The sequence below is a fragment of the Streptomyces sp. NPDC090088 genome, from assembly GCF_044747345.1.
Taxonomy (GTDB): Bacteria; Actinomycetota; Actinomycetes; order Streptomycetales; family Streptomycetaceae; genus Streptomyces.
The window spans coordinates 338,027-391,682 of sequence record NZ_JBIVDZ010000001.1 but is presented as its reverse complement, the minus strand read 5'-3'; the positions used below and the strand labels follow the sequence as shown (position 1 = coordinate 391,682).

65 protein-coding genes and 1 tRNA gene (2 of these 66 cut by a window edge) are annotated in these 53,656 nt (G+C 70.7%); 53 read left to right on the top strand and 13 right to left on the bottom strand.

Annotation, left to right across the window (positions count from 1 at the left end; all coding sequences use genetic code 11):
- From ACIPSJ_RS01890 to ACIPSJ_RS01875, 4 genes are all read right to left on the bottom strand, one after another.
- On the bottom strand, positions 1–390 hold the beginning of the coding sequence (locus ACIPSJ_RS01890; protein WP_393798429.1) for a cation diffusion facilitator family transporter. Its footprint begins 591 nt before the window's first position; 390 of the gene's 981 nt are visible here — the first part of the coding sequence; the start codon lies at positions 388–390; the stop codon falls past the left edge of the window.
- Between the two features lie 9 nt (positions 391–399).
- Entirely contained in the window at positions 400–1,266 is an 867-nt protein-coding gene (gene tesB / locus ACIPSJ_RS01885; protein WP_359215465.1) for an acyl-CoA thioesterase II, read from the bottom strand.
- A gap of 35 nt (positions 1,267–1,301) precedes the next feature.
- Positions 1,302–2,459 (bottom strand): acyl-CoA dehydrogenase family protein, encoded by a 1,158-nt coding sequence (locus ACIPSJ_RS01880; RefSeq protein WP_355710556.1) that lies wholly within the window; start codon positions 2,457–2,459, stop codon positions 1,302–1,304.
- A gap of 131 nt (positions 2,460–2,590) precedes the next feature.
- Entirely contained in the window at positions 2,591–3,184 is a 594-nt protein-coding gene (locus tag ACIPSJ_RS01875) for a TetR/AcrR family transcriptional regulator (protein ID WP_401342718.1), read from the bottom strand.
- Positions 3,185–3,270: 86 nt separating this feature from the next.
- Between ACIPSJ_RS01875 and ACIPSJ_RS01870 the strand changes: the two genes are divergently transcribed.
- From ACIPSJ_RS01870 to ACIPSJ_RS01855, 4 genes are read left to right on the top strand one after another with little or no spacing between them, the layout of a single operon-like run.
- Entirely contained in the window at positions 3,271–4,887 is a 1,617-nt protein-coding gene (locus ACIPSJ_RS01870; protein ID WP_401342716.1) for a carboxyl transferase domain-containing protein, read from the top strand.
- An 11-nt stretch (positions 4,888–4,898) separates the two neighbouring features.
- Positions 4,899–6,812 carry a biotin carboxylase N-terminal domain-containing protein gene (locus ACIPSJ_RS01865; RefSeq protein ID WP_401342714.1) on the top strand — a complete coding sequence of 638 codons (1,914 nt, stop codon included), beginning with the start codon at positions 4,899–4,901 and terminating at the stop codon, positions 6,810–6,812.
- Positions 6,809–7,741, top strand: coding sequence for a hydroxymethylglutaryl-CoA lyase (locus ACIPSJ_RS01860; RefSeq protein ID WP_359215476.1), 933 nt, complete (start codon positions 6,809–6,811; stop codon positions 7,739–7,741). The genes ACIPSJ_RS01865 and ACIPSJ_RS01860 overlap by 4 nt, the downstream gene beginning before the upstream one ends.
- A gap of 5 nt (positions 7,742–7,746) precedes the next feature.
- Positions 7,747–8,907, top strand: a complete 1,161-nt coding sequence (locus ACIPSJ_RS01855) for an acyl-CoA dehydrogenase family protein (protein WP_359215479.1) — start codon at positions 7,747–7,749, stop codon at positions 8,905–8,907.
- Positions 8,908–8,940: 33 nt separating this feature from the next.
- Here the strand turns inward: ACIPSJ_RS01855 and ACIPSJ_RS01850 are convergent, their stop codons facing one another.
- Complete coding sequence (locus ACIPSJ_RS01850) at positions 8,941–9,465, bottom strand: hypothetical protein (protein WP_401342712.1); 525 nt, start codon at positions 9,463–9,465, stop codon at positions 8,941–8,943.
- A 193-nt stretch (positions 9,466–9,658) separates the two neighbouring features.
- On the opposite strand from ACIPSJ_RS01850, the gene ACIPSJ_RS01845 reads away from it, so the two are divergent.
- The 6 genes from ACIPSJ_RS01845 (at position 9,659) to ACIPSJ_RS01820 (ending at position 16,750) form a co-directional block, all read left to right on the top strand.
- Complete coding sequence (locus ACIPSJ_RS01845) at positions 9,659–10,708, top strand: ABC transporter substrate-binding protein (protein ID WP_359215486.1); 1,050 nt, start codon at positions 9,659–9,661, stop codon at positions 10,706–10,708.
- Positions 10,709–10,755: 47 nt separating this feature from the next.
- Positions 10,756–11,592 (top strand): siderophore-interacting protein, encoded by an 837-nt coding sequence (locus ACIPSJ_RS01840; protein WP_401342710.1) that lies wholly within the window; start codon positions 10,756–10,758, stop codon positions 11,590–11,592.
- Between the two features lie 143 nt (positions 11,593–11,735).
- Positions 11,736–13,178, top strand: a complete 1,443-nt coding sequence (gene desA / locus ACIPSJ_RS01835) for a lysine decarboxylase DesA (protein ID WP_401342709.1) — start codon at positions 11,736–11,738, stop codon at positions 13,176–13,178.
- Entirely contained in the window at positions 13,162–14,439 is a 1,278-nt protein-coding gene (locus ACIPSJ_RS01830; RefSeq protein ID WP_359215495.1) for a lysine N(6)-hydroxylase/L-ornithine N(5)-oxygenase family protein, read from the top strand. The genes desA and ACIPSJ_RS01830 overlap by 17 nt, the downstream gene beginning before the upstream one ends.
- Positions 14,436–14,984 (top strand): GNAT family N-acetyltransferase, encoded by a 549-nt coding sequence (locus ACIPSJ_RS01825; RefSeq protein ID WP_401342707.1) that lies wholly within the window; start codon positions 14,436–14,438, stop codon positions 14,982–14,984. The genes ACIPSJ_RS01830 and ACIPSJ_RS01825 overlap by 4 nt, the downstream gene beginning before the upstream one ends.
- Complete coding sequence (locus tag ACIPSJ_RS01820; RefSeq protein ID WP_401342703.1) at positions 14,981–16,750, top strand: IucA/IucC family protein; 1,770 nt, start codon at positions 14,981–14,983, stop codon at positions 16,748–16,750. The genes ACIPSJ_RS01825 and ACIPSJ_RS01820 overlap by 4 nt, the downstream gene beginning before the upstream one ends.
- A 63-nt stretch (positions 16,751–16,813) precedes the next feature.
- Here ACIPSJ_RS01820 and ACIPSJ_RS01815 read toward each other — a convergent pair whose 3' ends face one another.
- Positions 16,814–18,451 (bottom strand): beta-N-acetylhexosaminidase, encoded by a 1,638-nt coding sequence (locus tag ACIPSJ_RS01815; RefSeq protein ID WP_401342701.1) that lies wholly within the window; start codon positions 18,449–18,451, stop codon positions 16,814–16,816.
- Positions 18,452–18,521: 70 nt separating this feature from the next.
- Here ACIPSJ_RS01815 and ACIPSJ_RS01810 point away from each other — a divergent pair, with 70 nt between their 5' ends.
- Positions 18,522–19,415, top strand: coding sequence for a DUF4429 domain-containing protein (locus ACIPSJ_RS01810; RefSeq protein ID WP_401342699.1), 894 nt, complete (start codon positions 18,522–18,524; stop codon positions 19,413–19,415).
- A gap of 24 nt (positions 19,416–19,439) precedes the next feature.
- Here the strand turns inward: ACIPSJ_RS01810 and ACIPSJ_RS01805 are convergent, their stop codons facing one another.
- Complete coding sequence (locus ACIPSJ_RS01805) at positions 19,440–21,002, bottom strand: purple acid phosphatase family protein (protein WP_401342697.1); 1,563 nt, start codon at positions 21,000–21,002, stop codon at positions 19,440–19,442.
- Between the two features lie 165 nt (positions 21,003–21,167).
- Between ACIPSJ_RS01805 and ACIPSJ_RS01800 the strand changes: the two genes are divergently transcribed.
- Both ACIPSJ_RS01800 and glmS read left to right on the top strand, forming a co-directional pair.
- Complete coding sequence (locus ACIPSJ_RS01800) at positions 21,168–21,425, top strand: hypothetical protein (protein ID WP_359215510.1); 258 nt, start codon at positions 21,168–21,170, stop codon at positions 21,423–21,425.
- 20 nt (positions 21,426–21,445) lie between these two features.
- Entirely contained in the window at positions 21,446–23,263 is a 1,818-nt protein-coding gene (gene glmS / locus ACIPSJ_RS01795) for a glutamine--fructose-6-phosphate transaminase (isomerizing) (protein ID WP_355710604.1), read from the top strand.
- 163 nt (positions 23,264–23,426) lie between these two features.
- Here glmS and ACIPSJ_RS01790 read toward each other — a convergent pair whose 3' ends face one another.
- Both ACIPSJ_RS01790 and ACIPSJ_RS01785 read right to left on the bottom strand, forming a co-directional pair.
- The gene (locus tag ACIPSJ_RS01790) at positions 23,427–23,993 is read right to left on the bottom strand and encodes a GPR1/FUN34/YaaH family transporter (protein ID WP_401342695.1); all 567 of its coding nucleotides are present in this window, start codon (positions 23,991–23,993) and stop codon (positions 23,427–23,429) included.
- Between the two features lie 154 nt (positions 23,994–24,147).
- Positions 24,148–24,675, bottom strand: a complete 528-nt coding sequence (locus tag ACIPSJ_RS01785) for a universal stress protein (RefSeq protein ID WP_355710608.1) — start codon at positions 24,673–24,675, stop codon at positions 24,148–24,150.
- 342 nt (positions 24,676–25,017) lie between these two features.
- Here ACIPSJ_RS01785 and ACIPSJ_RS01780 point away from each other — a divergent pair, with 342 nt between their 5' ends.
- From ACIPSJ_RS01780 to ACIPSJ_RS01760, 5 genes are all read left to right on the top strand, one after another.
- Complete coding sequence (locus ACIPSJ_RS01780) at positions 25,018–25,281, top strand: hypothetical protein (protein ID WP_401342693.1); 264 nt, start codon at positions 25,018–25,020, stop codon at positions 25,279–25,281.
- Between the two features lie 377 nt (positions 25,282–25,658).
- Positions 25,659–26,831: a helix-turn-helix domain-containing protein gene (locus ACIPSJ_RS01775; RefSeq protein ID WP_355710612.1), complete on the top strand. Its 1,173-nt coding sequence runs from the start codon at positions 25,659–25,661 to the stop codon at positions 26,829–26,831.
- A gap of 203 nt (positions 26,832–27,034) precedes the next feature.
- Positions 27,035–27,637 (top strand): oligoribonuclease, encoded by a 603-nt coding sequence (gene orn / locus ACIPSJ_RS01770; protein WP_351497616.1) that lies wholly within the window; start codon positions 27,035–27,037, stop codon positions 27,635–27,637.
- Between the two features lie 114 nt (positions 27,638–27,751).
- Positions 27,752–27,824 (top strand) — tRNA-His (locus ACIPSJ_RS01765).
- A gap of 120 nt (positions 27,825–27,944) precedes the next feature.
- Positions 27,945–29,198, top strand: a complete 1,254-nt coding sequence (locus tag ACIPSJ_RS01760; RefSeq protein WP_401342690.1) for a tyrosine-type recombinase/integrase — start codon at positions 27,945–27,947, stop codon at positions 29,196–29,198.
- Positions 29,199–29,997: 799 nt separating this feature from the next.
- Here ACIPSJ_RS01760 and ACIPSJ_RS01755 read toward each other — a convergent pair.
- A complete protein-coding gene (locus ACIPSJ_RS01755; RefSeq protein WP_401342688.1) occupies positions 29,998–30,411 on the bottom strand; it encodes a hypothetical protein in 414 nt (137 codons plus the stop codon).
- 258 nt (positions 30,412–30,669) lie between these two features.
- On the opposite strand from ACIPSJ_RS01755, the gene ACIPSJ_RS01750 reads away from it, so the two are divergent.
- The 24 genes from ACIPSJ_RS01750 to ACIPSJ_RS01635 all read left to right on the top strand — a co-directional run bounded on the left by ACIPSJ_RS01750 (position 30,670) and on the right by ACIPSJ_RS01635 (position 45,172).
- Positions 30,670–30,966 (top strand): helix-turn-helix domain-containing protein, encoded by a 297-nt coding sequence (locus ACIPSJ_RS01750; RefSeq protein ID WP_401342686.1) that lies wholly within the window; start codon positions 30,670–30,672, stop codon positions 30,964–30,966.
- Complete coding sequence (locus ACIPSJ_RS01745; RefSeq protein WP_401342684.1) at positions 30,963–31,253, top strand: DNA-binding protein; 291 nt, start codon at positions 30,963–30,965, stop codon at positions 31,251–31,253. Before ACIPSJ_RS01750 ends, ACIPSJ_RS01745 begins: the two co-directional genes overlap by 4 nt.
- 80 nt (positions 31,254–31,333) lie before the next feature.
- Entirely contained in the window at positions 31,334–31,975 is a 642-nt protein-coding gene (locus ACIPSJ_RS01740; protein ID WP_401342682.1) for a hypothetical protein, read from the top strand.
- Positions 31,972–32,559 carry a hypothetical protein gene (locus ACIPSJ_RS01735; protein ID WP_401342680.1) on the top strand — a complete coding sequence of 196 codons (588 nt, stop codon included), beginning with the start codon at positions 31,972–31,974 and terminating at the stop codon, positions 32,557–32,559. Before ACIPSJ_RS01740 ends, ACIPSJ_RS01735 begins: the two co-directional genes overlap by 4 nt.
- The gene (locus ACIPSJ_RS01730; RefSeq protein WP_401342678.1) at positions 32,556–32,834 is read left to right on the top strand and encodes a hypothetical protein; all 279 of its coding nucleotides are present in this window, start codon (positions 32,556–32,558) and stop codon (positions 32,832–32,834) included. The genes ACIPSJ_RS01735 and ACIPSJ_RS01730 overlap by 4 nt, the downstream gene beginning before the upstream one ends.
- A 1-nt stretch (position 32,835) precedes the next feature.
- A complete protein-coding gene (locus ACIPSJ_RS01725) occupies positions 32,836–33,444 on the top strand; it encodes a hypothetical protein (RefSeq protein WP_401342676.1) in 609 nt (202 codons plus the stop codon).
- Positions 33,444–34,265, top strand: coding sequence for a DUF6195 family protein (locus ACIPSJ_RS01720; RefSeq protein WP_401342674.1), 822 nt, complete (start codon positions 33,444–33,446; stop codon positions 34,263–34,265). The genes ACIPSJ_RS01725 and ACIPSJ_RS01720 overlap by 1 nt, the downstream gene beginning before the upstream one ends.
- Positions 34,265–34,579, top strand: coding sequence for a hypothetical protein (locus tag ACIPSJ_RS01715; protein ID WP_401342672.1), 315 nt, complete (start codon positions 34,265–34,267; stop codon positions 34,577–34,579). Before ACIPSJ_RS01720 ends, ACIPSJ_RS01715 begins: the two co-directional genes overlap by 1 nt.
- Positions 34,576–35,034, top strand: coding sequence for a hypothetical protein (locus ACIPSJ_RS01710; RefSeq protein ID WP_401342670.1), 459 nt, complete (start codon positions 34,576–34,578; stop codon positions 35,032–35,034). Before ACIPSJ_RS01715 ends, ACIPSJ_RS01710 begins: the two co-directional genes overlap by 4 nt.
- Complete coding sequence (locus ACIPSJ_RS01705; protein WP_401342668.1) at positions 35,031–36,065, top strand: hypothetical protein; 1,035 nt, start codon at positions 35,031–35,033, stop codon at positions 36,063–36,065. The genes ACIPSJ_RS01710 and ACIPSJ_RS01705 overlap by 4 nt, the downstream gene beginning before the upstream one ends.
- On the top strand, positions 36,062–36,277 hold the full coding sequence (locus tag ACIPSJ_RS01700) for a hypothetical protein (protein ID WP_401342666.1): 216 nt from the start codon (positions 36,062–36,064) through the stop codon (positions 36,275–36,277). Before ACIPSJ_RS01705 ends, ACIPSJ_RS01700 begins: the two co-directional genes overlap by 4 nt.
- Complete coding sequence (locus ACIPSJ_RS01695; RefSeq protein WP_401342664.1) at positions 36,274–36,750, top strand: hypothetical protein; 477 nt, start codon at positions 36,274–36,276, stop codon at positions 36,748–36,750. Before ACIPSJ_RS01700 ends, ACIPSJ_RS01695 begins: the two co-directional genes overlap by 4 nt.
- 122 nt (positions 36,751–36,872) lie before the next feature.
- Entirely contained in the window at positions 36,873–38,675 is a 1,803-nt protein-coding gene (locus ACIPSJ_RS01690; RefSeq protein ID WP_401342662.1) for a hypothetical protein, read from the top strand.
- The gene (locus ACIPSJ_RS01685; RefSeq protein ID WP_401342660.1) at positions 38,675–39,043 is read left to right on the top strand and encodes a hypothetical protein; all 369 of its coding nucleotides are present in this window, start codon (positions 38,675–38,677) and stop codon (positions 39,041–39,043) included. Before ACIPSJ_RS01690 ends, ACIPSJ_RS01685 begins: the two co-directional genes overlap by 1 nt.
- Positions 39,040–39,861 carry a DNA adenine methylase gene (locus ACIPSJ_RS01680; protein WP_401342658.1) on the top strand — a complete coding sequence of 274 codons (822 nt, stop codon included), beginning with the start codon at positions 39,040–39,042 and terminating at the stop codon, positions 39,859–39,861. Before ACIPSJ_RS01685 ends, ACIPSJ_RS01680 begins: the two co-directional genes overlap by 4 nt.
- Entirely contained in the window at positions 39,858–40,916 is a 1,059-nt protein-coding gene (locus ACIPSJ_RS01675) for a hypothetical protein (RefSeq protein ID WP_401342657.1), read from the top strand. The genes ACIPSJ_RS01680 and ACIPSJ_RS01675 overlap by 4 nt, the downstream gene beginning before the upstream one ends.
- The gene (locus ACIPSJ_RS01670; RefSeq protein WP_401342655.1) at positions 40,913–41,131 is read left to right on the top strand and encodes a hypothetical protein; all 219 of its coding nucleotides are present in this window, start codon (positions 40,913–40,915) and stop codon (positions 41,129–41,131) included. The genes ACIPSJ_RS01675 and ACIPSJ_RS01670 overlap by 4 nt, the downstream gene beginning before the upstream one ends.
- Positions 41,128–41,880, top strand: a complete 753-nt coding sequence (locus ACIPSJ_RS01665) for a hypothetical protein (protein ID WP_401342653.1) — start codon at positions 41,128–41,130, stop codon at positions 41,878–41,880. Before ACIPSJ_RS01670 ends, ACIPSJ_RS01665 begins: the two co-directional genes overlap by 4 nt.
- Positions 41,877–42,140: a hypothetical protein gene (locus ACIPSJ_RS01660; protein WP_401342651.1), complete on the top strand. Its 264-nt coding sequence runs from the start codon at positions 41,877–41,879 to the stop codon at positions 42,138–42,140. The genes ACIPSJ_RS01665 and ACIPSJ_RS01660 overlap by 4 nt, the downstream gene beginning before the upstream one ends.
- A gap of 98 nt (positions 42,141–42,238) precedes the next feature.
- The gene (locus ACIPSJ_RS01655; protein ID WP_401342649.1) at positions 42,239–42,496 is read left to right on the top strand and encodes a hypothetical protein; all 258 of its coding nucleotides are present in this window, start codon (positions 42,239–42,241) and stop codon (positions 42,494–42,496) included.
- Positions 42,493–43,518 (top strand): hypothetical protein, encoded by a 1,026-nt coding sequence (locus ACIPSJ_RS01650; RefSeq protein ID WP_401342647.1) that lies wholly within the window; start codon positions 42,493–42,495, stop codon positions 43,516–43,518. The genes ACIPSJ_RS01655 and ACIPSJ_RS01650 overlap by 4 nt, the downstream gene beginning before the upstream one ends.
- Positions 43,515–44,111: a hypothetical protein gene (locus ACIPSJ_RS01645; RefSeq protein ID WP_401342645.1), complete on the top strand. Its 597-nt coding sequence runs from the start codon at positions 43,515–43,517 to the stop codon at positions 44,109–44,111. Before ACIPSJ_RS01650 ends, ACIPSJ_RS01645 begins: the two co-directional genes overlap by 4 nt.
- Positions 44,108–44,389 (top strand): hypothetical protein, encoded by a 282-nt coding sequence (locus ACIPSJ_RS01640; RefSeq protein WP_401342643.1) that lies wholly within the window; start codon positions 44,108–44,110, stop codon positions 44,387–44,389. Before ACIPSJ_RS01645 ends, ACIPSJ_RS01640 begins: the two co-directional genes overlap by 4 nt.
- A gap of 69 nt (positions 44,390–44,458) precedes the next feature.
- Positions 44,459–45,172: a hypothetical protein gene (locus ACIPSJ_RS01635; protein WP_401342641.1), complete on the top strand. Its 714-nt coding sequence runs from the start codon at positions 44,459–44,461 to the stop codon at positions 45,170–45,172.
- A gap of 15 nt (positions 45,173–45,187) precedes the next feature.
- Here ACIPSJ_RS01635 and ACIPSJ_RS01630 read toward each other — a convergent pair whose 3' ends face one another.
- The 3 genes from ACIPSJ_RS01630 to ACIPSJ_RS01620 form a co-directional block, all read right to left on the bottom strand.
- Positions 45,188–45,625 (bottom strand): DUF6233 domain-containing protein, encoded by a 438-nt coding sequence (locus ACIPSJ_RS01630; RefSeq protein ID WP_401342639.1) that lies wholly within the window; start codon positions 45,623–45,625, stop codon positions 45,188–45,190.
- 137 nt (positions 45,626–45,762) lie between these two features.
- The gene (locus tag ACIPSJ_RS01625; RefSeq protein WP_401342637.1) at positions 45,763–46,332 is read right to left on the bottom strand and encodes an RICIN domain-containing protein; all 570 of its coding nucleotides are present in this window, start codon (positions 46,330–46,332) and stop codon (positions 45,763–45,765) included.
- 282 nt (positions 46,333–46,614) lie between these two features.
- A complete protein-coding gene (locus tag ACIPSJ_RS01620) occupies positions 46,615–46,887 on the bottom strand; it encodes a hypothetical protein (RefSeq protein WP_401342636.1) in 273 nt (90 codons plus the stop codon).
- A gap of 153 nt (positions 46,888–47,040) precedes the next feature.
- Between ACIPSJ_RS01620 and ACIPSJ_RS01615 the strand changes: the two genes are divergently transcribed.
- The 11 genes from ACIPSJ_RS01615 to ACIPSJ_RS01565 all read left to right on the top strand — a co-directional run.
- Positions 47,041–47,460: a hypothetical protein gene (locus ACIPSJ_RS01615; RefSeq protein WP_401342634.1), complete on the top strand. Its 420-nt coding sequence runs from the start codon at positions 47,041–47,043 to the stop codon at positions 47,458–47,460.
- On the top strand, positions 47,457–47,837 hold the full coding sequence (locus ACIPSJ_RS01610; protein ID WP_401342633.1) for a hypothetical protein: 381 nt from the start codon (positions 47,457–47,459) through the stop codon (positions 47,835–47,837). The genes ACIPSJ_RS01615 and ACIPSJ_RS01610 overlap by 4 nt, the downstream gene beginning before the upstream one ends.
- An 88-nt stretch (positions 47,838–47,925) precedes the next feature.
- Positions 47,926–48,597 (top strand): hypothetical protein, encoded by a 672-nt coding sequence (locus ACIPSJ_RS01605; RefSeq protein WP_401342631.1) that lies wholly within the window; start codon positions 47,926–47,928, stop codon positions 48,595–48,597.
- Entirely contained in the window at positions 48,594–49,103 is a 510-nt protein-coding gene (locus tag ACIPSJ_RS01600) for a hypothetical protein (protein ID WP_401342630.1), read from the top strand. Before ACIPSJ_RS01605 ends, ACIPSJ_RS01600 begins: the two co-directional genes overlap by 4 nt.
- A complete protein-coding gene (locus ACIPSJ_RS01595; protein ID WP_401342629.1) occupies positions 49,100–49,690 on the top strand; it encodes a hypothetical protein in 591 nt (196 codons plus the stop codon). Before ACIPSJ_RS01600 ends, ACIPSJ_RS01595 begins: the two co-directional genes overlap by 4 nt.
- A 143-nt stretch (positions 49,691–49,833) precedes the next feature.
- Positions 49,834–49,992: a hypothetical protein gene (locus ACIPSJ_RS01590; protein WP_401342627.1), complete on the top strand. Its 159-nt coding sequence runs from the start codon at positions 49,834–49,836 to the stop codon at positions 49,990–49,992.
- Between the two features lie 125 nt (positions 49,993–50,117).
- On the top strand, positions 50,118–50,780 hold the full coding sequence (locus ACIPSJ_RS01585; protein ID WP_401342625.1) for a hypothetical protein: 663 nt from the start codon (positions 50,118–50,120) through the stop codon (positions 50,778–50,780).
- A 238-nt stretch (positions 50,781–51,018) separates the two neighbouring features.
- Positions 51,019–51,627: a hypothetical protein gene (locus tag ACIPSJ_RS01580; RefSeq protein WP_401342624.1), complete on the top strand. Its 609-nt coding sequence runs from the start codon at positions 51,019–51,021 to the stop codon at positions 51,625–51,627.
- A gap of 6 nt (positions 51,628–51,633) precedes the next feature.
- Positions 51,634–52,665, top strand: coding sequence for an ImmA/IrrE family metallo-endopeptidase (locus ACIPSJ_RS01575; protein WP_401342622.1), 1,032 nt, complete (start codon positions 51,634–51,636; stop codon positions 52,663–52,665).
- A gap of 120 nt (positions 52,666–52,785) precedes the next feature.
- Positions 52,786–52,953: a hypothetical protein gene (locus ACIPSJ_RS01570; protein ID WP_401342621.1), complete on the top strand. Its 168-nt coding sequence runs from the start codon at positions 52,786–52,788 to the stop codon at positions 52,951–52,953.
- 319 nt (positions 52,954–53,272) lie between these two features.
- Positions 53,273–53,656: the 5' portion of a DNA-methyltransferase gene (locus ACIPSJ_RS01565; protein ID WP_401342620.1), read on the top strand. It continues 339 nt past the right edge of the window; 384 of the gene's 723 nt are visible here — the first part of the coding sequence; the start codon lies at positions 53,273–53,275; its stop codon lies beyond the right edge, outside the window.

Genomic DNA, 53,656 nt, shown 5'->3' with positions numbered 1-53,656 from the left:
GTACGAGACCAGCGGGTCGCCGAGCTTCTCCCCCTCGGCCAGGGTGTGGATGCCGTCGTAGAGGGAGAAGACGGCGCCGCCGACGAAGGTGGCGACGGCGGCGAGCATGGCCCAGATGTACCGCTCGGGGCCGTAGCCCAGCGGGTGCTCCTCGTCGGCGGGCTTCTCGCTGCGTTTGAGGGCGGTGAGCAGCAGGATCTCGGTGACGGTGTCGGCGACCGAGTGCGCCGCCTCGGAGAGCATCGCGCTGGAGCCGCTGATCACCCCGGCGACCGCCTTGGCGAGCGCGATCCCGAGGTTGGCGAGGGCGGCGACGATCACCGTGCCCGTGCTCTCGCCGCCGCTCGGCCGGGCTTGTTCCGCCTGCTGGACTTGCTGGGCTTGGGCCATGCCCCAGTCTTACCTGGGGACGCGGACCACACCCTCCTGGATCACGGAAATGGCCAGTGAACCGTCCTGGGTGTAGATGCGGGCCTGCCCGAGCCCGCGGCCGCCGTGCGCGGACGGCGACTCCTGGTCGTACAGCAGCCACTCGTCGGCGCGGAACGGCCGGTGGAACCACATGGCGTGGTCGAGCGAGGCCCCGACGACGTCGCCGACGGCCCAGCCGCCGCGGCCGTGCGCGAGCAGGATCGAGTCGAGCAGGGTCATGTCGGAGACGTAGGTGGCGAGGACGACGTGCAGCAGGGGGTCGTCGTCGAGCTTGCCGTTGGTGCGGAACCAGACCTGGCTGTGCGGCTCGCGCGGCTCGCCGAACTTCCCGTACGGCGGCTCGTCGACGTACCGCAGGTCGATCGCCTCGCGGGCCTCCAGGAACTTCTCGACCACGGCGGAGGGCAGATGGTCGTAGCCGCGCAGCCGCTCCGCCGAGGTGGGGAGGGTCTCCGGGTCGGGCGCGGGCGGCATCGGGGCCTGGTGGTCGAGGCCGTCCTCGTACAGCTGGAAGGACGCGGAGAGGGCGAAGATCGGGCGGCCGTGCTGGACGGCGACCGCGCGCCGGGTGGTGAAGGAGCGGCCGTCGCGGATGCGCTCGACGTTGTAGACGATGGGCGCGCCCGGGTCCCCGGCGCGCAGGAAGTACGCGTGCAGGGAGTGGGCGTGCCGGTCCGCCGGGACGGTACGCCCGGCGGCGACCAGCGCCTGGGCCGCGACCTGCCCGCCGAACACGCGCGGGACGACGGCGGACCGGGACTGGCCGCGGAAGATGTTCTCCTCGATCTGCTCCAGGTCGAGCAGGTCGAGGAGATCACTCAGTGCCTCGTTCATGGCACCTTTTCTACTGGCCGGGGATTGCGCGGGCCTTACAGGCCCATGTCCTTCGCGATGATCGTCTTCATGATCTCGCTGGTGCCACCGTAGATGCGGTTGACGCGGTTGTCCGCGTACAGGCGGGCGATCGGGTACTCGTTCATGAAGCCGTAGCCGCCGTGCAGCTGGAGGCAGCGGTCGATCACGCGGTGGGCCACCTCGGTGGCGAACAGCTTGGCGCTGGCGGCCTCGGCGGGGGTCAGCTCACCGGCGTCGAGGGCCTCCGTGGCGCGGTCGACGACGGCCTCGGCCGCGTCCACCTCGGCCTGGCAGGCGGCCAGCTCGAACTTGGTGTTCTGGAAGGCGGCGACGGGCTGGCCGAAGACGACCCGCTCCTGCACGTACTGCTTGGCGAACCGTATGGCGGCCTTGGCCTGCGCGTAGGCGCCGAAGGCGATGCCCCAGCGCTCGGAGGCGAGGTTGTGGCCGAGGTAGTAGAAGCCCTTGTTCTCCTCGCCGAGGAGGTCCTCGACGGGGACCTTGACGTCGACGAACGCGAGCTCGGCGGTGTCGGAGGTCTTCAGGCCCAGCTTGTCGAGCTTGCGGCCGACCGAGTAGCCCTCGGCCTTGGTGTCCACGACGAACAGGGAGATGCCGTGGCGGCGGTCCTCCTTGGTCGGCGCGGAGGTGCGGGCGCAGACGATCATGCGGTCGGCGTGCACGCCACCGGTGATGAAGGTCTTGGCGCCGTTGAGGACGTAGTGCGTGCCGTCCTCGGAGAGCTTGGCGGTGGTCTTCATGCCCGCGAGGTCGGAGCCGGTGCCCGGCTCGGTCATCGCGATGGCCCACATCTCCTCGCCGGAGACGAACTTCGGCAGGTACCGCTTCTTCTGCTCGTCCGTGGCCAGCAGCTTGAGGTACGGCAGGCCGAGCAGCACGTGCACACCGGAGCCGCCGAAGGCGACGCCCGCGCGGGCGGTCTCCTCGTACAGGACGGCCTCGAACTTGTAGGAGTCGATGCCGGCGCCGCCGTACTCCTCGTCGACGCGGATGCCGAAGACGCCGAGCTCGGCGAGCTTGTAGTAGAAGTCGCGGGGGGCCTGCCCGGCCGCGAACCACTCGTCGTACACGGGTACGACCTCGGCCTCGATGAAGGCGCGGAGGGTCTCCCGGAACGCCTCGTGATCCTCGTTGAACAACGTACGGCGCACGCCGCCACCTCCAGGCACGTCCATCTGTCTAAGCGCTTGCTCAGAGCATTACCGTACCGGCGGGTAGGCGGATGGGTCCAGGGCATGGGAGGGGGGACGGGCGTAACGCTCGTCACGCCGGGGAGGGCCGGTCACTCGGCCGCCGCCGCGAACGCCCCCCTCGCCATCCGGTGCAGCAGGACCGCCGTCACTCCCCGCCTCGGCAGGGAACCCGGTCGGCCCAGATGCGGGGTGGAGTTCAGCAGGCCGAAGACCGAGTGGACCGCCGAGCGGGCCGCGGGCTCCGCCAGGGCCGGGTAGACCTCGCGCAGGACCTCCACCCACAGCTCGACGTACTGCCGCTGCAGCTGCCGTACGAGCTTGCGGTCGCTGTCGCGCAGGCGGTCCAGCTCCCGGTCGTGCAGGGTGATCAGTGGACGGTCGTCGAGGGCGAAGTCGATGTGCCCCTCGATGAGGGAGTCGAGGACCTCCTCGGCGGGGACCCCGTCGGCCTCCGCCAGACGCCGCTTCGCCCCCGTCAGCAGCTGCCCGCTGATCCCCACCAGCAGCTCCGCGAGCATCGCGTCCTTGCCCGCGAAGTGCCGGTAGAGACCGGGCCCGCTGATGCCGACCGCCGCGCCTATCTCGTCCACGCCCACACCGTGGAAGCCGCGCTCGGCGAAGAGCCGGGCGGCCTCCTTGAGGATCTGCTCGCGACGGGTCGGGGCGTCGGTTCTCGTGACCATGAAGACAATTCTAGACAGGGAGGTTAGCGGTCGTTAACCTGAGGGAAATGCGTTAACGCTCATTAACACGATGAGGGGATCGCGGCATGGACCAGGCACCGGAGCTGACGAGCGCGGCGGACCCCGCGTCGGAGGCCTTTCGGGCCAACGAGGAGGCGCACCGCGTCCTCGTGGAGGAGCTGCGCGGCAGGCTCGCGGCGGCGGCGCTGGGCGGCGGTGAGAAGGCCCGGGCCCGGCACACCGCGCGCGGCAAGCTGCTGCCCAGGGACCGGGTGGACACCCTGCTGGACCCCGGCTCGCCCTTCCTGGAGCTGGCCCCGCTGGCCGCCGAGGGGATGTACGACGGGGCGGCCCCGGCGGCCGGCGTGATCGCCGGGATCGGGCGGGTCAGCGGGCGCGAGTGCGTGATCGTCGCCAACGACGCCACCGTCAAGGGCGGCACGTACTACCCGATGACCGTGAAGAAGCATCTGCGGGCCCAGGAGGTCGCCCTCGACAACCGGCTGCCGTGCGTCTACCTGGTGGACTCCGGCGGGGCCTTCCTGCCCATGCAGGACGAGGTCTTCCCCGACCGCGACCACTTCGGGCGGATCTTCTACAACCAGGCCCGGATGTCGGGGGCCGGGATCCCGCAGATCGCGGCCGTCCTCGGATCCTGCACGGCCGGCGGCGCCTACGTCCCGGCCATGAGCGACGAAGCGGTCATCGTCCGCAACCAGGGCACGATCTTCCTCGGCGGCCCCCCGCTGGTGAAGGCCGCCACCGGCGAGGTCGTCACGGCGGAGGAACTGGGCGGCGGCGAGGTCCACTCCCGCGTCTCCGGGGTCACCGACCACCTCGCCGAGGACGACGCGCACGCGCTCCGGATCGTCCGGAACATCGCCGCGACCCTCCCGGCCCGGCGCGCCCTCCCCTGGGAGGTCACCCCGGTCGTCGAGCCGAAGGCCGACCCCTACGGCCTCTACGGCGCCGTCCCCGTCGACTCCCGCACCCCCTACGACGTCCGCGAGATCATCGCCCGGATCGTCGACGGCTCCCGGTTCGCCGAGTTCAAGAGCGAGTTCGGGCAGACCCTGGTCACCGGCTTCGCCCGGATCCACGGCCACCCGGTCGGCATCGTCGCCAACAACGGCATCCTCTTCTCCGAGTCCGCCCAGAAGGGCGCCCACTTCATCGAGCTGTGCGACCAGCGCGGGATCCCGCTGGTGTTCCTGCAGAACATCTCCGGATTCATGGTCGGCAAGGACTACGAGGCCGGCGGCATCGCCAAGCACGGCGCCAAGATGGTCACGGCCGTGGCGTGCACGCGCGTGCCGAAGCTGACGGTGGTGGTCGGCGGCTCGTACGGCGCCGGGAACTACTCGATGTGCGGCCGGGCGTACTCCCCGCGCTTCCTGTGGATGTGGCCCAACGCCAAGATCTCCGTCATGGGCGGCGAGCAGGCCGCCAGCGTGCTGGCCACGGTCAAGCGGGACCAGCTGGAGGCACGCGGCGAGTCCTGGCCCGCCGACGAGGAAGAGGCCTTCAAGGCGCCCGTCCGCGCTCAGTACGAGCGCCAGGGCAGCGCCTACTACGCGACGGCCCGGCTCTGGGACGACGGGGTCATCGACCCCCTCGACACCCGGCAGGTGCTCGGACTCGCCCTGACGGCCTGTGGCAACGCGCCCCTGGGTGAGCCCCAGTTCGGCGTCTTCCGGATGTGAGGAGGGGACTCGTGTTCGACACCGTACTCGTGGCCAACCGGGGCGAGATCGCCGTCCGGGTCATCCGTACGCTGCGGTCGCTGGGCGTGCGCTCGGTGGCCGTGTACTCCGACGCCGACGCGGACGCCCGGCACGTCCGGGAGGCCGACACCGCCGTACGGATCGGTCCGGCGCCGGCGGGCGAGAGCTATCTGTCGGTGGAACGGCTGCTGGCGGCCGCCCGGTCGAGCGGCGCCCGGGCGGTCCACCCCGGTTACGGCTTCCTCGCCGAGAACGCCGGCTTCGCGCGGGCCTGCGAGGAGGCGGGGCTGGTGTTCATCGGCCCGTCCGCCGACGCGATCGCGCTGATGGGCGACAAGATCCGGGCCAAGGAGACGGTGGCGGCGGCCGGGGTGCCGGTGGTGCCCGGCGGCCGTGACCCCGAACTGGCCCTTGCCGCCCGCGAGTTGGGTGCGCCCGTGCTGCTCAAGCCCTCCGCCGGTGGCGGTGGCAAGGGCATGCGGCTGGTGCGTGACCTGACGCTGCTGGACGAGGAGATCGCCGCCGCCCGCCGCGAGGCCCGCGCCTCCTTCGGCGACGACACGCTCCTCGTCGAACGGTGGATCGACCGGCCCCGGCACATCGAGATCCAGGTGCTGGCCGACGGCCACGGGAACGTCGTCCATCTCGGCGAGCGCGAGTGCTCGCTCCAGCGGCGGCACCAGAAGGTGATCGAGGAGGCGCCCAGCGTGCTCCTGGACGAGGCCACGCGGGCGTCGATGGGCGAGGCGGCGGTGCAGGCGGCGCGCTCGTGCGGGTACGTCGGCGCGGGCACGGTGGAGTTCATCGTGCCGGGCGGCGACCCCTCGTCGTACTACTTCATGGAGATGAACACCCGGCTCCAGGTGGAGCACCCGGTCACCGAACTGGTCACGGGGCTCGACCTGGTGGAGTGGCAGCTGCGGGTGGCGGCCGGCGAACCGCTGCCGTTCGCCCAGGCCGACGTCACGCTCACCGGGCACGCGGTCGAGGCGCGGATCTGCGCCGAAGACCCGGCGCGGGGCTTCCTGCCCACCGGCGGCACGGTCCTCCTGCTGGACGAGCCCTCCGGGGACGGCGTCCGCACCGACTCGGGGCTCAGCGAGGGCACCGAGGTGGGCAGCCTGTACGACCCGATGCTGTCCAAGGTGATCGCGTACGGCCCGGACCGGGAGACCGCGCTCCGCAAGCTGCGCGCGGCCCTCGCGGAGACGGTCACGCTGGGCGTGCAGACCAACGCCGGGTTCCTGCGCCGGCTGCTCGCCCATCCGGCGGTGGTGGCGGGTGAGCTGGACACCGGGCTGGTCGAGCGGGTGGTGGACGACCTGGTCTCCACCGACGTACCGGACGAAGTGTACGAGGCGGCGGCGGCCGTCCGGCTGGAGGCGCTGCGGCCCGTCGGCGCGGGCTGGACGGACCCCTTCTCGGTGCCGAGCGGCTGGCGCCTCGGGGGCACCCCCAAGCCGGTCGGCTTCCCTCTCCGGGTGCAGGACCCGGTGGAGTACGTCCCGCGCGGCACGCACACCGTGAGCGGTGACCGGGTGTCGGTGACGCTGGACGGTGTCCGCCACACCTTCCGCCGGGCCGCCGACTGGATCGGCCGCGACGGCGACGCCTGGCAGGTCCGCGACCACGACCCGGTCGCCGCGTCCCTCACGGGGGTGGGACACGCGGGGGCCGACTCCCTGACCGCGCCGATGCCCGGCACGGTGACCGTGGTGAAGGTCGCCGTCGGGGACGAGGTGACCGCGGGTCAGAGCCTGCTGGTGGTGGAGGCGATGAAGATGGAGCACGTCATCGCCGCCCCGCACGCCGGCACGGTCACCGAACTCGACGTGAGACCCGGTGCCACGGTCGCCATGGACCAGGTGCTGGCCGTCATCAACCCGGTGGAGGACGCGACATGACACTCCCCATGGTCGTCCCGGCGACCGACCTTCCCGCCCGGGTCCGGATCCACGAGGTCGGCGCCCGCGACGGCCTGCAGAACGAGAAGTCGACGGTCCCCACCGACGTCAAGGCGGAGTTCGTGCACCGCCTGGCCGACGCGGGCCTGACGACGGTCGAGGCGACCAGCTTCGTGCACCCCAAGTGGGTGCCCCAACTCGCCGACGCGGAGGACCTGTTCCCGCGCGTCCGCGACCTGCCGGGCGTCGCCCTGCCCGTGCTCGTCCCCAACCAGCGCGGCCTGGACCGCGCCCTGGCTCTCGGCGCCCGCCGGATCGCGGTCTTCGCCAGCGCCACCGAGTCCTTCGCCAAGGCCAACCTCAACCGCACGGTGGACGAGTCCCTGGCCGTCTTCGACCCGGTCGTCCGGCAGGCGAAGGAGGCCGGCGCGCACGTCCGCGGCTATGTCTCGATGTGCTTCGGCGACCCCTGGGAGGGAGCCGTCCCGCTCCACCAGGTGGTCCGGGTCTGCAAGGCGCTGCGGGACATGGGCTGCGACGAGCTGAGCCTGGGCGACACGATCGGCGTCGCGACCCCCGGCCACGTCCTCGAACTCCTCTCCCTGCTCAACGAGGAAGGCGTGCCGACGAACGTCATCGGCGTGCACTTCCACGACACCTACGGCCAGGCGCTCGCCAACACCTACGCGGCCCTGGAACACGGCGTGACGACGGTCGACGCGTCCGCCGGCGGGCTCGGCGGCTGCCCGTACGCCAAGTCCGCCACCGGCAACCTCGCCACCGAGGACCTGGTCTGGATGCTCCAGGGCCTCGGCATCGAGACCGGAGTAGACCTCGGCAAGCTCACCGCCACCAGCGTGTGGATGGCCGAACAACTGGGCCGACCCAGCCCGTCCCGTACCGTCCGCGCCCTCTCCCACCAGGAGTGACGACCATGGACCACCGCCTCTCCCCCGAACTGGAAGAACTCCGCCGCACGGTGGAGGAGTTCGCGCACGACGTCGTGGCGCCGAAGATCGGCGACTTCTACGAGCGTCACGAGTTCCCCTACGAGATCGTCCGCGAGATGGGCCGCATGGGCCTGTTCGGGCTGCCGTTCCCCGAGGAGTACGGCGGGATGGGCGGCGACTACCTCGCCCTCGGCATCGCCCTGGAGGAACTGGCCCGCGTCGACTCGTCGGTGGCGATCACCCTGGAGGCCGGGGTGTCGCTGGGCGCGATGCCCCTGCACCTGTTCGGCACCCCGGAGCAGAAGCGGGAGTGGCTCCCCCGGCTCTGTTCCGGCGAGATCCTCGGCGCCTTCGGTCTCACCGAGCCGGACGGCGGCAGCGACGCCGGCGCCACCCGCACCACGGCCCGCCTGGACCCCGCCACCGACGAGTGGGTGATCAACGGCAGCAAGTGCTTCATCACCAACTCGGGGACCGACATCACCGCTCTGGTCACCGTCACCGCGGTCACCGGCCGCAAGCCCGACGGCAAGCCGCTGATCTCCTCGATCATCGTCCCCTCCGGCACCCCCGGCTTCACCGTCGCCGCCCCCTACTCCAAGGTCGGCTGGAACGCCTCCGACACCCGCGAGCTGTCCTTCGCCGACGTCCGCGTCCCCGCCGCCAACCTGCTCGGCGAGGAGGGCCGCGGCTACGCCCAGTTCCTGCGCATCCTCGACGAGGGCCGCATCGCCATCGCGGCCCTCGCCACCGGCCTCGCCCAGGGCTGCGTGGACGAGTCGGTGCGGTACGCCAAGGAACGCCACGCCTTCGGCCGCCCCATCGGCGCCAACCAGGCCATCCAGTTCAAGATCGCCGACATGGAGATGAAGGCCCACACCGCCCGCCTCGCCTGGCGCGACGCGGCCTCCCGCCTCGTCTCCGGCGAACCCTTCAAGAAGGAAGCCGCCCTCGCCAAGCTCTACTCCTCCACCATCGCCGTCGACAACGCCCGCGACGCCACCCAGATCCACGGCGGCTACGGCTTCATGAACGAGTACCCCGTCGCCCGCATGTGGCGCGACTCCAAGATCCTGGAGATCGGCGAGGGCACCAGCGAGGTCCAGCGCATGCTGATCGCACGGGAGTTGGGGCTGGTGAGCTGAGGCGGCCGGGGGCGGCGGCCCGTCAGGCGCCTCCTACTCGCCGTCCGCCTCCTCCAGCGGGTCCAGCGGGTATCCGGCCTCCACCGCGCGGCGGTACCAGTCCCGGGCCTCGGGTTCTTCGCCGTTGCGGCTCAGGACGTATGCCAGGCGCACCATGGCCGGCGGGTAGCCGTGGTGCGCCGCGCGCCGGTGGACGGCCTGGGCGCCGTCCCAGTCGCCGGCCCGTTCGAGGGCGAGGCCGAGGTTGCAGAGCTGGAGCCCGGCCCTTCGGGAGGACAGCTTGGACAGGTACTGCCGTTCGATGCTCTCCAGCCCCTCGCGGCGGTAGGCGTTGAGCAGGAGGTTCGTCGCGCCCCTGGTACCGAAGGGGGTGGCGGCCCAGGCGAACGGCAGACCGGCGCAGATCGCCAGCGCCGCGATCGTCCACGACGCCCACGCCGGCGTGCCGATCGCCGAACGGCTCCACCCCGTGGCGGCGTCGAGGACGAGCACCACCGGCACCCCCGCGGAGACCACGAAGAGGATGGCGAGCGAACGTCTGCTCCAGCCGTAGTTCACCGCACAAGGTGAGCACGCCGAGGGGCGGGCATCAAGAGGTGTCAACACAAGTTGCCGCGCGCAGAGTTGGGGCGGCGGAGCCGGTCGCGCACGGGTGACGCCAGGGGCGGGCCTGGACAAGATCTGAGGTTAGGCTAACCTAAGCAACGACTTGTCCGGCGGGGTTTCCGCACGTCCGAAAGCAGCCACAGCCATGTCCAACGTCAGAGCAGCCCACCTCACCCGCCGCGGCATCCTCGCCGCGGGCGGCGCCCTCGGTCTCGGCGCCGCGCTCGCGGCCTGTGGGGACGGCGACGCGAAAAGCGGCTCCTCGGACAAGGAGACGACGGCCGCCGCCAAGTCCGGTCCCTGGACGTTCAAGGACGACCGCGGGACCACGGTGAAGCTGGACAAGGTCCCGGCGGACATCGTCGCGTTCGTCGGGGTCGGCGCCGCGCTGTACGACTACGGCATCGAGGTCAAGGGCGTCTTCGGCCCGACGAAGACGAAGGACGGCAAGGCCGATGTCCAGGCCGGCGACATGGACGTCAGCAAGCTGACCGTCCTCGGCAACGAGTGGGGCCAGTTCAACGTCGAGAAGTACGCGGCCCTGGCCCCGGACGTCCTGATCACCACGATGTTCGACGGCGCCGGCACCCTCTGGTACGTCCCGGACGAGTCCAAGGACAAGATCGCCAAGCTCGCCCCGAGCGTCGGCATCTCGGCCTACGACCGTCAGCTGACCGTCCCGCTCCAGCGCGTCTGGGCCCTCGCCGAGTCGCTCGGCGCGGACATGACGGCGAGCAAGGTGACCGACGCGAAGAAGCGGTTCGAGGAGGCGTCCTCCCGGCTGCGCGCCGCCGCCAAGGCGCACCCCGACATCAAGGTGCTGGCCGGTTCGGCCGCCCAGGACCTGTTCTACGTCTCCGGCTCCAACCTCTCCGTGGACCTGGAGTACTTCAAGGCCCTCGGCGTGAACTTCGTGGAGCCCTCGGCGTCCGTGCTGAAGGCGAGCGGCGGCTGGTACGAGTCGCTGAGCTGGGAGAACGTCGACAAGTACCAGGCCGACATCATCATGATGGACGACCGTACGGCGACCATCCAGCCCGCCGACATCACCCAGGCCACCTGGAAGAAGCTCCCCGCGGTCAAGGCCGGCCAGGTCATCGCCCGTTCCCCCGAGCCGATCTTCTCCTACGACAAGTGCGTCGCGATGGTGGAGAACCTCGCCAAGGCGATCGAGACGGCGAAGAAGGTCAGCTGAGCCCCACGCCCGCAAGTCCGACAACTTCCTGAGTCTCAGGAGCTCATATGACGACGGCCGTAGCCGCCCCGTTCCGTTTCTTCTCCCTCCAGGTCGTACGGACGAGGCGGCTCGGTCCGTCTCTGGTCCGGGTCGCCTTCGCCGGTACCGATCTGGCGCACTTCCACTCCCACGGACGCGACCAGTCCCTCTCCCTGTTCCTCCCCGCCGAGGGGCGGACCGAGCCCGCCGTGCCGATCGAGTTGGGCGACGGCTGGTGGCAGGGGTGGCGGGAACTCCCGGACGACGTACGGGCCGTGATGCGGTCGTACACGCTCCGGGCGCTGCGCCGCGACCCCGACGAGATCGACATCGACTTCGTGCTGCACGGGGTCGAGCCGGGGGCAGCCACCCCGGCCGGACCCGCCTCCCGGTGGGCTTCGCGGGCGGGCGCCGGGGACCGGGTCGCGCTCCTCGGCCCGGCGATCGCCGACAACCGGGCGATCCGCTTCCGGCCGCCCGAGGACACCGATCTGGTGCTGGTCTGGGGCGACGAGACCGCCGTACCGGCCGCGACCGCCATCCTCGAATCCCTGCCCGCGGGCACACGCGTCCGCGCCTGGCTGGAGGTGCCGCACGCCGGGGACGTGCAGGACGTGGTCACCGAGGCGGACGCGGAGATCACCTGGCTGGTCGGCGGCCGGGATGCCGCGGGAGAGATCCGGGCCGCCCGACTCCCCTCCTGCGAGCGCCCGTACGCGTGGATCGCGGGTGAGTCGGGGCGGGTGAAGGAGCTGCGCCGGCACCTCGTCGGGGAGCGGGGGATCGACCGGCGCCGGGTCACCTTCGTCGGGTACTGGCGGCAGGGCCTGACGGAGGAACAGCTCCGGGCGGCCGGCGAGTAGTTACGCTCACCGATCCGCCGACCCGCCGACGTGACGGCTGTCACGGGAGGGGCAGCGTTTCACCCGTGTTACTTAGGTTAGGCTAACCTAAGTGGAGCCGATCGCTCCCCTCCCCCGCACGGATCGTCCCGGAGGCCCCCCTCATGCGCTCGCACCTGCTCAATGACCTGACCGCGGAGCACTACCGTCGCTCCGTGACCGAAGGAGTAGAGCGGGTGGCGGCCAAACTCGCCACCACCGACCGGCCGTTCACGGGTGTCACCGTCGACGCCCTCGCTCCCGCCATCGACGCCATCGACCTGGACCGGCCGCTGCACGACACCAGCGCGGTCCTGGACGAACTGGAGGACGTCTACCTCCGGGACGCCGTCTACTTCCACCACCCCCGCTACCTCGCCCACCTCAACTGCCCGGTGGTCATCCCGGCGGTGCTCGGCGAGGCGGTGCTCTCCGCCGTCAACTCCTCCCTGGACACCTGGGACCAGTCGGCCGGCGGCACCCTCATCGAGCGGAAACTGATCGACTGGACGACCGCCCGGATCGGCCTCGGCGAGGCCGCCGACGGGGTGTTCACCTCCGGCGGCACCCAGTCCAACCTCCAGGCGCTGCTCCTTGCACGCGAGGAGGCCAAGGCCGAATCCCTCGCCGACCTGCGGATCTTCGCCTCCGAGGTCAGCCACTTCAGCGTGAAGAAGTCGGCGAAACTGCTCGGCCTCGGCCCGGACGCGGTGGTCTCCGTGCCCGTCGGCACCGACAAGCGGATGCAGACCGTCGCCCTCGCCCGCGAACTGGAGCGCTGCGCGCAGGAGGGTCTGGTGCCCATGGCGGTGGTCGCCACCGCCGGCACCACCGACTTCGGCTCCATCGACCCGCTCCCCGAGATCGCCGAGCTGTGCGAGCAGTACGGCGTGTGGATGCACGTCGACGCGGCCTACGGCTGCGGACTGCTCGCCTCCCTCAGGCACCGGGACCGGATCGCCGGCATCGAGCGCGCCGACTCGGTCACCGTCGACTACCACAAGTCCTTCTTCCAGCCGGTGAGTTCGTCCGCCGTGCTGGTCCGGGACGCGGCCACCCTGCGGCACGCCACCTACCACGCGGAGTACCTCAACCCGCGCCGGATGGTACAGGAGCGCATCCCCAACCAGGTCGACAAGTCCCTGCAGACCACCCGCCGCTTCGACGCCCTCAAGCTCTGGATGACCCTGCGCACCATGGGCGCCGACGGCATCGGCGAGCTCTTCGACGAGGTCTGCGACCTGGCCGCCGAGGGCTGGAAGCTGCTCGCGGCCGACCCGCGCTACGACGTCGTCGTGCAGCCGTCCCTGTCCACCCTGGTCTTCCGCTACATCCCCGCCGCCGTCACCGACCCGGCCGAGATCGACCGCGCCAACCTGTACGCCCGCAAGGCCCTGTTCGCCTCCGGCGACGCCGTGGTCGCGGGCACCAAGGTCGGCGGCCGCCACTACCTGAAGTTCACCCTGCTCAACCCCGAGACCACGACGGCGGACATCGCCGCCGTCCTCGATCTGATCGCCGGCCACGCCGAGCAGTACCTGGGAGAGTCCCTTGACCGCGCGTCCTGAAACCCCGAGCAAGACCTACGACTTCGTGGGGATCGGGCTCGGCCCGTTCAACCTCGGTCTCGCCTGCCTCACCGAGCCGATCGCCGAACTGGACGGCGTCTTCCTGGACTCGAAGCCCGACTTCGAGTGGCACGCCGGCATGTTCCTGGACGGCGCCCACCTCCAGACCCCGTTCATGTCGGACCTGGTCACCCTCGCCGACCCCACCTCCCCCTACTCCTTCCTGAACTACCTGAAGGAGAAGGGCCGGCTGTACTCGTTCTACATCCGCGAGAACTTCTACCCGCTGCGGGTCGAGTACGACGACTACTGCCGCTGGGCCGCGAACCGGCTGACCAACGTCCGCTTCGGCACGACGGTGACGGAGGTCCGGTACGAGGACGGGCGGTACGTCGTCACGACGGCCGCCGGGGAGACGTACCGCGCCCGCCACCTGGTCCTCGGCACCGGCACCCCGCCGCACATCCCGGCGGCCTGCGAGGGCCTGGGCGGCGACTTCATCCACAACTCGCGCTACCTCCGGCACAAGGAGGAGTTGCAGTCGAAGGAGTCGATCACGCTGGTCGGCAGCGGCCAGTCCGCCGCCGAGATCTACTACGACCTGCTCAGCGAGATCGACGTCCACGGCTACCGGCTGAACTGGGTGACCCGCTCCCCCCGCTTCTTCCCGCTCGAATACACCAAGCTCACGCTGGAGATGACCAGCCCCGAGTACATCGACTACTACCACGCCCTCCCCGAGGACACCCGCTACCGGCTCACCGCCGAGCAGAAGGGCCTCTTCAAGGGCATCGACGGCGACCTCATCAACGAGATCTTCGACCTGCTCTACCGGAAGAACCTCGGCGGCCCGGTCCCGACCCGACTCCTCACCAACTCCTCGCTCGAAGCCGCCGGTTACGACAACGGCAGCTACACGCTCAAACTCCGCCAGGAGGAGCAGGGCAAGGAGTACGAGATCGAGACCCAGGGCCTGGTCCTGGCCACCGGCTACAAGTACGCCGAGCCGGAGTTCCTCAGGCCGGTCCGCGACCGGCTGCGCTACGACACCCACGGCAACTTCGACGTCGCCCGCAACTACGCCATCGACGTCACCGGCCGGGGCGTGTTCCTCCAGAACGCCGGCGTCCACACCCACAGCATCACCAGCCCCGACCTGGGCATGGGCCCCTACCGGAACGCGTACATCATCCGCGAGCTGCTCGGCTCGGAGTACTACCCGGTGGAGAAGACGATCGCCTTCCAGGAGTTCTCCGTATGAGCACCACCGCCACCCTGACCTTCGCCTTCCGGCCCCTCGACCCGCTCAAGGACGCCGAACTCCTGCACTCCTGGGTCACCCACCCCAAGGCGGCCTACTGGATGATGCAGGACGCGAGACTGGAGGACGTCGAGCGGGCGTACATGGAGATCGCGGCCGACGAGCATCACCACGCGCTGCTGGGGACCGGGGAGGACGGGGCGCCCGCCTTCCTGATGGAGTACTACGACCCGGCCCGGCGCGAGCTGGTGGGGCTGTACGAGCCCGAGCCGGGGGACGTCGGGATGCACTTCCTGACCCCCGCCACCGGCACGCCCGTGCACGGCTTCACCAGGGCCGTGATCACGGCCGTGGTCGCCCGTCTCTTCGAGGACCCGGCGACCCGCCGGATCGTCGTCGAGCCGGACGTGCGCAACACGGCCGTGCACGCGTTGAACGAGGCCGTCGGGTTCGTGCCCGTACGGGAGATACAGAAGCCGGAGAAAAGGGCGTTGCTGAGTTTCTGTACGCGGGAGCGGTTCGAGCAGGCGGTGGCCGCCGTATGACGCTCGCCGACGCGGTCGCCCACCTGTCCCCCGAGCGCTGGGAGCGGGCCAACCGGCTGCTCATACGCAAGGCGCTCGCCGAGTTCGCCCACGAGCGCCTGATCACCCCGGAGGCGGACGGGCCGTCGTACGTCGTCCGCAGCGACGACGGGCTGACCCGCTACCGCTTCTCCGCCGTCCGGCGCGCCCTGGACCACTGGCAGGTGGACGCCGACTCCATCAGCCGTACCCGCGACGGCGCCGAACTGCCGCTCGCCGCGCTGGACTTCTTCATCGAGCTGAGGAAGTCGCTGGGGCTGAGCGACGAGATCCTGCCGGTCTACCTGGAGGAGATCTCCTCCACCCTCTCCGGCACCTGCTACAAGCTCACCAAGCCCCAGGTCCCGGCCGCCGAGCTGGCGCGCGCCGGCTTCCAGGCGATCGAGACCGGGATGACCGAGGGCCACCCCTGCTTCGTCGCCAACAACGGCCGGCTCGGTTTCGGCGTCCACGAGTACCTGTCGTACGCCCCGGAGACCGCGAGCCCGGTCCGGCTGGTGTGGCTGGCCGCCCACCGGTCTCGGGCCGCGTTCACGGCGGGGGTGGGGATCGAGTACGAGTCGTTCGTGCGGGAGGAACTGGGCGAGGCGACCGTCGAGCGGTTCGACGGCGTCCTGCGCGACCGGGGTCTGGACCCCGCCGACTACCTGCTCATCCCGGTCCACCCCTGGCAGTGGTGGAACAAGCTCACCGTCACCTTCGCCGCCGAGGTCGCCCGCGGCCACCTCGTGTGCCTGGGCGAGGGCGACGACGAGTACCTGGCCCAGCAGTCCATCCGGACCTTCTTCAACAACTCCCACCCCGAGAAGCACTATGTGAAGACCGCCCTGTCGGTCCTCAACATGGGCTTCATGCGCGGGCTTTCGGCCGCCTACATGGAGGCCACCCCGGCGATCAACGACTGGCTGGCCCAGCTCATCGACAACGACCCGGTGCTCAGGTCCACCGGTCTGTCGATCATCCGGGAGCGGGCGGCCGTCGGCTACCGGCACCTGGAGTACGAGAAGGCGACCGACCGCTACTCGCCGTACCGGAAGATGCTGGCCGCGCTGTGGCGGGAGAGCCCGGTCGCCTCCCTGAAGGAGGGCGAGTCCCTCGCGACGATGGCCTCCCTCCTCCACGTGGACCACAAGGGCGCCTCCTTCGCCGCCGCGCTGGTCGAGCGGAGCGGACTGACGCCGACGCAGTGGCTGCGGGCCTATCTGCGGGCGTACTTCACCCCGCTGCTGCACAGCTTCTACGCCTACGACCTGGTGTTCATGCCGCACGGCGAGAACGTCATCCTGGTGCTGGAGGACGGCGTGGTCCGGCGGGCGGTCTACAAGGACATCGCCGAGGAGATCGCCGTCATGGACCCGGACGCGGTGCTGCCGCCGACGGTCGAGCGGCTGCGCGTCGAGGTCCCGGAGGACATGAAGCTGCTGTCGATCTTCACGGACGTGTTCGACTGCTTCTTCCGCTTCCTCGCCGCGAACCTGGCGGCCGACGGGGTCCTGGACGAGGACGACTTCTGGCGGACGGTCGCCGAGGTCACCCGCGAGTACCAGGAGTCGGCGCCCGAACTCGCCGAGAAGTTCGCCCGGTACGACATGTTCGCGCCCGAGTTCGCGCTGTCCTGCCTCAACCGGCTCCAGCTGCGCGACAACCGGCAGATGGTGGACCTGGCGGACCCGTCGGGCGCCCTCCAGCTGGTCGGAACCCTGAGAAATCCCGTCGCGGGGTTCTGATCCAGGCAGACGGGCTCCCCCGAGTACGGTCCTCGGGGGAGCCCGTCGTCCTGTCCGCTCAGCCTACTTCGCGGGCCAGGGCACCTGCGGGGAGCGGTAGTAGGCGATGCCGAGCGCGTCCCAGCGCGGGGCCTGGGCGGCGAGCCGCGCCTTGTAGGCGGCCCAGGAGTGGGTGGCGGCCGGCGACCAGCCGAGCTCGGCGACGCCCGGCAGCCTCGGGAACGCCATGTAGTCGATATCGGCGTCCGTCACGATGGTCTCGGTCCACAGCGGCGCCTCCACGCCCCTGACCGCCGCACCGGGCGCCCCGGCGAGATAGGTGCCCGGGTCCCAGTCGTAGGACCGCCGCACCTCCACCAGGCCCGCCCAGTCCTGGCCGAGCCTGGTGTCCTCGGTGTACTTCATGTCGAGATAGACCCGGTCGGCGGGCGAGAGGATCAGCCCGGTGCCGTGCCGGGCGGCCTCGACCACCTGGGCCTTCTCGTCGGCGGCGGTGTCGTCCAGGCCCCAGTACTGGGCGAGGGCCCCGGCGGCCGGGTGCGCGCCGGTCAGCTGGTGCCAGCCGATCACCGTCTTGCCGTACTTCGCGACGATCGGCTGCACCCGGTCCATGAAGGCCACGTAGTCCGCGTGCGGGGTGGAGTGCGCCTCGTCGCCGCCGATGTGGAGGTAGCGGCCGGGGGTGAGGGCCGCCAGTTCCCGGACGACGTCGTCGACGAAGTCGTAGGTGACCGGCTTGCCGACGCACAGCGAGCTGAAGCCGACCTCGGTGCCCGTGTAGAGCGGGGGTGCCGTGCCGTCGCAGTTGAGGCCGGCGTAGGAGGCGAGGGCCGCGTTGGTGTGGCCGGGCAGGTCGATCTCCGGGACGACCTCCAGATAGCGGGAGGCCGCGTAGCGGACGATCTCCCGGTAGTCGGCCTTGGTGTAGAAGCCGCCCGCGCCGCCGCCGACCTGGGTGGAGCCGCCGTAGGCCGCGAGCCGGGGCCAGGAGTCGATCGCGATCCGCCAGCCCTGGTCGTCGCTGAGGTGCAGATGCAGTTCGTTGATCTTGTAGAGGGCCAGCTGGTCGATGTAGCGCTTCACCTGGGCCACGGTGAAGAAGTGCCGGGAGACGTCGAGCATCGCGCCCCGGTAGGCGTAGCGCGGCCGGTCGGTGACGGTGCCGCCCGCGACCGGCCAGGGGCCGGGCTGCACGGTGTCCCTCTCGACGGCCGCCGGGAGCAGCTGGCGCAGGGTCTGCACGGCGTGGAAGAGGCCGGCGGGCTCGGCGGCGGTGAGGGTGACACCGTCACGGCCGCTGTGGAGCCGGTAGCCCTCGGCTCCGAACGGGCCCTCGGCAAGCCGGAGCCGGATGCCCTCGGGGCCGCCGTGGGTGGTGACGGGCAGCCGGTAGCCGGTCGACGGGCGGAGGATGCCCGCGAGGTAGTCGGCGACCCGGCGGGTCTCGCGCGAGCCGTCGACGCGGATGGCGGTGTCCCGGGTGACGCGGTACGGCGATCCGCCCGCCGTGACGGACGCGGGTGCCGGAATCACCTGGCCGAGCGGGGTCGGTGCGGAGTGCGGCGCGGGCTTGGAGGCCGCCGGGGTCGCCGGGGTCGCGCCGGCCGTGAAGGCGCCGGCCGCCGCGACGAGCAGCAGGGACCCGAGGATGCGGGCCGTACGGGGAGTCGTGCTGTGGTGCCGTCTCACATGCGCTCCCATCGGTGGTGGTCCTGACCGACCAGGATTGGTCGAGACCACTCTCCCGCAGATCCGGTGGAACAATCCCTCCATGGCGGAAATCATCCAGAAGGACGGCATCTGGGCCTTCGACTCGGATGCCCTGCGGCTGACTCCGGGGCGGGACAAGAGCGTGAGTGTGCTGCGCCGGACGCTGGGTGAACTGGTCGTCCCGCTGGGGGCGTTGGCGGGGATCTCGTTCGAGCAGGGGCGGAAGTCCGGGCGGCTGAGGCTGCGGCTGCGGGACGGCGCCGACCCGCTGCTGCACGCCACCGGGGGCCGCCTCGCCGAACCCCACGACCCCTACCGGCTGACGGTCGAGCCGGACCGGTACGGGGTCGCCGAGTACTTCACGGACGAGGTGCGGGACGCGCTGCTCCTGGAGCGGGTGCCGGGCACGCCCGTGAGCGGGTACCTGCTGCCGGGGCCGCAGCTGCCGCTGTCGGTCTCCGCCGGGGACGGCACGGCGTCGTTCGACGGGGAGCGGGTGCGGCTGGAGTGGAACTGGAAGACGGAGGACGCGAAGGCCGCCGCCGGTCCCCGGACGCTGGCCCTGGCGGACATCCTGGGCGTGGAGTGGCAGCCGTCGGCCGGGCTGGAGAACGGCCATCTGCGGTTCCGGGTGCGCGGCGCGCCGGCCAGGACCCGGGCCAAGTACGACCCGAACGCGGTGGAGCTGTGGGGGTTCAAGCGCGATCCGCTGATGGCGCTGGTCGCGGCGGCGGTGCAGGCGCGGCTGCCGCATCCGTCGACGGCCGCGGGCACGGACGTGACGGCGGCCGTGACGCGGAAGCCGGAGACGGCGGTGGCGGTGGCGTCCGAGGCCGAGGCCGATCACGACGCGCTGCTGCGCCGCCTGCGGGAACTCGGCGAGCTGCACCGCGAGGGCGTGCTCACGGACGAGGAGTTCACGAGAGCCAAACAGGCGGTCCTCAAACGGATGTGAGGACCGCCTGCCGTTGTTCGGCGACTACTTGGCCTTGCGGGCCACCGTGAAGTGGTCGATGCGGTCGCCGGTCTCGGCGATGCCCGACACGTTCAGCTTGGCGTAGCGGCCGCGCGAGGCGGGCTCGACGTCGACGCGCAGGAACGAGTAGTTGAGGTAACGCACCCGGGACCAGGCGACGGTCTCGTTGACCTTGCCGTCCTTGGTGTTGATGAAGGAGGCGACGGAGTCGACCTCGTTCAGGTGGCCCTCGTAGGAGTCGGGGGCGGTGAAGGCGTAGAGGCTGCGGCCGGCCGCGCCCGCGGTGACGTAGACGACGCCCTCGCTGTCCGAGTAGGCGGTCTCGCCGATCGGGAGCTTCTTGACGACCTTGTCGCCCTTGATGACGTCGGTGCGCTCGTACTGGTGGTTGTGGCCGTTGATGACCAGGTCCACCGTGTACTTCTCGAACAGCGGCACCCACTCCTGGCGCACGCCCCCCTCCGAGGCGTGCGCGGTGGAGGTGCAGTAGGCGCAGTGGTGGAAGAACACGATGATGAAGTCGATGTCCTTCGAGGCGCGGAACTTCTTCAGCTGGCCCTCGAACCACGTGGTCTGGGTGCCGCCCGAGATGCCGAGGTTGGCCGGGATCTCGAAGGAGACGTCGTTCGGGTCGAGCGAGATGACCGCGGTGTTGCCGTAGACGAAGGAGTAGACGCCGGGCAGGTTCGCCTTGTCCGGTCCGTTGTCGGGCAGGGTGAAGCGGGCCTCCTCGCCGCCGTAGCCGTTGGGCGAGTACCAGGCCTCCATGTCGTGGTTGCCGTACGACACCATCCACGGCACGGACTTGGCGACGGACTCGGTCTGGGCGAGGAACTGGTCCCAGGTGCGCGAGTCGAAGCCGGTGTCGGCGGACTTGCCCTGGCCGGCCGGGTCGGCGTAGGCGATGTCGCCGGCGTGCAGGTGGAAGCTGGGGTTCTGGCCGAGGATCAGCGCGTCGTTGGCCAGGCCGTGGTAGCTGACGCCCTGGTCGCCGAAGGCCGTGAAGGTGAACGGCGTCTTGCAGTCGGGCGCGGTGGTGAAGGTGCCCAGGGTGCCGAGGAGGTGGGCCTCGGCCGGGTCGAAGCCCTGGTGGCCGACGCCGTAGTAGTAGGTCTTGCCGGGACGGAGGTGGCTCAGCTTGGCGTGCACGTAGTACTGCGTGTGGTCGGCGCTGGCGCCGACGCCGGCCGGGGTGTACAGGGTGCGGATCTCGGCGTCGATCTTGCGCGAGAGGTCCCAGGGGTGGGCGCCGATGCGCACGAAGGGCTTCTTCACGGAGACCGGCACCTGCCAGGAGATCGTCATCTCCGTGCTGGCGTCGTTGCCGAAGGCGAGGTGGCGGCCGAAGGGGGCGACGAGGGAGCCGTCGACCTGCTCTGCGGCGGGGGCGGCGGACTGCGTGGGGACGGCGGCCTGGGCGGTGCCGCCCAGAACGAACTGACCGCCGGTGATGGCGCCGACGGTGACGGCGCCGCCTCTGATCATCGAGCGCCGGGAGAACTTGGCGCGGAGGTACTCGTGCTGCTCGGCCATGCTGCGGTCGGCGAGCTCATCGGGTACGCCCATACGAGGAATGTCCATGGCGTCTGAAAATCGTCTCCACAAGCAACGTGGCGCAAGACACAGGATGGACAGGTTACGAACAGAGCCCCATAAGAGATTCAACAGGCCGTTGCCCGGAATCGGGCAGGATTCTTGCGAATCCGGCGCCGGTGCTCCAGGATCTACCGGGTGCACGACGAACTCGTTGATCATCTGGCGCGGTCCACGCCCCTGAGCCGGGGCGAGGCGCTGCGGGTGATCCAGGACGTGCTCGCCTACTTCGACGAGCCGGCCGGGGACTACATCCGGCGCCGCCATCGCGAACTCCAGGCGGAAGGCCTGGTGAACGCGGAGATCTTCGACCGGATCGCGGCGGATCTGAAGTACAGGGCGGTCGCCCCGCCGGAGCTCACCCTCCGGCAGCTGCGCCGCATCGTCTACGGCTGAGGAATACGGAACACCTATATATGTGCGGAATTGTCGGATACATCGGTAAGCGCGATGTCACCCCCCTCCTCCTGGAGGGTCTCCAGCGGCTGGAATACCGCGGCTACGACTCGGCGGGCATCGTCGTCACCACGCCGAAGTCCGCCGGTCTGAAGATGGTGAAGGCCAAGGGCCGGGTCCGGGACCTGGAGGCCAAGGTCCCGGCGCGCTTCAAGGGCACCACCGGTATCGCCCACACCCGCTGGGCCACCCACGGCGCCCCCTCCGACCTGAACGCCCACCCGCACATGTCGGCCGACCAGAAGGTCGCGGTCGTCCACAACGGCATCATCGACAACGCCGCCGAGCTGCGCCGCAAGCTGGAGGCGGACGGCGTCGAGTTCCTCTCCGAGACCGACACCGAGGTCCTCACCCACCTGATCGCCCGCTCCCAGGCGGAGACCCTGGAGGAGAAGGTCCGCCAGGCGCTGCGCGTGATCGAGGGCACCTACGGCATCGCCGTCATGCACGCCGACTTCCCCGAGCGGATCGTGGTGGCCCGCAACGGCTCCCCCGTGGTCCTCGGCATCGGCGACAAGGAGATGTTCGTCGCCTCGGACATCGCGGCCCTGGTCACCCACACCCGCCAGATAGTGACCCTCGACGACGGCGAGATGGCCACCCTCAAGGCCGACGACTTCCGCACCTACACCACCGAGGGCACCCGGACGACGGCCGAGCCGACCACCGTGGAGTGGGAGGCCGAGTCCTACGACATGGGCGGCCACGACACGTACATGCACAAGGAGATCTTCGAGCAGCCCGACGCGGTCGACCGCGTGCTGCGCGGCCGGATCGACGACCGCTTCTCCACCGTGCACCTCGGCGGCCTCAACCTCGACGCCCGGGACGCCCGTGCCGTGCGCCGGGTGAAGATCCTCGGCTGCGGCACCTCGTACCACGCGGGCATGATCGGCGCCCAGCTGATCGAGGAGCTGGCCCGGATCCCCGCCGACGCCGAGCCGGCCTCGGAGTTTCGCTACCGCAATCCCGTCGTCGACCCCGACACCCTCTACATCGCGGTCTCCCAGTCCGGTGAGACGTACGACGTCCTCGCCGCCGTCCAGGAGCTGAAGCGCAAGGGCGCGCGGGTGCTGGGCGTGGTGAACGTGGTGGGCTCGGCGATCGCCCGGGAGGCGGACGGCGGCACCTACGTGCACGCGGGTCCTGAGGTCTGCGTGGTCTCCACCAAGTGCTTCACGAACACAACGGTGGCGTTCGCGCTCCTCGCCCTGCACCTCGGCCGGATCCGCGACCTCTCGGTCCGCGACGGCAAGCGGATCATCGAGGGCCTGCGCAAGCTGCCCGCCCAGATCTCGGAGATCCTCGCCCAGGAGGCGGAGATCGAGCAGATGGCCAAGGAGTACGCCGAGGCCCGCTCGATGCTCTTCATCGGCCGCGTCCGGGGCTACCCGGTGGCCCGCGAGGCCTCCCTGAAGCTGAAGGAGGTCTCCTACATCCACGCGGAGGCCTACCCCGCCTCCGAGCTCAAGCACGGTCCGCTGGCGCTCATCGAGCCGGCCCTCCCCACGGTGGCGATCGTCCCCGACGACGACCTCCTGGAGAAGAACCGCGCCGCCCTGGAGGAGATCAAGGCCCGCAGCGGCAAGATCCTCGCCGTGGCCCACCAGCACCAGGAGAAGGCCGACCGCACGATCGTCGTCCCGAAGAACGAGGACGAACTCGACCCGATCCTGATGGGCATCCCGCTCCAGCTCCTCGCCTACCACACGGCGAAGGCACTGGGCCGCGACATCGACAAGCCGCGGAACCTGGCGAAGTCGGTGACGGTGGAGTAGGACCGCTTGAACGTGCGGGCCGGTGGGAACTGCGCGAGCAACCCCCACGCACCCGCACGGGCCGACGAAACCGAACGGACCCCTCACGTGTGCCACATGGCCACGGAGGGGTCCGCTCATTGGATCGCCGGGGACGCCCAACTCCCCGGCGTCGGCTGCCGTTTCAGCCGTGGGCCGTCACCCCCCGGCCGGCAGCCCGCCTCGGAATCGCCGTCGGCCAGTGCGCGAGCGCGGCCGTCGCGGCGTACCAGGCCACCGCTCCCGCCGCCGCGGCGACCCACCCGCCGACCTTGGTCAGTGACGAACTGTCGGCGAAGCTCGCGACCGCGAGGAGCAGCATCGACAGGAACAGCAGCCCGTGCATGGCCTGTCCGAGCGTGTCGCCGCCCGCGAGGGTCAACGACAGGGCCACGAGGGCGAAGAGGAGCAGGAAGAGCCCGGCGCCGTTGGCCGAGGCATGGCCGCCGGACGAGACGGCCCAGGTGAACCAGAGGGCGCCGAGGGCCACATGGCCCGTGCCGTTCGCGGCGTCACGGTCACGGAAGGCCAGCAGGCCGACGAGGAAGAGGGCGACTCCGCCCACGTAATGGGCGACTGACACGGCGTCGGACGTGGTGACGTTGTCGATCACGCCGGTGGTGCCGAGGCCGAACGCCAACAGGGTGATTCCCAGGGCGAGTCGGCCGGCCACGGTAGTGGTTCCGCTTCCCGCGGAGACGTCATTGTCCACGGCGGGCTCCCTTCATGCTTTGTGCAGTTGTGCGCGGTGACCGATATATGCCCTTCACAAGGGCACAAACACCTCTGCACGCCAGAAAATTCAGGCACTGCACGAAGGGAGCAAGGCCGTTCCCACGGCGCATCTCACCTGGGAGAACGGGGAGTTACGGAATGACAACGACGGGCCGCTTGGCCCGCTTGGCGAGCCGCCCGGCGACGGAGCCGAAGATCCGGCCGACGATCCCGTGGGTCGACCCCACGACGATCGCGTCCGCCTCGTACTCCCGCCCCACCTCTTCGAGTTCGTGGCAGATGTCACCGCCGCGCTCGACGAGGATCCAGGGCACCTCGGACAGGTAGTCGGCGCAGGCGAGCTCCAGACCGAGCACCTCGGTGCGGTGGTCCGGCACGTCGACGAAGACGGGTGGCTCGCAGCCGGCCCACACGGTGGTCGGCAGTCGGTTGGCGACATGGACGATGATCAGCCCTGTGCGGGAACGGTGTGCCATCCCGATCGCATAGGCGAGGGCGCGTTCACTGGAGGTGGAGCCGTCGAAGCCGACGACCACCCCGTGCTTGAAGGCGGGATCGCAGGAAGGACGTGACTCTTCCGCCGCCAGCGCATCGGCCGCCGTGGGGTCGGCGACCGGCCGCTTGCGGTCCGCTGGATCGAAGAATTCGTGACCGGCCATGGCTGTCTCGGCGTTGGGATCCTTGTGTAGGGGAGGGACGACAGTGTGCGGCGGAGCTGTGTCCGGGAAACATCTTCCCAACCCCATACCCCCAAGGGTACGGCGGCACGCCTCCTCAGCCCAGATCCCGCGCACTCTCCGTAGGGGACCTTCCCCGGAGTCGGTTAGGGGTTCCCCGGAGCATGCACGAGGCGCGCCCGTAACGCAATGGTTGCTGCCCCGTACAGGCGGTTTGCACAGGATTCGGACAGGCCGGACGCCCACGCACGGTGACCGACCGCCCGAACACGCGTTGATCACGGCACGAGTGCACCACGAGGGAGTACGACAGGGAGTACGACCATGTCCGGACGGCGCCCCACCGCCCCCGAACCACACCCCGCCCCGGACGCCGCGGGCGACGTGGTCCGCTGGGCCGCGTTCTCCTGCGTCCTCGTCCCGGTGGTCCTCCTCTGGTACGGCACCTCGCTGGCCGGCGCCGCCGGAACCGCCTTCGGCCTGGCCGCCGTCACCGCCGTCTGCCGGTTCCTGCTGCGCCGCTCGGAGCGCGGGGCGACGGTCCGGGGAGGCGGACGTCACAGCAAGGGCAGTACACCGGTCGACTGACCGGTTTCCGCGCACACGACCGCTTCTTTTCAGCCAACTTCCCGCCCCTGTCCAAGAGGCGCCCCCACCACCCCCTAACCCCCGTTCCACCTGCACGGAAAGGGTCCAGGAGACCCCTCGCACCCTACGCGGTTTGGCCACTGCGACGAGGCGCACTTCCCTGCACGGCCCGTGAGTGCAACGCTTCGTGATCGAATGCTTCACGCCAAGTTGTCATGTCGACAATCGACGGCGTGTCGAACTGGTCAACGCGACACCGCGGAAACCAGTAGATTCGATCTTGACGTCTTACGGCGGGGGACTCGTGCAGGACCGAGGGGAAACGTGCAGGAGCGACACAACCGAGGAGCCGCGACCACCGAGGGGGGCTTAGCAGGATGAGCCACGACTCCACTGCCGCGCCGGAAGCCGCGGCCCGGAAACTGTCCGGGCGACGCCGCAAGGAGATCGTCGCGGTGCTGCTGTTCAGCGGCGGCCCCATCTTCGAGAGTTCCATACCACTGTCGGTGTTCGGGATAGACCGCCAGGACGCCGGCGTACCCCGCTACCGACTGCTGGTGTGCGGAGGCGAGGAAGGCCCGCTGCGGACCACAGGGGGCCTGGAACTCACCGCGCCGCATGGCCTGGAGGCGATCGCACGCGCCGGCACGGTCGTCGTACCGGCCTGGCGCTCGATCACCGCGCCGCCGCCCGAAGAGGCGCTGGACGCGCTGCGCCGCGCGCATGAGGAAGGGGCCCGCATAGTCGGGCTGTGCACGGGCGCGTTCGTGCTGGCCGCCGCCGGCCTGCTGGACGGCCGCCCGGCCACCACCCACTGGATGTACGCGCCGACGCTGGCCAAGCGCTATCCGTCGGTGCACGTCGATCCACGCGAGCTGTTCGTGGACGACGGCGACGTCCTGACGTCCGCCGGTACGGCGGCCGGAATCGACCTCTGTCTCCACATCGTGCGGACGGACCACGGCAACGAGGCGGCCGGCGCGCTCGCCCGGCGCCTGGTGGTCCCGCCCCGCCGCTCCGGCGGTCAGGAGCGCTATCTCGATCGGTCTTTACCAGAGGAGATCGGCGCCGACCCGCTCGCCGAGGTCGTCGCCTGGGCACTGGAGCACCTCCACGAGCAGTTCGACGTGGAGACACTGGCGGCCCGCGCCTACATGAGCCGCCGGACGTTCGACCGCCGTTTCCGGTCCCTGACCGGCAGCGCCCCGCTCCAGTGGCTGATCACCCAGCGCGTGCTCCAGGCGCAGCGGCTCCTGGAGACGTCGGACTACTCGGTGGACGAGGTGGCGGGCCGCTGCGGCTTCCGCTCCCCCGTCGCCCTGCGCGGCCACTTCCGGCGCCAGCTGGGCTCGTCCCCGGCCGCGTACCGGGCGGCCTACCGGGCCCGCCGGCCGCAGTCCGACCGCTCCGAGGCACCGGAACCGCCCCCGCTGCCGCCGACGGGTCCGCTCCCGGTCCAGTACCCCGAGGGAGTACTGCCGATGCAGACCCGCAGGTCAGCGGCGGTAGGCCTGTCGGCCAGCCTGCCGGGCCCACGCACGGGCAGCTGACGCTCCACCCTGCCCACCCGACACGCTCGGGTGGGCAGGCACCGACCCCTCGCCCACCCACCACCCGACTCGGTGGGACACGAGGCGAGGGGGAAAAGCGACGACCCCCGTCCGGCACCGAGGCCGGCGGCACGGTCGCCCCCGGAGTGTTCGGCGCGGTACCGGGGGCACCCAAACGCCGACGTCAGCTTTAGGGTGGTCGCATGAACGATCGCATGGTGTGGATCGACTGCGAGATGACCGGCCTCTCGCTGTCCGACGACGCGCTCATCGAGGTGGCCGCGCTGGTCACCGACTCCGAGCTGAACGTGCTCGGCGAGGGCGTGGACATCGTCATCCGTCCGCCGGCCAAGGCACTGGAGACGATGCCGGAGGTGGTGCGGCAGATGCACACCACGTCCGGCCTGCTCGACGAGCTGGCCGGCGGCACGACGCTCGCCGAGGCCGAGGAGCAGGTCCTGGCCTATGTCCGGGAACACGTCAAGGAACCCGGCAAGGCCCCGCTGTGCGGAAACTCCGTCGGCACCGACCGCGGCTTCCTGGCCCGGGACATGGCCGCCCTGGAGGGATACCTCCACTACCGGATCGTCGACGTGTCCAGCGTCAAGGAGCTGGCCCGGCGCTGGTACCCGCGGGCCTACTTCAACAGCCCGGAGAAGAACGGCAACCACCGCGCCCTCGCCGACATCCGCGAGTCGATCGCCGAGCTGCGCTACTACCGCGAGGCCATCTTCGTACCGCAGCCCGGCCCGGACTCGGACACCGCGCGGACCATCGCGGCCAAGCACGTCCTGCCTGCGGAATAGCCGCCCGGGAGGCCCCGCGGGCGGCTCCCGGAAAGCCGTGCGCGAGCACCCCTTCGGACCCTGTACACTTTTTCTCGGCCGGTCGGAGAAACCACAAAGTCACCGCCGGTCGTGGTGGGTGTAGCTCAGCTGGTAGAGCACCTGGTTGTGGTCCAGGATGTCGCGGGTTCGAGTCCCGTCACTCACCCTGAATGATCAAGGGCTGACCTGTGAAAACAGGTCAGCCCTTCGTCATGTCCAGAGTGTTGGGAACATCACGGGAACAAGAGGGCTCCAGAGGCCACCCTTTCGCCCTTATCGTCCCTGCATGGCGAGCGTTGTGGAACGACCCAGGAAAGTTGGACCGCCGACCTACCAGGTGAAGTGGCGGCAGGACGGCGACTGGCAGACCGAGAACTTCGGCGGGGATGAAGGCAAGGACCAGGCCGCGCAGTTCCGGAAGCTGGTCGAAGCGCACGGGAACCAGTGGCCTCACGGCTGGGTGCGCGGCGAGGGCTTCGTGGAGACGCCGGCGGTACCGGGGGACGTCGCCCTGGACGAGTACGGGTACCGGTACGTCGACCGCCTCAACAACATCGACGAGCGCACCAAGGATGACTACCGGCGAGACATCCGAATACACCTGTCCTTGATCCAGCACACGGACGTCCGCGGACAGGTGGTGCCGGCCACCATCTGCAACCTTGTCCAGGAGGACGTCGACGTCTGGGTCGGCGTGGAGAAGGCCGGCGAGCGGGACCCGGACAACCCAGCGAAGTGGCTCCGCCGCCCGGCTGACCCGAAGAGCATTCGGAACCGGCACGGCCTCCTCTACTGCATCGTCCAGGCCGCCGTCGAAGCGACTCCCCAGCTGCGCACCAAGAACTGCTGCACCAAGACCCGACTCCCCCGGGCCGACGACGACACCGACGAGGAGATGACGTTCCTCGAGCACGCGGAGTACGGCCGCATAGCCCAGGAGATCAAGGACCCGGACGCGCGGGACCTCGCGGACTGGCTCGTGGGTACGGGGATGCGCTGGGGCGAGGCTACGGCGCTCATGGTGAAGGATCTGGCCCTGGACGCAGCGGCGCCCACGGCGAACGTCCAGCGGGCCTGGAAGCGCTCCAAGAAGGGCAGCGCCGAGGCGTTCTACCTGGGGCCGCCCAAGACTCGGAAGGCGCGGCGCCTGGTGGCGCTGACGCCCGACCAGGTGGCCATGCTGCGGCGGCAGACCAGCGGGTGCCGGCCGGAGGACTACGTGTTCCGTACGGCCACGGGGAAGCACTGGCGGCACGCGAACTTCTACAACCGGAAGTGGAAGCCCGCGGTGGAGGAGGCGGTCGCGAAGGGGCTCCCGAAGCGGCCACGGATCCACGATCTTCGGCACAGCCACGTCGCATGGTTGATCGGCGCGAAGATCCCCCTGCCCGCCATCCAGATCAGGCTCGGGCACGAGTCGATCCAGACGACGGTGGACCGGTATGGGCACCTGGTGCGCGGCTTGGACGACGAGATCACCTCAGCCATCCAGGCCGCCATGGGAGCGCCGGCGCCAGTCGCTCACCTCACGGTGGTGTAGGCCGTCATGGATGTGGGGCCGCCGAAGCGGCCCCACATCCATGATCAGTGTCACCCCTTACCGGCACGGCAGCCTCGGCGGGAGCGACGGCTACGCCTGCGCCCCGGGCTCAGCCTCCAGCGACCCGCCTTCGGTCTGCGCCTGCTGCCCTGAAGCAGGGTTCGGCCACAGGCCGAGTCCTGCGAGGTTGCGTATCTCCTCGGCGGCCTGGGCTCGAGCGTGCGGTGTGAAGCGGTTTCGCACGGCGAAGCAGGTCCCGCCTTCGCGGCCGGCCAGTAAAAGGTAGACCCGGCCGCCGGGCAGCTGGTCGACGTACTCGATGTCCAGGTCGCTGTAACCCTGGGTAGTGCTGCCCGGTAGCGCGCATCTGTCTGGCATGTGACCCCCTGCATGACCGTACTCGCTGCGTCATCGCGTGCATGTTCGAGACGCGATGCAGCCATTCGCTAGCGCCCCCCCAGGCGGACCACCCACGTTGCCATACCGGCCACCCTGTGACCAGTGTGAAACGGTGGGTGATTGAAAATCTCCGTTTGTGTAAGCACTGCTGGTCACAGGGTCGGCGCCCTCTGTTCATCTGTGGCCAACGCTTCTGAGGCGGGGTCAGAAACAGCCGCAAACGGCATGTGCGGTCTGTTTCTCGCGGGGGTGTGACTGCGCCACGCAACGCCATGACCAGGCCTTCCGGACGCCGAAGCGGCAGGTTGCGCGACCGAAGCGGAGTTCCCAGTTCACGAGCTGGCGTGGCATATGCAACTACTGTGCGCAGTCACAGGTGCCGCCAATGGTCGGTTTCCGGTCAGGATGGGTCGACGTTCCGACGCGTCTGGACCATCGCTCGCACCCACGCCTGATCCTCTGAGCTGAGTCCCTGGAAGTCATGGATGAAGGCAAGCGTTTCCGGATCTTCGCCGTCGCGTACCGCGTCGAGGCCGAAGAACTGGGCGGCGGCCGCATCCTGGAGGAGCGGCAGCGGCAGCCTGAAGGCGGCCTGCAGAGCGTGAAGCTGGGAGTAGGTGGGCGCCTTGGTGCCCGGGACGGCCTTGATCAGGTTCTCCAGGGTGCCGCGCTTGTATTGGACGCCGGCCTCCGGGTGAGCCGGGTCGATGCATGCCGCCTCAAGCTCGCGGTAGCTGAGACCCAGCTCCTCCTTGCGGGTACCTAGGAGCTCGGACAGATCCGTCCGTCCCGTCGCAGCGTCGCCGCCCGTCATCGACCCAACCTCGTCTCCCGGTCACCTGTGCCCATGTGGCCAGTGGTACGCACGGGGCGTACGCCCTGTTCAGCGGACCGCAGTCCCGGCCGCGTTGGTCACAGTGTCCAGGTTTTTGGACAGGTCGCGCCAGTCCACACGGCGGCTTTGACCAAATCCCCACCTACCGAGCTGCCCAAAAATCTGGACACCGTGCCCAAACTCATGCACTATGAGCCGTGCCCAAAAATTTGGTCAGAGTGCCCAAGAGGTGTGCCCATGGTTCGTGAACCCCGATATCGGCTGGTCAAGCCCCACCTGCTGTGCGAGCTGATGGAGCGGACCGGGACCGGGGCCGAGATCAGCGGCCGCGAGCTGGCGAGGCAGGTCGGCATTCCGCACGGAACCGTCGACGCCCTCTTGAGCGGGGCCACGAAGACGCAGCCGACTGGTGTCGCTCACGAGATCGCCCGGGTCATCGGCGTTGACCTGCTGATCCTCTGGGCCCCCACCGGCAGATCGGTGCCTGACGACGAATCAGTTTCGGACATCTCCCGTGCGGCGGTGCCCGCGTGACCAGCCGACGCCGGTTCACGTACGAGGAAGCGGCGGCCGAACTGCCCGAGTGCGTCACGGAGACGTGGCTCCGCAGGCACATCAAGAAGCTGCCGCACACGAAGGCCGGCAAGGCCGTCTACTTCACGGACGCCGACCTCGAGCGGATCGACAGCCTCTTCCACCATGAGCCGTCCACCGGCCCGCTGGCCGCCAGCTCGGCGCCGCCCACGCAGGCCGGCGCTCACCCGCTCAGCCACCTGCGCCCGCTGCCCTCGCGCAGCAGGGCGCTGAAGACCGCGCTCTAGACGCGGCGCGGGGCCCGCCCGGATGCGACCCGGACAAGCCCCGCAAGTCGATCACCTCACCACTCTGAAATGAGGTTCACGTGGAGAAGGCTACCGAGCCCGCCGCGCCCACCGCACCGCCGAGAGACTCCTTCGCGCATGCCGCCGCCGTCGCGGCCGAGATCGTCACCCCGCTGTTCCCCGCGCCGTTCAGTGTCCATATCGATCGGGACTGGCCGGAGGGCTGGCGCGTCGACGCGAAGTTCTACAGCCACGATGCGCGAGGGCTCCTGGACCTCGCTGCCGCCCTCGACACCCTGCTCACCCACTCGACCGTCAGCGATGGCATCCGGCTCGAGGCCATCGGCCGCGTGAAGGGGATCGAGGTCTGCGGCTGCGCCGTCGTCACGGCTGTGCAGGCCGCCGAGTTGACCGGTGAGCCCGCGCCCGCCGCCGAGACGGCCATCCCCGAGACGATCGGGCAGGAGCCGGTGCCGCTCGGTGCGAGCGTCCTGGCCGTGGTGCAGGCCGTTGCCCCCACCCAGCCGGTCAGCACCGTCGGCCTGGACGCCGAGGACGTCGCCCGCTGTGTGCGCTGTGGCTGCACCGAGGACCACGCGTGCGAGGGCGGCTGCGTCTGGGTGCCCAACCGGCAGATGGTCGACCTGTGCAGCGCCTGCGCGACGTCCGAGGAACTGCAGGTCATGAACTACACCGCCGAGGTCTCGGACGGTGGCGAGTGATCCAGGACCCGCAGCGCGTCCCGCACAAGCTGCACTCCGCCCTGCAGATGGCCACCGGGCTCCTCGACCTGCCGCTGACCGTGGCCCAGCTCGAGGCCCTGGCGCTGGAGCTCACGGGCCCGGTGCGTGCGCTGGTCGCCGAGGCCGTCGCTGCCACCAGCGATGACAGCCCCGTGCGGTACGCGATCGCCGACCCGAGCGTCATCGAGGCCGGTGAGTTCGAGGTGACGGAGTACGCGGGGTGCATCACGCGCATCGGCCTCGACGTGGACCTCGACTCGCCAGCCGGCACCGTCAAGGACAAGGTGCGACGCCAGCCGGACGTCACCGCGATCGAGATTCGCGACGCCCACACGATCGCCATCACGGTCGAGCCGGGGTCGCTGGACGCCTGGCGCTGGTGGCTGCACCAGTTCGGCATCGACCCGGCCACGGTCCAGGCCGCCGGCACGGCGATGACCGCCACCGGCCGCAAGGACGACGCAGCCGTGTACCTGCGCGGCGACGGCGTTGCGGCTCTCTATGTCGACCGCGCCGCCGCCGAGCTCATGTGCCTGCTCGCCCCGGCCAAGGCCACGTCGTGAACGGGCCCGTCACGGCAACCGAGTGGCTGGCCGCCGGGGGCATCGGCACCGCGACCAGTGCGGTCTTGCTGGGCTTACTCAAGCTCGCCCTCGACGAGGGTCCGCTCACGGACTACTGGGCCACCCGCAAGGACGAGACACGGCGTCCCCCGGCCCTTCCCGCCCGCGCGTCCAGCCGCCGCCAGCACGCCGCAGCCGCCTTCCCCCAGCACGCCGAGACCATCCCGCTCCGCGTGCAGTCACTTCGCGCACGCCACAGCAAGGACGCCGCCTGACATGGAACTGATCGAGACCACCTACTTCGGGTGGAACGCGCTCGCGCACGCGGCCGGCTGCCAGACCCCGGTCTGGGACGACGCCGAGGTGCTGCGCGAGGAGGGCATCCGCCCCCTCGCCGGCAGCACTGAGCCGCACGGCTGCGCGAACGGCGACTGCACCCACGCGACCACGTTCGACCGGCTCCGGTTGCGGCTGCTGTGCCGCGACTGCGACACCGTCCACACCATCTCGGCCGAGAGCCTCGGGCAGGCCCTGACCCATACCTCGGCGACGGGTTGGGGCCAGCGGCCCCGCCAGATCGGCGAGGTATGGCTGTGGCCCGGACGCCCTGTCGTCCCCGGCGGTGAGCCCACCCAGTACCTCGTCACCCGGCAGGCCGCCACGGTCACCGAGGCCACCCTGTACGGGATCACCTCCCGCTACCGCGACGCCTCCGGCACCCCGTTGTGGATCGCCGCCGCCGTGCCCGACCCGGACGGCGCCCACCAGGTCTCCACCCTGCGCTGGCGGTACTCCTCCAACGGCCTGGCCGAGCTCGAGGACGCCGCCGCGTTCATCGCCGACGCCGAACTGCCCGCCGTCCGCCCGCTGGTGGTGAGCGTCTGATGTCCCAGTCCCTCAACACCGCTGCCAAGGACGCCTACACCAGCCAGGCCGCAGACGATAACGCCCAGAACGCTGAGAACGAGGCCAAGGCCGCCGAGGAGTTCCTGACCGCCGCCCGCCGCTGCGCCCGCGAAGTCCTGGGTGAGGCCGCTGACGAACTGGCCTGGGAATACACGCCGTGGGACCGCGCGCCCAAGGACACCGAGGAGGCCCTCGCCTCGTTGGACCCGGGCCGCTTCCACTCGTTCGCGCTGCGCTACACCTGCGCGGCCGAGCCCGTCGACGTCCAGTTCGCCCTGATGGCGACGTGCGTGAGCTGCGGATGCCGCCAGTTCACCCGGGTCACCAGCCTCGCGCAGCTGGGCCAGCTCCTGGCGGAGGCCGACCAACTGGCGGCGCAGCACCAGGACGACGAACCGGCCCGCGAGGTAGCCGAACCGCTCGCCTGCCTCGCCGGTCTGCCCGACCGGGCCACGCTCATGACGCAGGTGGCCACCCGCCTCCTGGCGCTGCACAGCGACGCCGGCCTGCGCGTTGACCTCGCCAGCCTGTACGGCCATGCCGACCGCGACATCAGCGGCGAACTCCACCTCAAAGCCACCTCCGCCGAGGCCGCCGCCAGGACGGCCAGGGCCCTGGGCGTAGAGGCAGAGGTCAGGGTCTTCGGCGACGCGCACTCGTACGTGATGCGGAGGGCGAACGCCACCACGACCGTGGACGGCATCAGCATTCAGCTCTCCGGCTACACCCGGCTGCCGGACGACGAGGCGGCCGCGTGGCTGGCCGAGCAGGAGCAGACCGCCGACGGCGGTGAGAGCTGATGCCGACCCGCGCGCAGCGCCCGCGGCTGCCCGAGACCACGCCCGGGCAGCTGGCGGCCCGGCAGGCCTGGAACCAGGGACTGGTCGGCGCCAGCCGCCCGGCTGACACCGCGATGCCGTACGAGGTGTGCACCGCCGACAGCTGCGGGAGCCCGGCCAGCGGCCTGCGAGCGCCGGTCCCCGGCATGGTCCAGGTGCGTGACGCCGGCCAGAACCACGGGACGCACTGGTACTGCCCGGGCCGCTGCACCGTGCTGGCCCGAACCCGCGCCGAGCTCCGCGCCATCCCCGTGCGCCCGGACGGTGACCGGTGACCTCCCGCACGGACACCATCGCCACCGCGCTGACCCACCCCGAGTTCAGGCGCCCGTTCCTGGGCCAGGAGCTGCGCGGCGCGATGGTCCAGGGCCTCGGGCCCGGATCCAGCGAGCCTCGGTGGACAGCCACCGTGCCGCAGCTGGCCGAAGCGATCGACACGGCCCTGACCAGGGCTGAGGAGAAGGACACCCCCGCAGGCGGCAGCACCACCGCCGACGCCTCGGGGACGGCGGACACTCCTCACGCCCTGGTCATCAGGCTCGTCGGCCCTGACCACGTCGGCACCTGCGAGTGCGGGCGCGCGATCGGCCGCACCCCACGCACCCGGTCCCTGGACGGCCTAGCTGGCCTGTGGGAGCAGCACGCCGGTCAGGCCACCGACCCCGACACCGCATGGGCGGATGCCCTCAACTCCCTTCCCACGCACACAACTCCGATAGGAGCGTCATGAGCGAGATGCACCCCGAGCGCCCGCTCGTCCCGGGTCAGCCTGAGGAGCCGCTGTCTCCGCTCGCGCAGGCTGAGGAGGCCAAGCGCCGCCGGGACCTCGACGGCGAGCTGTCCGCTCTCATGCAAGGCGGCATCGACCTCGCCTCCGCGCCCTGGTACCCCATGCGCCCCCGCGACCTGGTCCACATCCACTACGAGAACACGCCGACCATGCCCGTCTTCGGCGAGACGTACGTCATCGGCGACGCTGGCCAGGGCCTGTTGAGCATGGAGCTGCTGGCCCACACGTGCAGCCTCGACGAACCGATGGGCCTGGTTGGGCACTTCGCGGCCGAGGCCACCGACTGCCCGATCTTCGAGGCCTGGTTCGAGGGCGGCCCGCACCGTCTGACGATCGTCCGTGACGGCCAGGTCGTCCACGACGGCCCCTCCCGCAGCCTCGGCCCCACGGCCGCCGCCGGCGCGCTGACGGCGGCGCAGGACCTGGCCGACGCCGCCCGCGACGCGAAGCGGTACCTGGAGCGCGGCGAACCCGAACTGGCCCTGGCCCGACTGCAGTCGCACAGGCCTCTGCCGCCGTGCGGGATCGCGGGGCCGATGCCGGAACACGCCGACTGCGCGCGCCCGCGCCTCCACCGCGGCGCCTGCAGCGACGACCCCGACTACCTCGAGCCCCCGCACGAGTGCCCGGCGCTGCCCGAGCAGCTGCACGCGGTGGTGACCGTCGGCGCGAAGGTGGACGACGTCGGCATCGAGGGCCTGTACGAGGAGCGGGACGCGGCCGTCGACCACGCCTCCGGGTTCGCCACCTACAGCGAGGAGCTCACGGGCCGGCACGTCATGCCGATGCCGCACGGCGGCACGGTCGTGCGGCTGCCGCAGCCGAAGGAGGCGCACGGCGTGCAGCTGGCCGTCGTCGTCGCGCTGCCGGTCCTGCCGGACCCGCGCGCTGCGGACGAGTGGGCGGCCGAGGGGATGGCCACCGCGCTGGGCCCGGACGACTACGACGACTTTCGGGACGACGCCGAGTGAAGCCCCTGGACCGGCGAGGCAAGCCCCCGGCCTGCGAGTGGCTCGCCTCGCCGGTCCACAGCCTCACCTACGCGCGCCTCCACACCTCCGGCTGGTGGTGCGACCGGCACGCCCCCAGCACCTGGCCGACCCACCGCCAGCCCTCACCTGGCACCAGCACCGAGGCAGCCGCCCCCACCGGCGCCGAGCCCAGCAAGGACCACGCGTCATGACGTCACCCGCTCCCCGCCCGGTACCCAAGCCCGGCCCGCCGCGCCCCCGCCCGCCTATGCCGTCGACGCCGGCCGCCGCGCCGTTGACTCCGGTCACGGCATCGTCCGCCGGTTCCGTACTGATCGCCCCCGGCAAGCTCCGCCAGGACGAGGTCCTGCGGGCGGTGTACCAGCGAGGCATCCGGCTCAGCCGCATGCTCCCCGAGGCGCGCCTGGTCGCTCTCACGCTGCTGCCGTACGCGAACTACAAGTCCGGCCTGATCCAGCGCGTCCCCACGCCCGAACAGCTCGCGTTTGGCACCGGTCTGGCCCGCGGTCAGGTCCTCGTCCAGGTCGAGGTCCTCGCCCAACGCGGATGGCTGACCCGGCAGCGGCTGCACTCGGGCCCGAACGCGGGCCAGGAGGTCCTTCAGCTCCGCGTCCCGGCCCTGGTCCTCGAGCAGATCCGGCAGACGCGCGATCACGTCGGCTGACCTCTCCCTGGCATCCGAGCCCCTCGGGCGTCCCCCACGCCTGCGGATGCCTCTGGCCCCGCTCGCCGCCCCCAGGCGAGCGGGGCCCCCACTCGCCTCAACTCCCGCATCAGAAGGATCCGATGTCCGTCGCCGCGCTCGCAGCCGACCCGGCTGCACCGCACCCCGAGCCGCCCCGCGCGGCTGCCGGGGCGCGCCCGCGCGACGGCGGCCTGACCGTCAAGGTCCCCCTGCGCCTGGTCGTAGGTGCTCAGTACCCCGACGTGGCCCTGAGCACCTACGTCAAGGTGAAGGCTCTGTCGCTCCGCCCGGAGGGATGCACCGCCCGTGTCATCCGTCTGGCCGAGTTCCTCGGGATGTCCAAGAGCGCAGTGGAGCGAGGCCTGCGGCCCCTCACCCGCCCGGACACCGTCGACGGGATCACTGAGGTCCCGACCGTCCGCCGTACGGCCCGGGGCGGCACCGGCGAGTCCGCGCACCGCGTCACCCGGCCTCTGGCCGAAGACGAGCTGTGGGCGCAGATCCCGGTACGTGCGGCCGAGACCCTCACCCCGCGCCTGCTGCGCCTGTACGCGCTCCTCGCCTACTCCACCGCCCGCCGGATCCCGGTCACCGTCGCCGAGCTCGGCGAGATGCTCCACCACCACACCGGCAAACACGCCGGCGAGCACCTCGGCGAGCGGCAGGCCCGCCGCCTGGTCGACGAGCTCGCCGAGACCGGCTGGCTCACCGTGCACCGCCGGGAGGGCGAGCAGGGCCGCCACGCCTACGAGACCCACCGCCACCCGCTCCACACCGTCCCGGCCCCGGCCGAAGAGGCGCCCGCCGACGAGCAGTTGGCCCTGTGGGACGCCGAGGCTTCGGACTTCTATGACGGATCCGGTTCGGATCTTGGTGACGGATCCCTCGCGTCTAAGGAAGACCACCCGACTGACCGACCCGACAAGACGAACCCAGTGGGGGTTTCCCGCCGTAGGCGAGGTGACCGTGAGTGGGGCCCGGCTCCTGTGGAAAACGCAGACAGCACGCTGCCGGACACGTTCCGCCCGGGCCCGTCTCGCGCTGCGCGCGGGAACCGCCCCACCCCCACCGGACGCGCCCCGTACACCGGGCCGGAGCTGCGCTGGACCCAGCGCATCCACACCAGCCTGGCCCCCGTGCGACACCTGCTGACGGACAGCGTCAGCCGGTTCATGCTGCGGCGGGTCGCCCGCGAGATCGGCCGCCAGCTCGACAACGCCGCGGTGAACCTGATGTCCCCGGAGCGGATGGCCGCCCGGATCGCCAGCCGTTACCGCGACGCCCGCACGATCGGCGACGTCGGCGCCTGGCTCCTGGCCGTGGCCGTCGTGCCCGGCGGATGCGGGCTGTCGCTGTGCGAGGACGGCTACACCTGGCCGACCGGTGAGCCGTGCGAGACCTGCGCCCACAAACGGCAGATCACCCGCGAGGAATGGCGGCGCGCCCGCGCATGGGGCGAGCAGCTCGCCGAGCTCCGCCACCGGGACCTGTCGAAGGCCACGTACCGCGAGCGCACCGAGGCCTCCGACGAGGAGGTCCTGGCGGCCGCCGCGGTGTACGGGCCCGAGCTCGCGCTCCACCGGTATGGCGTCCTGCGTGCCGGCGAACTGCTGCGCGCTGCGTACGGCGCACACCCCGAACTCTCCGCCGTTGCGCCCCAGTCGGCGGCTACTCCGTCCCCGCGCGCCATCGAGGAGGCGCCCATGCGCCACGACTACATGCCCGAGTCGTTCCGAACTGCGGTCGGCAGGGCCCCGCTGACCGGAGCGCTCGAGATCACCTGCCCCGAGCCCGGCTGCCTCGCCGAGGAGGGCCAGGCCTGCCAGTCCAAGCGCGGCCGCCGCCGGGCCGAGCCGCACACCGCCCGCACGGTCGCCGCCCAGGCGCGCGGAGAGGAGAGCTGATGCCCACCACCCCGCACCCCACCCGCGGTGTCACCGACTGCACCCGGTGCAACGCGCCGATCCGCTGGGCGACCTGGGGGGACGGCCCGCAGCGCGGACAGCGTGTACCGCTGAACGCCCTGCCGTCCCCGGCCGGCGGCCTCGCTGCACACACCAACGGCCCGGGCGCCTTGGTCGTCCGCCAGCTCGACGCAGACCGGCCCGAGCCCGAGCTCCTGGAGTGGAAGGCCCTGCTGCACTGGACCAGCTGCACCGGCCTCAGCACCCCGCAGCCTTCCGCGCCGGCCCAGCGGTCACGGCCGGCCCGGCGCAGACCCACTGTGCAACCTCCGCTCTTCGGCCAGCAGCCGGGGCGAGGTGCCCGGTGAAGCCGCCCGTCCCGTACTTCGGCAGCAAGCAGACCGTGGCCGAGTGGATCGTCTCCCTCCTCCCTCCGCACCAGCACTACGTCGAGCCGTACTGCGGTGGGCTGTCGGTTCTCCTCGCCAAGTCGGCGTCGCCGATGGAGACCGTCAACGATCTGGACGGGGACCTGGTCAACTTCTGGCGGGTCCTGCGCGATCGCCCTGACGAGCTGGCGCGCGCGTGTGCGCTCACCCCGCACTCTCGCGCTGAGCTGACCGGAGCATGGGAGCCGACCGAGGACGACGTGGAGCGGGCCCGGCGGGTGTGGGTACGTCTGTCACAGGGCCGCGGCGGCATGATGCGCCGGAGCGGGTGGCGGCACTACACCACCTCATCCGGGTCCAGCTTCGGCATGCCCGACCACCTCGACGCCTACCGCGGCAGGTTGCTGCCCACAGCCGAGCGAATCGCCTCCGTCAGCCTGGAGTGCCTGCCGGCCCTCACTGTGATCGGGAAGTACGGCGCGGCGCCCGACGTGCTGCTGTACGTCGACCCGCCCTACCTCGGCACCACCCGCAGCCACCGCAACCGGTACGGCACCGAGATGCGCGGCGAGAACGAGCACCGGGAACTGGCCGCAGCCCTAACCGACTGCAACGCCGCGGTGGTCCTGTCCGGCTACGACAGCCCGCTGTACGCCGAGCTGTACGCCGGCTGGCATCGCTACGCACAGCGGACCACGACCGGCAACGCGGCCAACGACCGAAGCCGTACCGAAGTGCTCTGGGCCAACCGACGCCTCGGGTCCGGGCAGGCCTGCCTCTTCGAGGTGATGCCGTGACCGTCCCCGTGGAGTCAGCGCCTGAGCCGTTCTACACCGGCAGTAACGGCCGCTCTCTCTCGCCCGAGCAGCGTGCCGAGATCGAGCGACGCACTCTCGTACTGCTGCTGAACGGGGCCACGTTCCAGGAGATCAGGGACGCAGTCGGAATCACGGCACCGACCATCGCCAGTATCCGCCGTGATGCTGGCCTGCCCCCGTCCGGGAACCAGGGCGGGGGGCCCGCACGAACGATCGACGAAGCCCTCGAGGCTGCTATCGAGCCGTACGGCGACGGCCACGCGCGGTGGACCGGCCCGATGGCCGGCCGCATGCCCACCCTCCACGCCGAGGGCCAGCGGTTCAACGGCCGCAGGCTCCTGTTCTCACGTCACCACGGACGCCAGCCCGACGGCCACGTCCGCGCCGACTGCGGTGAATCCGCGTGCGTCGCCGGCGCACACGCCACCGACACCCTCATGCGCAACTCCATCCCGCAGGAGAAGCCGGTGACGATCCGCGCCCTGACCAACCTCCTCGACGAAATCGACCGCGAAGGCGGTCCTCAGGCTGCCCGCGACAACCGACTCCATCTCTCCTCCCAGGAGCCCACCATGGCCACAGCACCCCAGCCGCTGCCCTCTGTACCGGCACTCGCCACGGTTCCCTCAGCCACCGGCCCGCATGCCGAGGCCTCCGCCGACTCCAGCCGCAGGCCGTCAGAGACCCTGCAGCTCGGCAGGCTTCTGAAGTGGGCCGAGGAGCACCATGACGAGGACGTCCAGGCCACGGCCGCCCGTACCCGGGCTGCCCTCACCGGCCTGCGTAACCGGTACGACGCCGATCAGGAACTGACCTCGCTCACTCAGGAGCGGGAGAACCTGCAGCGTCGGCTCGCCGAGATCCAGGCCCGCCAGGACGAACTGGCCCCGCCCAAGCCGAAGAAGCGTACGGATCCGAACGCCGCGGCGGCGCGCGCCTGGGCGCGGGAGAACAACGTCGGCTGCCCGGGGACCGGCCGGGTGCCCAAGGCCGTGATGGACGCGTGGCGCGAGGCCACCGGCGGCGCGGCGTGAGCGAGTCCGTCGAATGCCCCCTGTGCCACACCGAGACCCGGTCCGCGGCCGCCAAGGAACGCGGCGGGATCGGCGGCCGCTGCTGGCGCAAGCTCCGACCCGACCAGCGCGCCGCGCTGCGCCGCGCCCCCGCCCGGATCCGGGCTGTTCTCACCCAGCCCGTCCCGACCACCGACGGCCAACTCCCGCTCGAGACTCAGGAGATCAGCCAGTGAGCAGCCCCGAACATGACAGGCCCGTCACCATCGGCACGGCCGGCCTCCCGCAGATCTTCACCGAGCTCGTCGCGGAACGCGCCCGGCAGGACGAGAAGTTCGGCGTGCAGGTCCACCCCGACGGCACCGGCCCCACGGTCGAGATCGTCCCCGGATGGACCGCTGGAGACCTGGCCGAGGCCGCGCGCAGCATGTGCAACCTGCACGCCCACCAGGGCATCCTCACCTGGCGCGACGTCTTCGGTGAGGAGGCCGCCGAAGCGCTCGCAGAGTCAGACCCCGTCCGTCTGCGCGCCGAGTTGATCCAGGTCGCCGCTGTGGTCCTCGCCTGGATCCAGTCCATTGACTTGCGCTCCGGCCGCCTGCCGTCGCCGGCCACGCACGCTGAGCGCCGCGACCAATTCGCCAAGGTCATCTTCGAGCGGTGGAACTCCGACCGTCCATGGGCGGGCGCCAGCGCGGACGACCGGATCGTGTTCGGCGTGGACGCCGACGTGGCGATCGCCGCCGCCGACGCCGTGGCCGGTCTCTTCTACGCGCTGCCCCTGCGCCGTGATGTCTACCGCGAGGTCGCGGACCGCCTCGACATCTACGCCGAACTCGAGCGCGTCCAGCTGGCTGGCGTCACCGCCATCCCTGGCCGGGTCCGCGAGTGGGCCGACGAACTGCCGACCGAGTCCCCTCAGGCAGCCGCCTCCCTTCCCGCGTCCAGCACCGTCCCCGACGGGGTCCAGGAGCCGCAGTCATGACCGTCCCCACGCTGCCCGGCCTCCTCGTCCTGGCCGCCTTCGGCTGCCTCGGCCTCGGGCTGGCCTCGTTCGCCGTGGCAGGTGTTCTCTGCCTGCGCCACGTCCTGCGTGGTGGCCGCGCCATCACTCGCGTCCGCGCCCTGCACAGACAGGCGACCCACGGCACCACCTGCATCCACTGCGCCGCGTTCGGCCCCGCATACGACAACACCTGGCCGTGCCCAACCATCCGCGCCCTCGACGGCGAGGTGGCCGTGTGATCGCCACCATCGTGGGCGCGGCCTGCCCTCTCCTTACGCTCGCAGCACTGATCGGCCTGCCCATCGCCGCTCGCCTCCGGCGGCGGCCTGCGCCGCGCTTGACCCGTACGCACCGCGCCGTACTCACCGCCATCGCCAGCACCGACCGACCCACCGACCTGGCCATCCATGAGGCCACCGGCTACGGGCCAGACCGCATCTACCGCGCCCTCCACATGCTCCAGCAGGCCGGATGGATCCGCGTCCGTACAGACGCACCTACGGCGGCCGCCGAGGACGCCTGGTCCATCTACTACCACCTCACCGACCGGGGCCTGCGTGGCGCCGGTCTCCACACGAAGGACAGCACCGCATGAGCCCCGCTCTGAGCCCCGACACAGCCGCCATACTCCATGCCGCCGAGGCCCTGACCGCACAGCTCCGGCGTATCGCCGACGCCGTCGCATCGCCGTACACCGACGAGGCCGCGACAACCAGCTCTGACAGCTGCCAGTCCGTCGACGTCGACGGCACGTCCGTCCTCGTACGTGGCAGCGGCGACCTCACCGAGCAGGACCAAGAGTTCTTCGCCGAGGTCGTCCGTGCAGCCAAGCGCCGGTACGAGACCGACCATCCCCCGGCGGCAGTCCTGGACGCACAGCGCGCCTCGCGCCGGGCCAGCCTGACCGAACTGCTCGACCGGAACCGCGGGGTCGGTCTCAACCATGAGCAGACGGACCTTCTCCAGCGGCACGTCGAAGCTGAGATACGGGAGGCCGACGCCGCGCGTGCCGAGGCCGAGCGGCAGGAGCGCATGGGCTTGTCGGCGATCCGTGGGGCGAGGAAGCTGCTGGAAAGCCGCGCGGCAAGGCAGCAGCAGCGGGTGGAGCGGGCTGAGGCCGAAGCACAGCGGTGGCTCTCGTTCATCGCGCGGGGCATGGCAACTCACACGCGATTCGGCGTGCTCCTGCCCGACGGTTCTGTTGAGGAGCTGCCGTGCGCGGACTGGTGCTATGCCTGCCGCCTCGAGCACGCCGAGGCCGAGCGGGACGGCGCCTACCGGGAGCGCAACGCCCTCGTCGCCCTGCTCGCCGGGTACACGGACGGTGCGGTCGTCGCCCCGGCCCCGGACGTCGAGGATCCCGGCTGGCAGATCGTTTACCTGCAACTCGACGACCACCAAGCGTCATGGCACTTCGGCCCCCGCGACGCCGACCTGGCCCACCCCATCGAGCACGTGTCCGCCGACGACCCGCGCGCCCAGTGGGACGGCCACACCACCGAGGCCAAGTACGCACACATCACCGCGCTCACGGCCGAACTGCTGCGGCGGTGCGGGCCGGCCTGCGCCGAGCAGCACACCGAGACCGGCCGCTGCGTGGTCGGGAGGGACCGGTGACCGTCAAGTTCTGGAGCGCCGCTGACGGAGAGTGGCGCACGCTGGGTGAGCTCGTGGCCGGCGCCTTCGAGCCGCTCGGCAGCACGACGGAAGCGATGGTGCGGGCGTCCGCCGCCCTGGAGCGGTTCAAGGAGGCGATCCAGGAGGCCGGCGACCGGCCCGCCCCGGTCCCCGTCATTACCCTGCCGAGCGCGCGGCTCCACACACCCGAACTGGTCTGGCCCTACCAGTACGGCAAGGGCACGGTGGAGGTCGCCTTCGACGGCCCGGTGACCAGGTCGCTGCGGACGCTCTTCGAGCCGCTCTTCCTCGCCGCCGACGTATGGCAGGAGCGACGCCTGGCCCGCATCGCCGAAGATCTGGGTCTACACCCGAGGGTCGCCCGCCTGCAGTTCGACGGCGTCCGGCGAGTCCTCGAAGCCGCGGGCATCGGCGATGGCTACGGCCGGCTCACGATCCGGCAACCCGTGCGTCCGCCCGTCGAACTCCCGACGGTGCTGGAGCTCACCTTCGTGTACCCCGACCCGCTCGACTGGCAGTCCACCAGTTCACGCCCCCTCACGATGCGGAGCCTGCCGCGAGCGTCGCAATGACGCGCTGCGAGATCACCGATCTCGAGCCCAGCATGTGCGCGCACTGCCGCCCGCCCGCCCCCGTCGCGGCCTCGCCCCGGCGGGGGCAGCGAGGTACAGAACCGTGGCCGGACGAGGGCCCCGGTACGCCCCCGGCCGGGCCGACGGGCCGCTGGTTCCACGCCGTCCGCGCGGGCACCTGCGCCGTCTGCCACACCCCCTACGCCCCCGGCACCCCGGTTCGGATGTACATCCCGGCCGGCTGGATCGCCTCCTGCTGCGACACCCCCACCTGGTGAACCCCGCCGGGCCGCCACCCTCACACCGGCCCGGCACCGCCCCACCCGCACTACCCCAGGAGACACCCGGTGACCACCACCCCGTGCGCCGCCAGCACCTGCGACCGCGCCCTGCGCGACACCGAGACCACCCTCGCCCAGACCCTGTGCACCCCGTGCGTCGACCTCGTCGGCGTGTGGCTGCGTGAACTGCCGGCGCAGATCATCGTGCTCAAGGGATCCCGCCAGCGCGAGACCACCGGCGACCGGTCCGGCGGTCGCACCGTCCACCGCACCGCGCCCCTGCCCGGCCGCGACGACGTCCTCAACCTCCTCGGCCCCACCGGCTGGACCGACAGCATCCGTGATCCCTACGGCGACGCCCGCCAGGACCAGCACGGCCAACTCCCCATCGCCGGGGTCCTCATCCCCTGGGTCCGCCTCATCGCCGAGGAACGCCGCTGGAACCCCCCGGTATCACTCGCCCCCGAGGCCCTGGCCGCGTGGCTCGCCAAGCCCCAGCCGCTCGCCTGGATATCCCGCCGCCCGTGGGCCGGCGACATGCGCGACGAACTCCAGCACCTGATGCGCGTCGTCCGTGACACCACCCGGCTGCGCCCGCGACGGCGCGCCGTCACACAGCCCTGCCCGCGCTGTGACTCCCTCACCCTGGTCGAGACCGACCACCAGCTGTACACGGAGTGCGGCACCTGCAGGGCCATGTTCAGCCGCGAGGAGCTCGCCCTGGCCGCCCGCATCGCCGTGGCCACGCTCGACGCCGACGCCAGTTGTTCGCCGATCTGACCTGGGCCTGGATGGTCAGGCGACGTCGAGGCCCAGCGCAGTGTCCGGACGGCAGGTGTCGCAGGCCTGGAAGCCCCTGGGATCGTTGACGAGCACTCGCCGGGCCAGGTCAGCCTCAATGGGCCGGCCGGAGGTGAATCCCTTGGTGCAGCTGCTGGTATGGACGAGCGCGGCTGCCGAGGCCTTGGCGGTTCGCTCGACGATGAAACTGCCCTGCGGCCGGCCACCGGACTCACGGCCGACCCCCGGATCCCGGCGGTCCCCCGGGGGGCGCTTGGGTACCGATATGACAGGCCGCGGCATGGCCCGGCGCTCGGCGCGGGCGATCGCGGCCTGGACGGCATCGCGCTGGAGCCGCAGGTAGGTACCGACAATCTCGTGGTCGGCCATCTGCCTGTCGAGGTGCGCGAGGATCACGCGCAGGCGCGCAGGGTCCGGCGGCAACTCGCTCATACGTTCGATTCTAGGGTTAGAGTTCCGCGCCAGCACCCCACGGGTGCCCCATGACATCGAGGTTTGAGTCGCGGGCGAAGGCCCGGGTGTGGCCCGGGCCTTCGGTACTGCCTAGCCTTCGGGCGGGTTTGGCCCGCCTACCACCAGGCGCTGTTGTTGGGGCCGAGGAGCCAGAGGCGGTCGGTGGACGGGTAGGAGTAGTCCAGGCGGACACTGTCCCACTGGTCGTTGTTGGTGTTCTGCAAGGCCATGGCCACGTTGAGGTTGCTCACCGGGCGCCACATCCACCAGCGCTCGGTGTTGCCGCCGCCCGTCTCCAGCCGCAGGCTCCACTTCTGTCGGTCGGAGCCGTCGCAGGAGCGGACCACGACGCGGTTGCCGCGTACCGGGTTCGCCGCTTCCGGCTCCAGGCACCGGTTCGAGGCCCGGTTGCGCAGGGTGGCCGTCCACAGCTTGCTGTTGCTGTCGTACGTGCCGTCGAAGTCCCACGCCTCGGTGATGTAGGAGTCCCACCGGGTACCGCGCAGGGTGATGGCTTCGGCGCCGTCGGCAGTGCTGTCGTTGCCGAGGGCGAGGCGGCTGCCGTCCATCTTGTTGACCAGGTCCTGATTGACAGACGTGTCCGCCGATGCCGGACTGGCCCCGGCCAGAAGGATCGGAACGGCCGCGCACGAGGCGGCCAACAGCGAGAACAATCGCTTGCGCATGGCGTAGCAGTCTCTCTGTGAAGAGGAGCACGTGCAGCGAGCACCCCTCCGGCGGAAGCCGGAGCGTTGTGCCAGGCACGCAACACCCGTTCCACCACGTCAGGCCACCGTCACCAGACCTGGGCAAGCGTCCACCGAACAAACGATCTCTTACGGCCTGCCGGCCGTACCGGCCTACCGGGATGACGGCAGTCCTGCGAGCCCGCGCCGCCCGATCAGGCGCGGCAGGAGAGCGGGCCACCGAGCTCCCCGTTGGCAGGCGGCCAGTCCCCCCGCCGCCGACTACTCCGTGCCTGCGTCGCCCTCGCCGCGCTGCTCCTCGAGGTCCGTACGCCGGCCGGGCCGCGTGATCCGCTTCCGGAAGTAGGGCGCGGCCAGCCCGTAGTCCACGGCGTTCGAGCTGCCGACCTTGACGACCGGCGGGAATGCCGGATCCTCCTGCGAGATCTTCGACAGCCGCTGATGAGAGATCGTCTCGACGATCCCATCAGCCACGAGCCTGCGTGCGAGCTCGCGAAACGACACCATGTCCGGCCCTCCTTCGGCCTCGGCCATGGGCACCATCCTGTCTGACCTTGTTGCCACGTGGCAACAAGGTCGCTACTTTGGATCCGGCACAACCAACGGAAAACCCCTCGCCCCATGCGGAGCTGGCACTCCGGGGCGAGGGGGGACCCGTCCTCAGCGATCACAAGGAGCAGGTCCGCCATGGAGCGTACCCAGGCAGACGTACCGCCCGAAGCCCCACCACCGCACACGGCCCGCCAGCAGTACGGCCGGCCCGCTACCGACGCCCAGGTCCGCCGGATGCTCGGCGAGATGGCCGACCGGCTGGAGCGGAACCGCCCGGGCGAGGCCCTCACCGAGATCGGACTCCTCGCCCTCGTCCAGGCCACCACGCCCGACCCGGTCCTCTCCCGCGCCCTGCGCGCACGGATCCCGGAGGTCACCGGCCGCTCGTCCGTGGTCCGCCGCGACTTCTCCGCGCAGCTGCGCGAGCTCGCGGCGGTCCCGCTGTGCTGCGGCCGCCCGATGGTCCAGGACGGCGAGCAGGACGTGTGCCGGAGCTGTGGCGCCTGGGCCGACCGCGGAGCCGCGCCCGCCTCCGAGGAGGCGTCCGACGGATGACCACACCGCCTCAGGTCGGTAAGACCGCCTCCGTCAAGGTCGACCAGCAGCTGTATGACGACCTGGAGACCATGCTCGCCACCGGTATGAACGTGTCCGACGCCGTCCGATCTGCGCTGGCCATCGTCGCCGGCGTGTACCGCAAGGTGTGGGATGCCGAAGCTGTCCCCCAGGGCACGCGTCCGACGATCGAACGGTTCTGGATCACACGGTGTAACCCTGGTCAGTGGCCCGAGCGCGGCACCTTTCAGACCACCGTTCCGACCGTGTACCGCCTGCGTCCTACGCCGGATCCGACCGGTCCGACACCTCGTCCGACAGCGGGTACGACACCCGGTCCGACTGGTCCGACGCCGAGCCACGCCGGTCGGACGTAGCCGTGCTGGCCGCCGCCCACGTCGTACCGGCGGCCACCGCCGGTCGTACCGGCACCACCCCTGACGCGCCCCACACCTGGCAGCCCGGATGACGGGCGCGCAGTCCTCACCCGGCGGTGACGAGCTGCGCGCCCGCGCCCTCCTGCGCCGCCTCCGTGTCCGCCCCTTCGGCCACCAGGACCTCACCGTGAGTTCTTCCCAGGACCAGCCCCAGCCGCGGGCGGTCACCCCGACCCGCATCATCCCGGCCGGCAGGCCGCTGCCCGCCCGAGCGCCCGAGCCCGGCGAGGCCCCGCCGTGGAGGACACCACCTCCTCCTCCGCCCCCGGCCGTGCCGCCCGCGCCCGCCCCGGTCCCGGCCCAGCCAGACCCGCAGCCTCCCCGGGTCGTCGAGGTCCGGCACGTCCACGAGGTGCTCCTGGTCGCCCCCGAGGAGCCGGCGCCGCGCCTGTGGGAACGCCTCTGGGACGCGCTCGTCACCTGGCGGATGCTCCTCGCCGTCCTCGCCGCGCTCACGCCCTGGGCCTATGGCCGTAGCCCGGTCGGGATATGGGCGCACACCCTCCGCCAGGCCCGCGCCGAGGCCGGCGTCCCCGCCGCGTACGTCATCGCCGGCGTCGCCCTCACCGCGGCCTGGGCGCTGGACCAGCACACCGGCCGGGCCGTGCCCCGTTTCCTCCTCGTCACCGCCCTGCTCGGCTCCCTCGGAGTCCTGAGCTGGTGGGATCCGATCCAGTTCCTCACCGGAGTCACCCGATGACCGGCACCACCCTCACCGTCGGCGGCCTGCTCGCCGCCCTCCTCGTCCTGGTCGCGAACCTGCACCCCTGGTACACCGGCGGCCGCGAGATGAAGCAACTCACCCGCTTCGGGCAGGGCTTCCTGGCCGCGGCCTGCGCGGCAGCCTGCCCCGGCGGCGCGCTCGGCTGGCTCCACGCCCGCTCCGGAGCCGTGGCCAACGGCTCCGGAGAGTCCGTCGGCGCGGCCGCCGCCGGCACCGACACCGGAACCCGGCTCGCCACCGGCCAGCTCGTCGGCCTCGGCATGACCGGTGCCATCGTCGCCACTCTGGTTGTGTTCGTCATCTACCTCACCTACAAGGGCGCCGGGAAGAAGGACCGCCGGCGGCTCCTCGGCGGGGCCTTCGTCGGCAGCGTCTTCCTCCTGACGGCTGGCGTGGCCGGTGCCCTGTCCTGGCTGCCCGGACTCCTCAACGGGATCGGCGACGCCGTGGTCGGCGCCGCGCAGGGAGCGGGTGTCCTGTGAGCCGCCTCAACCGCCCCGCCGCGCGGCTCGCCACTGGATCCGCCGTCGTCCTGCGCCACCTCGGGGAGCGCACCACGGCCTGGGTCCGGCGCGGCCGCCGCACCGACCTGACCGGCTGGCGCGCCGCGCTCGGCTGCTGGGTACGCCTGGCCGCCCTGGCGCTCGGGGCGTACCTGCTGTACCGCCTCGTCCGCGCCGTGCCCAGCCTCATGTGGCTGCTGACCACCGCCTGGACGCTCGCCTCGTGGCGCGCCGGGAAGTCCGTCACCGAGGCCTCCTCCGCGCCCGACGAGGAGACCCCCGGGCCGCCCCCGGCCGAGGCCGTGCGCACGCTCCTGCTGGGCGTGATGGGGGACGCGGACGCGGTGCACCTGCGCACCGTCCTCGCGCACCTCCAGGACCAGGGGCAGTGGGAGGGCCGCACGGTCACCGATCTGCGCACCCGCCTGGCCCTCCTCCACATCCCCCACGACCGCCGCGTCAAGGTCGGCGGGTCGCCCACCTGGGGGGTGCGCCGGCGGGATCTCGAGGCCTCCCCTCCGGGCGCCGCCGAGGAGCCGTCTACCGAGGCATCTACCGCCGCGTGACCTGCACGTCTACCGGCCCATCTACCACCGTCTACCGGCCCGTCTACGGGCCATCTACCGCAAGCTCCGGGGCGGCCGACAGCTGCCAGGCATCCCGGCCGCCCCGGCTCCTCCCACCACCGAGATGACAGGAGACCGCCAGCATGGCACCCACCAACGGGCCCGAGACCAAGGCTCTGCAGGACCTCGTCGACCAACTGCCCGAGCAGGTGTCCACCTGGACGCCCCAGCAGCGCGCCGACTACACCGACCAGTCCGACCGGGCGATGCGCGAGCAGAACGGGTCCGGCCCGGGGCGCTGACCTGACGCCAGATCGACCGGCGAGGTTCATCACGATTAGGTCAATCTCGCCGGTACGCGGCAACCACACCTGGCTCTTACAAGTCACACACCTCGCATTCACCAAAGAACACCCCAGGGGGGACCATGAACGACCAGCAGCCCCAGCCGCCGCAGCAGCAGCCCGGATGGGGCGGCCCCCAGCAGCCCTACGGGCAGCCGCCGTATGGTCAGCAGCCCTACGGCGCCCCGCCGTTCCAGCCGCAGCCGCCGAAGAAGAAGACGAGCGTCGGCAAGATCATCGGCATCGGCTGCGGCGGCATCGTCGGTCTCTTCGTCGTAATCGGCATCGCCGCCGCGGCTATCGGCGGGTCCAGCTCGGACGACTCCAGCGGCTCGACCGACCCCAAGGCCACCACCTCCACGAAGGAGACCAAGGCCGCCGCCGGCACCGGCAAGAGCGACGACAAGAAGGCCGACACCAAGAAGGCCGACACCAAGAAGTCGGGCAACACGGTCGTCTTCAAGGTTTGGGGCACCGCGGCGAAGGGCGTGCTCGGCGACCTCGACATCACCTACGGCTCCGACTCGGACACCCGGAAGGGCACGTTCAAGGACGGCAAGTTCGAAGCCACCCTCCCGCTGAAGGACGACGCCATGTACTTCAACGTCATGGCCCAGCTCCAGGGCTCCGGTGACATCAACTGCTCGGTGACTGTCGACGGGAAGACGAAGAAGGGCCACGCGTCCGGCGGCTACAACATCTGCAACGCACAGCTCAGCAGCAACTTCACCGGCGGCTGGGAGTAGCCAACAATTCTCCCCGGCAAGCCGCGCGCCTCCGCCCCCAACCTCCCGAGGGGGCGGAGGCGCGCACCGTTACGGTCGGAGAAGTTCTCGCGGCGCGGCACTCCGGTCATATGGCGCGCTCATTCGTATGCAGAACACACATTGACCTAAGAGTCTGGATGCACCCGCACGCTGAACTGGGGAAAGAATAGTTCCTCGAATAATTGACAGCAGTTTATTAAGTCGGCAGGATGCTCCTGTGACGCAACCCATCACGGCCCCAGAGGCCAAACTGGTCCTGTCCCCGCACCTCGACACGATCGCCACATGCATCGACCTGGGGTGGAAGCGTTGGCGGGCGCTGGTCGACGGCGACGCGGAGCTCGGGCTGATGCTCAGCAACCGATCTCGGGCAAGCATCGTCAGCGACTGCATCCGCCACGAGGCCCGCACGGCCTTCCACGGCAAGGATGATGTCCACGTCAGCGAAAGGCACGGGGTCACGCTCCTCACCTTCGACGGCAAGATCGTCATGCGGTTCAAGAAGTTCCGCGACGACAAGATGCGCACCAGCGGTCTCCCGACGCAGCAGAGCCAGGACTTCGCCGCGCAGGTCCTGCCGGGCATGGAGGAGCTGACCCATCTGGTGGCGGGCTATCTGCCTGACGACACCGGAATCGGCCTTCACCTGGCGGCCATCACCTGCAGCCTGGACGATGATCAGCTCTGGGTCCTGGACCTGGATCTCGGCTTCGGCGCGCTTCCGGCGATCCCGGTCCCGCTGGCTACTGGTCAAGACCAGCCGGATACGATCGTGCGCCCCAAGACCGACGGGGACCAGGCACAGACGGCTTCGGAGGAGAGGTAACTCATCATGAACCCGCGCCTACTACAGCTTGCGCGGGAGTCACGCGGACTTTCCCAGTCCAAGCTGGCCAGCCTGGCCGGCATGTCGCAAGCTGCGCTGTCGAAGGCGGAAAACCGCCTGAGCACGCTCTCTCCCGACAAGCTGGCCACCATCGCGAACGTCCTCGGCTATCCCGAGGGCCTCTTCGACTGGCCGGACGAACCAGTCGGTCTCGGACCTTCTGGCTTCTATCACCGGAAACAGTCAGGTCTCGGCAAGACCTCACTCCTGCGTATCGAAGCGGACATCAGTCTGCTTCTCATGCAGGTCCGGCGGCTCGAAGCCAGCGTGGAGATCGAACCCGCCTTCCGGTTGCCCATCCTCGACATCGAGGAGCACGAACCGGAGGAAGCGGCCTCCAAGGTCCGAGCCAGTTGGCTGATCCCAGACGGCCCCGTGCCTGATGTGATCCGCGCTGTCGAACGGGCGGGAATCGTTGTCGTACGCAAGGATCTGGAGACACCCAAGATCTCCGGCCTGAGCGTACGACCACCCAACGGCCTCCCCGTGATCATCCTGAACACCGGGATGTCTCCCGCCCGGGAACGCTTCACCGTGCTCCACGAACTCGGGCATCTGGTCATGCACCAGATCCCGTCCGACGACGGAGAACGCGAAGCCGACCGGTTCGCAGCCGAGTTCCTCATGCCCGCCCGTCTGATCAGCCCCTATCTCGCCGGGCTGAACATCCAGCGCGCCGTCCAGTTGAAGCAGTACTGGAAGGCGTCGATGGCTGCGATCATCCGGACTGCCCACCGGCTGGGAAAGATCGACGACCGCAAGTACAAGAGCTTGCAGGTGCAGATGTCTCAGCTCGGCTATCGCCGGGATGAGCCTGCTGAACCCGCACCCGAAACCCCCCGCATCCTGCCCACCATGATCGACCTGCACCGCGGCGAACACGGCTACTCAGACTCCGAACTCGCCACAGTCGTCGGCTTGCACGTTCCCGAGTTCCGCGCCGAGTTCGGCGCCACACGCGGACTGCGTGCTGTCTGACGCCACGACCCTGCCCCTCCTGGACACTCCGGCCGAACCCGGCCGCCCTGGCCGGGAACCACCGATACGTCCCACACGTCCCCAGCAGCACCACCACGCACGACCAGACCAAGGAGCACAATGGGAGACGACGCGCAGCAGGAGGCTAGGGAAGCGCTCTACAAGGCGATCCCCGCCGCCATCGAGGAGCTGAGGGACGCCGCCGGCGCTGAAGGACAGGCCCGGGGACTGAAGGATCTCGCCGAGGCGTACGCCTGGCTGACCATCCCGAACCAGCCTCACGGCTGACCGACGCAGGTCAACGCCCCGTCGCCCCGTCACGACGACGGCGGAGACGGGGCGTCGCCTTCGGCACAGCCGTACGGGCCGTCCTCTGCCCCGCCGCGCCCGCGCGACGTCGTCTCCCCTGGCGCCGCAGCTCCCGATAGCGCCGACCCGCGGAGATCACTGCGCAGACGGGTAGGCAGCGCACGATTTAGGGCGGACCCTATTCATGCGAACATTTGACCGATTCAAAATTGATCAACTGGTCCGGCCGGATCGCACAGCACACTTCCCAACGACTCGCTCGCCACCTGGCGTATGCGACCCGGCGAAAGGCCTGCTCGTGCCCGAATGGACCCTCCACACCGGCGACTCCCTCACCGTCCTCGCCACCCTCGCCAGCCCGGTGGACGCGGTGATCTGCGACCCGCCGTACAACAGCGGCGGCCGCACCAACGCGGCCCGCCGCTCCGACTCCGCCCGCGGCAAGTACGTCTCCGGCAATGCCCAGCACCTGCTACCCGACTTCGACGGCGACAGCCGGGACCAGCGCGGGTACACCAACTGGCTCAGCCTCGTCCTAGCCGAGACGTACCGGCTCGCCCGCTCGGGTGCCAGCGCCCTCGTCTTCACCGACTGGGCGCAACTCCCGGCCACCTCCGACGCCCTGCAGGCAGCCGGATGGATCTGGCGGGGCATCATCCCCTGGCACAAACCGATCAGCAGA

Excerpts from the sequence above, each read along its gene's own strand:
- ACIPSJ_RS01860 (WP_359215476.1), top strand. The coding sequence starts at position 6,809 with ATGACACTCCCCATGGTCGTCCCGGCGACCGACCTTCCCGCCCGGGTC.
- ACIPSJ_RS01805 (WP_401342697.1), bottom strand. The coding sequence starts at position 21,002 with ATGGGCGTACCCGATGAGCTCGCCGACCGCAGCATGGCCGAGCAGCAC.
- ACIPSJ_RS01695 (WP_401342664.1), top strand. The coding sequence starts at position 36,274 with ATGACGTCACCCGCTCCCCGCCCGGTACCCAAGCCCGGCCCGCCGCGC.
- ACIPSJ_RS01660 (WP_401342651.1), top strand. The coding sequence starts at position 41,877 with ATGACCGTCCCCACGCTGCCCGGCCTCCTCGTCCTGGCCGCCTTCGGC.
- desA (WP_401342709.1), top strand. The coding sequence starts at position 11,736 with ATGCGCTCGCACCTGCTCAATGACCTGACCGCGGAGCACTACCGTCGC.
- ACIPSJ_RS01875 (WP_401342718.1), bottom strand. The coding sequence starts at position 3,184 with ATGGTCACGAGAACCGACGCCCCGACCCGTCGCGAGCAGATCCTCAAG.
- ACIPSJ_RS01815 (WP_401342701.1), bottom strand. The coding sequence starts at position 18,451 with ATGGGAGCGCATGTGAGACGGCACCACAGCACGACTCCCCGTACGGCC.
- ACIPSJ_RS01825 (WP_401342707.1), top strand. The coding sequence starts at position 14,436 with ATGAGCACCACCGCCACCCTGACCTTCGCCTTCCGGCCCCTCGACCCG.
- ACIPSJ_RS01690 (WP_401342662.1), top strand. The coding sequence starts at position 36,873 with ATGTCCGTCGCCGCGCTCGCAGCCGACCCGGCTGCACCGCACCCCGAG.
- ACIPSJ_RS01760 (WP_401342690.1), top strand. The coding sequence starts at position 27,945 with ATGGCGAGCGTTGTGGAACGACCCAGGAAAGTTGGACCGCCGACCTAC.
- ACIPSJ_RS01570 (WP_401342621.1), top strand. The coding sequence starts at position 52,786 with ATGGGAGACGACGCGCAGCAGGAGGCTAGGGAAGCGCTCTACAAGGCG.
- ACIPSJ_RS01845 (WP_359215486.1), top strand. The coding sequence starts at position 9,659 with ATGTCCAACGTCAGAGCAGCCCACCTCACCCGCCGCGGCATCCTCGCC.
- ACIPSJ_RS01785 (WP_355710608.1), bottom strand. The coding sequence starts at position 24,675 with ATGGCCGGTCACGAATTCTTCGATCCAGCGGACCGCAAGCGGCCGGTC.
- ACIPSJ_RS01810 (WP_401342699.1), top strand. The coding sequence starts at position 18,522 with ATGGCGGAAATCATCCAGAAGGACGGCATCTGGGCCTTCGACTCGGAT.
- ACIPSJ_RS01780 (WP_401342693.1), top strand. The coding sequence starts at position 25,018 with ATGTCCGGACGGCGCCCCACCGCCCCCGAACCACACCCCGCCCCGGAC.
- ACIPSJ_RS01705 (WP_401342668.1), top strand. The coding sequence starts at position 35,031 with ATGAGCGAGATGCACCCCGAGCGCCCGCTCGTCCCGGGTCAGCCTGAG.
- ACIPSJ_RS01725 (WP_401342676.1), top strand. The coding sequence starts at position 32,836 with ATGGAACTGATCGAGACCACCTACTTCGGGTGGAACGCGCTCGCGCAC.
- ACIPSJ_RS01870 (WP_401342716.1), top strand. The coding sequence starts at position 3,271 with ATGGACCAGGCACCGGAGCTGACGAGCGCGGCGGACCCCGCGTCGGAG.
- ACIPSJ_RS01620 (WP_401342636.1), bottom strand. The coding sequence starts at position 46,887 with ATGGCCGAGGCCGAAGGAGGGCCGGACATGGTGTCGTTTCGCGAGCTC.
- ACIPSJ_RS01600 (WP_401342630.1), top strand. The coding sequence starts at position 48,594 with ATGACCGGCACCACCCTCACCGTCGGCGGCCTGCTCGCCGCCCTCCTC.
- ACIPSJ_RS01650 (WP_401342647.1), top strand. The coding sequence starts at position 42,493 with ATGAGCCCCGCTCTGAGCCCCGACACAGCCGCCATACTCCATGCCGCC.
- ACIPSJ_RS01715 (WP_401342672.1), top strand. The coding sequence starts at position 34,265 with ATGCCGACCCGCGCGCAGCGCCCGCGGCTGCCCGAGACCACGCCCGGG.
- orn (WP_351497616.1), top strand. The coding sequence starts at position 27,035 with ATGAACGATCGCATGGTGTGGATCGACTGCGAGATGACCGGCCTCTCG.
- ACIPSJ_RS01575 (WP_401342622.1), top strand. The coding sequence starts at position 51,634 with ATGAACCCGCGCCTACTACAGCTTGCGCGGGAGTCACGCGGACTTTCC.
- tesB (WP_359215465.1), bottom strand. The coding sequence starts at position 1,266 with ATGAACGAGGCACTGAGTGATCTCCTCGACCTGCTCGACCTGGAGCAG.
- glmS (WP_355710604.1), top strand. The coding sequence starts at position 21,446 with ATGTGCGGAATTGTCGGATACATCGGTAAGCGCGATGTCACCCCCCTC.
- ACIPSJ_RS01775 (WP_355710612.1), top strand. The coding sequence starts at position 25,659 with ATGAGCCACGACTCCACTGCCGCGCCGGAAGCCGCGGCCCGGAAACTG.
- ACIPSJ_RS01610 (WP_401342633.1), top strand. The coding sequence starts at position 47,457 with ATGACCACACCGCCTCAGGTCGGTAAGACCGCCTCCGTCAAGGTCGAC.
- ACIPSJ_RS01855 (WP_359215479.1), top strand. The coding sequence starts at position 7,747 with ATGGACCACCGCCTCTCCCCCGAACTGGAAGAACTCCGCCGCACGGTG.
- ACIPSJ_RS01625 (WP_401342637.1), bottom strand. The coding sequence starts at position 46,332 with ATGCGCAAGCGATTGTTCTCGCTGTTGGCCGCCTCGTGCGCGGCCGTT.
- ACIPSJ_RS01615 (WP_401342634.1), top strand. The coding sequence starts at position 47,041 with ATGGAGCGTACCCAGGCAGACGTACCGCCCGAAGCCCCACCACCGCAC.
- ACIPSJ_RS01755 (WP_401342688.1), bottom strand. The coding sequence starts at position 30,411 with ATGACGGGCGGCGACGCTGCGACGGGACGGACGGATCTGTCCGAGCTC.
- ACIPSJ_RS01605 (WP_401342631.1), top strand. The coding sequence starts at position 47,926 with ATGACGGGCGCGCAGTCCTCACCCGGCGGTGACGAGCTGCGCGCCCGC.
- ACIPSJ_RS01590 (WP_401342627.1), top strand. The coding sequence starts at position 49,834 with ATGGCACCCACCAACGGGCCCGAGACCAAGGCTCTGCAGGACCTCGTC.
- ACIPSJ_RS01820 (WP_401342703.1), top strand. The coding sequence starts at position 14,981 with ATGACGCTCGCCGACGCGGTCGCCCACCTGTCCCCCGAGCGCTGGGAG.
- ACIPSJ_RS01630 (WP_401342639.1), bottom strand. The coding sequence starts at position 45,625 with ATGAGCGAGTTGCCGCCGGACCCTGCGCGCCTGCGCGTGATCCTCGCG.
- ACIPSJ_RS01585 (WP_401342625.1), top strand. The coding sequence starts at position 50,118 with ATGAACGACCAGCAGCCCCAGCCGCCGCAGCAGCAGCCCGGATGGGGC.
- ACIPSJ_RS01720 (WP_401342674.1), top strand. The coding sequence starts at position 33,444 with ATGTCCCAGTCCCTCAACACCGCTGCCAAGGACGCCTACACCAGCCAG.
- ACIPSJ_RS01840 (WP_401342710.1), top strand. The coding sequence starts at position 10,756 with ATGACGACGGCCGTAGCCGCCCCGTTCCGTTTCTTCTCCCTCCAGGTC.
- ACIPSJ_RS01640 (WP_401342643.1), top strand. The coding sequence starts at position 44,108 with ATGACGCGCTGCGAGATCACCGATCTCGAGCCCAGCATGTGCGCGCAC.
- ACIPSJ_RS01685 (WP_401342660.1), top strand. The coding sequence starts at position 38,675 with ATGCCCACCACCCCGCACCCCACCCGCGGTGTCACCGACTGCACCCGG.
- ACIPSJ_RS01750 (WP_401342686.1), top strand. The coding sequence starts at position 30,670 with ATGGTTCGTGAACCCCGATATCGGCTGGTCAAGCCCCACCTGCTGTGC.